At 33.8% G+C, this 56213-nt stretch carries 67 protein-coding genes, 1 other RNA gene and 1 pseudogene (1 of these 69 only partly in view); 35 read left to right on the plus strand and 34 right to left on the minus strand.

What is annotated here, in order from left to right; translation table 11 throughout:
* A pseudogene (locus tag C6989_RS10305) lies at window positions 1-71 on the plus strand (histone); the annotation flags it as partial.
* 114 nt (window positions 72-185) lie between these two features.
* Here the strand turns inward: C6989_RS10305 and C6989_RS07090 are convergent.
* Window positions 186-1799, minus strand: a complete 1614-nt coding sequence (locus C6989_RS07090) for a collagen-like domain-containing protein (RefSeq protein ID WP_182126759.1) — start codon at window positions 1797-1799, stop codon at window positions 186-188.
* Window positions 1800-1919: 120 nt separating this feature from the next.
* Between C6989_RS07090 and C6989_RS07095 the strand changes: the two genes are divergently transcribed.
* Window positions 1920-3041: a tetratricopeptide repeat protein gene (locus C6989_RS07095; RefSeq protein WP_182126760.1), complete on the plus strand. Its 1122-nt coding sequence runs from the start codon at window positions 1920-1922 to the stop codon at window positions 3039-3041.
* Here C6989_RS07095 and C6989_RS07100 read toward each other — a convergent pair whose 3' ends face one another.
* Together C6989_RS07100 and C6989_RS07105 are read right to left on the minus strand one after the other, a co-directional pair.
* Window positions 3042-3839, minus strand: a complete 798-nt coding sequence (locus C6989_RS07100; protein WP_182126761.1) for a sulfurtransferase — start codon at window positions 3837-3839, stop codon at window positions 3042-3044.
* Window positions 3836-5644, minus strand: a complete 1809-nt coding sequence (locus C6989_RS07105) for a nitrite/sulfite reductase (protein WP_182126762.1) — start codon at window positions 5642-5644, stop codon at window positions 3836-3838. Before C6989_RS07105 ends, C6989_RS07100 begins: the two co-directional genes overlap by 4 nt.
* Window positions 5645-5835: 191 nt before the next feature.
* Between C6989_RS07105 and C6989_RS07110 the strand changes: the two genes are divergently transcribed.
* From C6989_RS07110 to C6989_RS07120, 3 genes are all read left to right on the plus strand, one after another.
* A complete protein-coding gene (locus tag C6989_RS07110; protein WP_148703574.1) occupies window positions 5836-6654 on the plus strand; it encodes a sulfide-dependent adenosine diphosphate thiazole synthase in 819 nt (272 codons plus the stop codon).
* Window positions 6655-7293: 639 nt separating this feature from the next.
* Window positions 7294-7449 carry a hypothetical protein gene (locus C6989_RS07115; protein ID WP_182126763.1) on the plus strand — a complete coding sequence of 52 codons (156 nt, stop codon included), beginning with the start codon at window positions 7294-7296 and terminating at the stop codon, window positions 7447-7449.
* Between the two features lie 222 nt (window positions 7450-7671).
* On the plus strand, window positions 7672-8145 hold the full coding sequence (locus C6989_RS07120) for a hypothetical protein (protein WP_182126764.1): 474 nt from the start codon (window positions 7672-7674) through the stop codon (window positions 8143-8145).
* A 293-nt stretch (window positions 8146-8438) separates the two neighbouring features.
* On the opposite strand, the gene C6989_RS07130 is transcribed toward C6989_RS07120, so the two are convergent.
* On the minus strand, window positions 8439-8909 hold the full coding sequence (locus tag C6989_RS07130) for a universal stress protein (protein WP_182126766.1): 471 nt from the start codon (window positions 8907-8909) through the stop codon (window positions 8439-8441).
* 233 nt (window positions 8910-9142) lie between these two features.
* On the opposite strand from C6989_RS07130, the gene C6989_RS07135 reads away from it, so the two are divergent.
* Window positions 9143-9913: a DUF6775 family putative metallopeptidase gene (locus tag C6989_RS07135; RefSeq protein WP_182126767.1), complete on the plus strand. Its 771-nt coding sequence runs from the start codon at window positions 9143-9145 to the stop codon at window positions 9911-9913.
* Here the strand turns inward: C6989_RS07135 and C6989_RS07140 are convergent.
* From C6989_RS07140 to C6989_RS07150, 3 genes are read right to left on the minus strand one after another with little or no spacing between them, the layout of a single operon-like run.
* The gene (locus C6989_RS07140) at window positions 9907-10809 is read right to left on the minus strand and encodes a malate dehydrogenase (RefSeq protein WP_182126768.1); all 903 of its coding nucleotides are present in this window, start codon (window positions 10807-10809) and stop codon (window positions 9907-9909) included. The two genes, C6989_RS07135 and C6989_RS07140, sit on opposite strands and share 7 nt — an antisense overlap.
* A 15-nt stretch (window positions 10810-10824) precedes the next feature.
* Window positions 10825-11256 (minus strand): universal stress protein, encoded by a 432-nt coding sequence (locus C6989_RS07145; protein ID WP_182126769.1) that lies wholly within the window; start codon window positions 11254-11256, stop codon window positions 10825-10827.
* A gap of 2 nt (window positions 11257-11258) precedes the next feature.
* On the minus strand, window positions 11259-11600 hold the full coding sequence (locus C6989_RS07150; protein ID WP_182126770.1) for a hypothetical protein: 342 nt from the start codon (window positions 11598-11600) through the stop codon (window positions 11259-11261).
* A 110-nt stretch (window positions 11601-11710) separates the two neighbouring features.
* Between C6989_RS07150 and C6989_RS07155 the strand changes: the two genes are divergently transcribed.
* Entirely contained in the window at window positions 11711-12565 is an 855-nt protein-coding gene (locus C6989_RS07155) for a CBS domain-containing protein (protein ID WP_182126771.1), read from the plus strand.
* Window positions 12566-12567: 2 nt separating this feature from the next.
* Here C6989_RS07155 and C6989_RS07160 read toward each other — a convergent pair whose 3' ends face one another.
* Both C6989_RS07160 and C6989_RS07165 read right to left on the minus strand, forming a co-directional pair.
* Complete coding sequence (locus C6989_RS07160) at window positions 12568-13002, minus strand: universal stress protein (protein ID WP_182126772.1); 435 nt, start codon at window positions 13000-13002, stop codon at window positions 12568-12570.
* On the minus strand, window positions 12999-13430 hold the full coding sequence (locus tag C6989_RS07165; RefSeq protein WP_148703585.1) for a universal stress protein: 432 nt from the start codon (window positions 13428-13430) through the stop codon (window positions 12999-13001). The genes C6989_RS07160 and C6989_RS07165 overlap by 4 nt, the downstream gene beginning before the upstream one ends.
* A gap of 110 nt (window positions 13431-13540) precedes the next feature.
* Between C6989_RS07165 and C6989_RS07170 the strand changes: the two genes are divergently transcribed.
* The 4 genes from C6989_RS07170 to C6989_RS07185 are packed head-to-tail and all read left to right on the plus strand — an operon-like array spanning window position 13541 to window position 15750.
* Window positions 13541-13978 (plus strand): CBS domain-containing protein, encoded by a 438-nt coding sequence (locus C6989_RS07170; RefSeq protein WP_182126773.1) that lies wholly within the window; start codon window positions 13541-13543, stop codon window positions 13976-13978.
* Between the two features lie 49 nt (window positions 13979-14027).
* The gene (gene trxB / locus C6989_RS07175) at window positions 14028-15032 is read left to right on the plus strand and encodes a thioredoxin-disulfide reductase (protein WP_182126774.1); all 1005 of its coding nucleotides are present in this window, start codon (window positions 14028-14030) and stop codon (window positions 15030-15032) included.
* The gene (locus C6989_RS07180) at window positions 15029-15244 is read left to right on the plus strand and encodes a hypothetical protein (RefSeq protein ID WP_182126775.1); all 216 of its coding nucleotides are present in this window, start codon (window positions 15029-15031) and stop codon (window positions 15242-15244) included. The genes trxB and C6989_RS07180 overlap by 4 nt, the downstream gene beginning before the upstream one ends.
* A 32-nt stretch (window positions 15245-15276) precedes the next feature.
* Entirely contained in the window at window positions 15277-15750 is a 474-nt protein-coding gene (locus C6989_RS07185; RefSeq protein WP_182126776.1) for a hypothetical protein, read from the plus strand.
* A gap of 1 nt (window position 15751) precedes the next feature.
* Here the strand turns inward: C6989_RS07185 and C6989_RS07190 are convergent, their stop codons facing one another.
* The 6 genes from C6989_RS07190 to C6989_RS07220 form a co-directional block, all read right to left on the minus strand.
* A complete protein-coding gene (locus C6989_RS07190) occupies window positions 15752-16744 on the minus strand; it encodes a cysteine synthase family protein (RefSeq protein WP_182126777.1) in 993 nt (330 codons plus the stop codon).
* Window positions 16745-16752: 8 nt separating this feature from the next.
* Window positions 16753-16989, minus strand: coding sequence for a sulfurtransferase TusA family protein (locus tag C6989_RS07195; protein WP_148703591.1), 237 nt, complete (start codon window positions 16987-16989; stop codon window positions 16753-16755).
* A gap of 68 nt (window positions 16990-17057) precedes the next feature.
* Window positions 17058-17972 carry a PHP domain-containing protein gene (locus C6989_RS07200; protein ID WP_182126778.1) on the minus strand — a complete coding sequence of 305 codons (915 nt, stop codon included), beginning with the start codon at window positions 17970-17972 and terminating at the stop codon, window positions 17058-17060.
* Window positions 17973-18026: 54 nt separating this feature from the next.
* On the minus strand, window positions 18027-18752 hold the full coding sequence (gene cofE / locus C6989_RS07205; RefSeq protein WP_182126779.1) for a coenzyme F420-0:L-glutamate ligase: 726 nt from the start codon (window positions 18750-18752) through the stop codon (window positions 18027-18029).
* Window positions 18753-18787: 35 nt separating this feature from the next.
* On the minus strand, window positions 18788-19438 hold the full coding sequence (gene serB / locus C6989_RS07210; protein WP_182126780.1) for a phosphoserine phosphatase SerB: 651 nt from the start codon (window positions 19436-19438) through the stop codon (window positions 18788-18790).
* A gap of 677 nt (window positions 19439-20115) precedes the next feature.
* Window positions 20116-20589: an Hsp20/alpha crystallin family protein gene (locus C6989_RS07220; protein ID WP_182126782.1), complete on the minus strand. Its 474-nt coding sequence runs from the start codon at window positions 20587-20589 to the stop codon at window positions 20116-20118.
* A gap of 387 nt (window positions 20590-20976) precedes the next feature.
* Here C6989_RS07220 and C6989_RS07225 point away from each other — a divergent pair, with 387 nt between their 5' ends.
* Together C6989_RS07225 and proS are read left to right on the plus strand one after the other, a co-directional pair.
* Window positions 20977-21261 carry a hypothetical protein gene (locus tag C6989_RS07225; RefSeq protein ID WP_182126783.1) on the plus strand — a complete coding sequence of 95 codons (285 nt, stop codon included), beginning with the start codon at window positions 20977-20979 and terminating at the stop codon, window positions 21259-21261.
* 62 nt (window positions 21262-21323) lie between these two features.
* Complete coding sequence (gene proS, locus C6989_RS07230; RefSeq protein ID WP_148703595.1) at window positions 21324-22766, plus strand: proline--tRNA ligase; 1443 nt, start codon at window positions 21324-21326, stop codon at window positions 22764-22766.
* On the opposite strand, the gene C6989_RS07235 is transcribed toward proS, so the two are convergent.
* Window positions 22763-23128: a DUF6659 family protein gene (locus C6989_RS07235; protein WP_182126784.1), complete on the minus strand. Its 366-nt coding sequence runs from the start codon at window positions 23126-23128 to the stop codon at window positions 22763-22765. The genes proS and C6989_RS07235 overlap by 4 nt on opposite strands.
* A gap of 96 nt (window positions 23129-23224) precedes the next feature.
* Here C6989_RS07235 and egtB point away from each other — a divergent pair, with 96 nt between their 5' ends.
* The gene (gene egtB, locus C6989_RS07240) at window positions 23225-24535 is read left to right on the plus strand and encodes an ergothioneine biosynthesis protein EgtB (RefSeq protein ID WP_182126785.1); all 1311 of its coding nucleotides are present in this window, start codon (window positions 23225-23227) and stop codon (window positions 24533-24535) included.
* Here the strand turns inward: egtB and egtD are convergent.
* Window positions 24532-25554 carry an L-histidine N(alpha)-methyltransferase gene (gene egtD / locus C6989_RS07245; RefSeq protein ID WP_182126786.1) on the minus strand — a complete coding sequence of 341 codons (1023 nt, stop codon included), beginning with the start codon at window positions 25552-25554 and terminating at the stop codon, window positions 24532-24534. The genes egtB and egtD overlap by 4 nt on opposite strands.
* 95 nt (window positions 25555-25649) lie before the next feature.
* On the opposite strand from egtD, the gene C6989_RS07250 reads away from it, so the two are divergent.
* Window positions 25650-26615: an ABC transporter ATP-binding protein gene (locus tag C6989_RS07250; RefSeq protein WP_182126787.1), complete on the plus strand. Its 966-nt coding sequence runs from the start codon at window positions 25650-25652 to the stop codon at window positions 26613-26615.
* Here the strand turns inward: C6989_RS07250 and C6989_RS07255 are convergent.
* Window positions 26612-30136 carry a chromosome segregation SMC family protein gene (locus C6989_RS07255; protein ID WP_182126788.1) on the minus strand — a complete coding sequence of 1175 codons (3525 nt, stop codon included), beginning with the start codon at window positions 30134-30136 and terminating at the stop codon, window positions 26612-26614. The two genes, C6989_RS07250 and C6989_RS07255, sit on opposite strands and share 4 nt — an antisense overlap.
* A 172-nt stretch (window positions 30137-30308) precedes the next feature.
* Between C6989_RS07255 and C6989_RS07260 the strand changes: the two genes are divergently transcribed.
* On the plus strand, window positions 30309-31046 hold the full coding sequence (locus C6989_RS07260; protein WP_182126789.1) for a carbon-nitrogen hydrolase family protein: 738 nt from the start codon (window positions 30309-30311) through the stop codon (window positions 31044-31046).
* Here the strand turns inward: C6989_RS07260 and C6989_RS07265 are convergent, their stop codons facing one another.
* Window positions 31047-32141 (minus strand): inositol-3-phosphate synthase, encoded by a 1095-nt coding sequence (locus C6989_RS07265; protein ID WP_148703602.1) that lies wholly within the window; start codon window positions 32139-32141, stop codon window positions 31047-31049.
* Between the two features lie 103 nt (window positions 32142-32244).
* On the opposite strand from C6989_RS07265, the gene C6989_RS07270 reads away from it, so the two are divergent.
* From C6989_RS07270 to C6989_RS07280, 3 genes are read left to right on the plus strand one after another with little or no spacing between them, the layout of a single operon-like run.
* On the plus strand, window positions 32245-33186 hold the full coding sequence (locus C6989_RS07270) for a deoxyhypusine synthase (protein WP_148703603.1): 942 nt from the start codon (window positions 32245-32247) through the stop codon (window positions 33184-33186).
* Between the two features lie 36 nt (window positions 33187-33222).
* A complete protein-coding gene (locus tag C6989_RS07275; protein WP_148703604.1) occupies window positions 33223-33936 on the plus strand; it encodes a proteasome assembly chaperone family protein in 714 nt (237 codons plus the stop codon).
* A gap of 50 nt (window positions 33937-33986) precedes the next feature.
* Window positions 33987-34601, plus strand: a complete 615-nt coding sequence (locus C6989_RS07280) for a LysE family transporter (RefSeq protein ID WP_148703605.1) — start codon at window positions 33987-33989, stop codon at window positions 34599-34601.
* A 2-nt stretch (window positions 34602-34603) separates the two neighbouring features.
* On the opposite strand, the gene C6989_RS10245 is transcribed toward C6989_RS07280, so the two are convergent.
* The 3 genes from C6989_RS10245 to C6989_RS07295 all read right to left on the minus strand — a co-directional run bounded on the left by C6989_RS10245 (window position 34604) and on the right by C6989_RS07295 (window position 35587).
* Window positions 34604-34735, minus strand: a complete 132-nt coding sequence (locus C6989_RS10245; protein WP_255464664.1) for a hypothetical protein — start codon at window positions 34733-34735, stop codon at window positions 34604-34606.
* Window positions 34736-34823: 88 nt separating this feature from the next.
* The gene (locus C6989_RS07290) at window positions 34824-35297 is read right to left on the minus strand and encodes a DNA-binding protein (protein WP_182126790.1); all 474 of its coding nucleotides are present in this window, start codon (window positions 35295-35297) and stop codon (window positions 34824-34826) included.
* A 41-nt stretch (window positions 35298-35338) separates the two neighbouring features.
* Window positions 35339-35587: a hypothetical protein gene (locus tag C6989_RS07295; RefSeq protein WP_148703607.1), complete on the minus strand. Its 249-nt coding sequence runs from the start codon at window positions 35585-35587 to the stop codon at window positions 35339-35341.
* A 72-nt stretch (window positions 35588-35659) separates the two neighbouring features.
* Between C6989_RS07295 and dinB the strand changes: the two genes are divergently transcribed.
* On the plus strand, window positions 35660-36754 hold the full coding sequence (gene dinB, locus C6989_RS07300; protein WP_182126791.1) for a DNA polymerase IV: 1095 nt from the start codon (window positions 35660-35662) through the stop codon (window positions 36752-36754).
* Here the strand turns inward: dinB and artG are convergent.
* The 4 genes from artG to C6989_RS07320 form a co-directional block, all read right to left on the minus strand.
* A complete protein-coding gene (gene artG, locus C6989_RS07305; protein ID WP_182126792.1) occupies window positions 36738-37685 on the minus strand; it encodes a thaumarchaeosortase in 948 nt (315 codons plus the stop codon). The genes dinB and artG overlap by 17 nt on opposite strands.
* A 245-nt stretch (window positions 37686-37930) precedes the next feature.
* Window positions 37931-38410: a hypothetical protein gene (locus C6989_RS07310; protein ID WP_148703610.1), complete on the minus strand. Its 480-nt coding sequence runs from the start codon at window positions 38408-38410 to the stop codon at window positions 37931-37933.
* On the minus strand, window positions 38411-39073 hold the full coding sequence (locus tag C6989_RS07315; protein WP_148703611.1) for a DsbA family protein: 663 nt from the start codon (window positions 39071-39073) through the stop codon (window positions 38411-38413).
* A gap of 31 nt (window positions 39074-39104) precedes the next feature.
* On the minus strand, window positions 39105-39302 hold the full coding sequence (locus tag C6989_RS07320) for a hypothetical protein (protein WP_148703612.1): 198 nt from the start codon (window positions 39300-39302) through the stop codon (window positions 39105-39107).
* Window positions 39303-39352: 50 nt separating this feature from the next.
* Between C6989_RS07320 and C6989_RS07325 the strand changes: the two genes are divergently transcribed.
* Complete coding sequence (locus C6989_RS07325) at window positions 39353-39655, plus strand: hypothetical protein (protein WP_182126793.1); 303 nt, start codon at window positions 39353-39355, stop codon at window positions 39653-39655.
* Here the strand turns inward: C6989_RS07325 and C6989_RS07330 are convergent.
* Complete coding sequence (locus C6989_RS07330; RefSeq protein ID WP_182126794.1) at window positions 39646-40011, minus strand: C2H2-type zinc finger protein; 366 nt, start codon at window positions 40009-40011, stop codon at window positions 39646-39648. The genes C6989_RS07325 and C6989_RS07330 overlap by 10 nt on opposite strands.
* Window positions 40012-40091: 80 nt before the next feature.
* On the opposite strand from C6989_RS07330, the gene C6989_RS07335 reads away from it, so the two are divergent.
* From C6989_RS07335 to C6989_RS07345, 3 genes are read left to right on the plus strand one after another with little or no spacing between them, the layout of a single operon-like run.
* The gene (locus C6989_RS07335) at window positions 40092-40478 is read left to right on the plus strand and encodes a hypothetical protein (RefSeq protein WP_148703615.1); all 387 of its coding nucleotides are present in this window, start codon (window positions 40092-40094) and stop codon (window positions 40476-40478) included.
* A gap of 3 nt (window positions 40479-40481) precedes the next feature.
* Window positions 40482-41360, plus strand: a complete 879-nt coding sequence (locus C6989_RS07340; RefSeq protein ID WP_182126795.1) for an NAD(P)-dependent oxidoreductase — start codon at window positions 40482-40484, stop codon at window positions 41358-41360.
* A 53-nt stretch (window positions 41361-41413) separates the two neighbouring features.
* Window positions 41414-42175: an SDR family NAD(P)-dependent oxidoreductase gene (locus C6989_RS07345; RefSeq protein WP_182126796.1), complete on the plus strand. Its 762-nt coding sequence runs from the start codon at window positions 41414-41416 to the stop codon at window positions 42173-42175.
* Here C6989_RS07345 and C6989_RS07350 read toward each other — a convergent pair.
* Window positions 42164-42745, minus strand: a complete 582-nt coding sequence (locus tag C6989_RS07350; RefSeq protein WP_182126797.1) for an endonuclease dU — start codon at window positions 42743-42745, stop codon at window positions 42164-42166. The genes C6989_RS07345 and C6989_RS07350 overlap by 12 nt on opposite strands.
* Window positions 42726-42848 carry a hypothetical protein gene (locus C6989_RS10250; protein ID WP_255464665.1) on the minus strand — a complete coding sequence of 41 codons (123 nt, stop codon included), beginning with the start codon at window positions 42846-42848 and terminating at the stop codon, window positions 42726-42728. Before C6989_RS10250 ends, C6989_RS07350 begins: the two co-directional genes overlap by 20 nt.
* Before the next feature lie 93 nt (window positions 42849-42941).
* Here C6989_RS10250 and C6989_RS07355 point away from each other — a divergent pair, with 93 nt between their 5' ends.
* The 4 genes from C6989_RS07355 (at window position 42942) to rnpB (ending at window position 45712) form a co-directional block, all read left to right on the plus strand.
* Window positions 42942-43151, plus strand: a complete 210-nt coding sequence (locus C6989_RS07355) for a hypothetical protein (protein WP_182126798.1) — start codon at window positions 42942-42944, stop codon at window positions 43149-43151.
* A gap of 52 nt (window positions 43152-43203) precedes the next feature.
* Window positions 43204-44418: an NAD(P)/FAD-dependent oxidoreductase gene (locus C6989_RS07360; protein WP_182126799.1), complete on the plus strand. Its 1215-nt coding sequence runs from the start codon at window positions 43204-43206 to the stop codon at window positions 44416-44418.
* A 353-nt stretch (window positions 44419-44771) separates the two neighbouring features.
* On the plus strand, window positions 44772-45395 hold the full coding sequence (locus tag C6989_RS07365; RefSeq protein ID WP_182126800.1) for a class I SAM-dependent methyltransferase: 624 nt from the start codon (window positions 44772-44774) through the stop codon (window positions 45393-45395).
* A gap of 38 nt (window positions 45396-45433) precedes the next feature.
* An RNA gene (gene rnpB / locus C6989_RS07370) (RNase P RNA component) lies at window positions 45434-45712 on the plus strand.
* Between the two features lie 4 nt (window positions 45713-45716).
* Here rnpB and C6989_RS07375 read toward each other — a convergent pair.
* Window positions 45717-45986: a hypothetical protein gene (locus tag C6989_RS07375; protein ID WP_237087640.1), complete on the minus strand. Its 270-nt coding sequence runs from the start codon at window positions 45984-45986 to the stop codon at window positions 45717-45719.
* A gap of 58 nt (window positions 45987-46044) precedes the next feature.
* A complete protein-coding gene (locus C6989_RS07380; RefSeq protein WP_148703624.1) occupies window positions 46045-47412 on the minus strand; it encodes a hypothetical protein in 1368 nt (455 codons plus the stop codon).
* Window positions 47413-47527: 115 nt separating this feature from the next.
* Between C6989_RS07380 and cofD the strand changes: the two genes are divergently transcribed.
* The 3 genes from cofD to C6989_RS07395 all read left to right on the plus strand — a co-directional run bounded on the left by cofD (window position 47528) and on the right by C6989_RS07395 (window position 50112).
* Entirely contained in the window at window positions 47528-48448 is a 921-nt protein-coding gene (gene cofD, locus C6989_RS07385) for a 2-phospho-L-lactate transferase (protein ID WP_148703625.1), read from the plus strand.
* 1 nt (window position 48449) lies between these two features.
* Entirely contained in the window at window positions 48450-49088 is a 639-nt protein-coding gene (gene cofC, locus C6989_RS07390) for a 2-phospho-L-lactate guanylyltransferase (protein WP_182126801.1), read from the plus strand.
* Window positions 49089-49203: 115 nt separating this feature from the next.
* Window positions 49204-50112, plus strand: coding sequence for a transcription initiation factor IIB (locus tag C6989_RS07395; protein ID WP_014962921.1), 909 nt, complete (start codon window positions 49204-49206; stop codon window positions 50110-50112).
* Here the strand turns inward: C6989_RS07395 and C6989_RS07400 are convergent.
* Both C6989_RS07400 and yciH read right to left on the minus strand, forming a co-directional pair.
* Complete coding sequence (locus C6989_RS07400; RefSeq protein ID WP_148703627.1) at window positions 50101-51090, minus strand: CPBP family intramembrane glutamic endopeptidase; 990 nt, start codon at window positions 51088-51090, stop codon at window positions 50101-50103. The two genes, C6989_RS07395 and C6989_RS07400, sit on opposite strands and share 12 nt — an antisense overlap.
* A 6-nt stretch (window positions 51091-51096) precedes the next feature.
* Complete coding sequence (gene yciH, locus C6989_RS07405) at window positions 51097-51405, minus strand: stress response translation initiation inhibitor YciH (RefSeq protein ID WP_148703628.1); 309 nt, start codon at window positions 51403-51405, stop codon at window positions 51097-51099.
* Window positions 51406-51508: 103 nt separating this feature from the next.
* On the opposite strand from yciH, the gene C6989_RS07410 reads away from it, so the two are divergent.
* Genes C6989_RS07410 through C6989_RS07420 form a run of 3 tightly spaced genes read left to right on the plus strand, consistent with a single transcriptional unit; the run spans window position 51509 to window position 53790 of the window.
* Complete coding sequence (locus C6989_RS07410; RefSeq protein ID WP_182126802.1) at window positions 51509-51838, plus strand: Sjogren's syndrome/scleroderma autoantigen 1 family protein; 330 nt, start codon at window positions 51509-51511, stop codon at window positions 51836-51838.
* Between the two features lie 34 nt (window positions 51839-51872).
* Window positions 51873-52037 carry a preprotein translocase subunit Sec61beta gene (locus tag C6989_RS07415; RefSeq protein ID WP_148703630.1) on the plus strand — a complete coding sequence of 55 codons (165 nt, stop codon included), beginning with the start codon at window positions 51873-51875 and terminating at the stop codon, window positions 52035-52037.
* A gap of 7 nt (window positions 52038-52044) precedes the next feature.
* A complete protein-coding gene (locus tag C6989_RS07420; RefSeq protein ID WP_148703631.1) occupies window positions 52045-53790 on the plus strand; it encodes a DUF2070 family protein in 1746 nt (581 codons plus the stop codon).
* Here the strand turns inward: C6989_RS07420 and C6989_RS07425 are convergent.
* A complete protein-coding gene (locus tag C6989_RS07425) occupies window positions 53774-54427 on the minus strand; it encodes a hypothetical protein (protein ID WP_148703632.1) in 654 nt (217 codons plus the stop codon). The two genes, C6989_RS07420 and C6989_RS07425, sit on opposite strands and share 17 nt — an antisense overlap.
* Before the next feature lie 81 nt (window positions 54428-54508).
* On the opposite strand from C6989_RS07425, the gene C6989_RS07430 reads away from it, so the two are divergent.
* A protein-coding gene (locus C6989_RS07430) for an ABC transporter substrate-binding protein (protein ID WP_182126803.1) crosses the window boundary here: on the plus strand, window positions 54509-56213 show its 5' portion. It continues 749 nt past the right edge of the window; only the first 1705 of its 2454 coding nucleotides appear in the window; it begins with the start codon at window positions 54509-54511; its stop codon lies off the right edge, out of view.

Here is a 56213-nt window from a genome sequence, read left to right on the forward strand (position 1 = left end):
CAAAGAGAAAAGCAGCTCCAAAGAGAAAAGCAGCTCCAAAGAGAAAAGCAGCTCCAAAGAGAAGACGATAATCTCGTCAGTAAATTAACAATCGTCACAAAGACGAATTGTTTTCCATTTTTCTAACAGCGATTAGTGAGAACTGTACAAAAATGAAAAATATTTTAAAAAAATATTTCTAAAAATTAGTAAAGATAACTCATTAGTTTGATTTGGTCTTCAGTGGAAATTACATTTTTCTCAGTTAATATTTCCAATAATTCTTTGAATAATGCTTTTTGTTCAGAAGACATTCCACCTGCAGGACCTTTTTCTCCTGGTGGACCGGGAGGACCTCTTGGACCTGGGGGACCTACCGGGCCTTGTTCTCCACGTGGACCTTGTTCTCCAATAGAACCAATTGGACCTGTTGGGCCACGTTCACCTTGTGGACCTTGAATTCCTTGTGGGCCTTGTGGACCTTTTTCTCCCGATGGACCTGTTGGACCACGTTCACCTTGAGAACCTTGTGGACCTACCGGGCCTTTGTCACCGGGTGGACCCGTAGGACCAGTTAATCCTTTTTCTCCTGTGGGTCCCTGTGAACCTTTTTCTCCTTTTTCTCCCTGAGGACCAGGAACTCCTGTAAGACCTTTTGCGCCAGCTGGACCTTGTGGACCTTGTGGACCTTTTTCTCCAATTGGTCCTTCAGTTCCTCTAACACCTTTTTCTCCAATTGGTCCTGGAGGACCTACCGGGCCTTTGTCACCGGGTGGACCCGTAGGACCAGTTAATCCTTTATCACCAAGCGGACCTGGAGGACCAAACGGACCTTTTTCTCCTGCGGGACCTATTGGACCTTTTTCTCCAATTGGTCCTGGCGGTCCTTGAATTCCTTTTTCACCTTGAACACCTGTTTGCCCTGTTGGACCTTTTTCTCCGGGTGTTCCAATTGGTCCAGTTAATCCTTTTTCTCCGGGAGGACCTTGTGGACCTTTGTCACCTTTTTCTCCTGGAGAACCTCTTAATCCAGATAAACCTTTATCGCCAGGTGGACCTGTTGGACCTTTTTCTCCTTTATCACCAGTAGGTCCTTTTAATCCAGTAGGACCTTTATCACCAATTGGTCCTGTTGGGCCTTTGTCACCTTTGTCACCGGGTGGACCAGGTACACCTTTGTCACCTTTATCACCTTTATCACCAGTAATTCCTTTTTCTCCAGTTAGTCCTTTATCACCTGAAATTCCTTTGTCACCTGGGTGACCTTTGTCACCAGTAGGTCCTTTGTCACCTGGTGGACCTTGTGGACCTTGTGGACCTTTGTCACCTGGTGGACCTATTTGTCCAGGTGGACCTTGTGGACCTTTGTCACCTGGTGGACCTTGTGGACCAGTGGCACCTTTGTCACCGGGTGGACCGGTTACACTAGAACTTGTTTTAGTAGAACGTTTTTGTTTAGGAATTTCAGAAATTGTTTTAGTTTCAGTAGATGTTTGAGTAGATGTGGTTGATTTTGATTTTGATAAAGGAACATCAAAAACAGAATGCAATGATGAAAATAGATCAGTTACAACTATCCATATTGTATCTAATTCTAATACAGAAGAAGGAATTGGGTTTTCAGGGGTGCCAATTGTTTCAGAGAATACTCCATCTTTTACTCTAAGATGGAAATTACCACGCCAAAGAGAAGTGAACTGTTTTGATTTTATTTGGTCATCAGTAGGTCTACTTCCAGTAATTGAAATTTGAGTCTCATATACGCCTGATTGTTTAAAGGGTGCCTGGCCTTGGATTTCTAATTTAGACTGAGATGACACAATCGTTTGTTTATACTTCAAGTATTTCTGTATTTAGATCGCATAAATTGATTCTAAATCAAATTATTTTCAGGCTCACGGAGGATAGTATTTATCTAGATAATGAGGCATTTTGAGCTAGTGAAGAAACCATTCGGAAAAAAATCAGAGGAAAAAGAAGAGGAGACTAGGTTAGAAAAAAAGAAAGAAGAGACCGCACTAGTTGATGTCGACTATAATCGTAAGAAACTGTTCAAGAAAGGAGTCAACTTGATGGCAGATGAAAAACTCGAAGAGGCCATTGTAGTCTTTGAGCAGGCCCTGAGAATAGATCCGGACAATGTAGAGACATTGCTAAAATTAGGATATGCAAGATTTCACATTGATGATCATAATGAGGCACTAAAGGTATATGATAGAATTTTAGATATTGATGTAACAAATCCAGAAGCTTGGAATCTTAAAGGATTGGTTCATTATGAACAAAAAAATTACTCAAAAGCTTTGGATTCAGTTGAAAAGGCAATTGAGACTGACCCAACATATGGAATGGCATGGTACAACAAAGCATGTTTCTTATCATTACTAAATCAAGTTCCGGAATCATTAGAAGCATTAAAGCGTTCAATTGAAATTGATGTAAAGAATGCAAGAAAATCAATTAGAGACAAAGATTTTGTTAATGTTAGAATCGAAGAGGGGTTCAAAAGAATTCAAGAAGTTGTAGTTTTAGAATCAATTAGACAAGGATACCACACATTGGGTTCAATTGTCTGGACAACATTTCTAGATAAAAAAGATGCAGAAACTGCATTAAGAAAATTATTGGAAAAAGGATTGATTGTTCAAAATGAAAAAAGAGATGGCCTAAGTAAGATTCCAGTATATGACCTTGCCCCAAATATTGCAGAAAAGATGGGCAAAGAGAAGAAAGGTTTGTTTGGAATTACAAGAAAGAGATTGCCAAAACCAGTAAAGAACCTCAAAGAGCTAAGCCAGGCAATTCAAGATGCAAGAGAAGCAATTGAGGAAGAGAATGCAGAAAAGGCAATTGAGATATTTGATGAGTTTGTAGACCCCAAAAAATCAGGAGAACAGATGATTGAAAATTTCTTTGATGAACACAGGGAAATAAGATTGTGGAAAATAAGACTAAAAGATAGAGGCAATGATTACATTGCTGAAAACAAAGAAAAGATGTTAATGTTATTTGATAATGTCGAAGTTACAATCACAAAAAAACTTAGAAACGAAATTTCTTAATTATTCAGCAGACAAATCCCAGTAATTTGCATCTTCTTGCTTTACAGTAGGTTTTTGAAGATTCTTCCATTCCTTAAAAGAGCGGACATACAGTTTGGCATTTGGCAGTCCTGCAGTTTTTAGTGCATAATATGCCAATCCAGAAAGAGTTCCCACACTTCCACAGTACGTAATGATTTCAGAATCCCCACTCACACCACGATTATCAAGCAAGCGCTTCATGTCCTCTTTTGGGCGTAAAATTTTATCATCTGATGCAAGGGTTCTGTATGGAAGGCTAATTGCTCCAGGAATATGTTGTTCAAGGAAATTTAATCGCTCTCTATTATCAATTAGAATCACGTCATCTCTTTGTTTTGCAGTCTCTAGATAATCAGAGGTGGCCAAAATATCAGGCTGCAATTTCAAAGAGTGTTCTTTACTTTGTACGTCAGGGGTCTTAGAGTCACTTTCCAATCCAAGAGACTTCCAATTACTATAAGTTGTTTCAAGTAGACTAACATCTGCATGTCCAAGATATTCTAATGTCCAAGCAACTCTTGAGGCTAAAGCTCCGAATGTATCATCATAAACTACAACACTAGTATCATCATCAATTCCCATTGAATTTACTAATTTTAAAACACGATCAGGACTATCATCAGACAAGAGATTTGCCAAAGGTAAATTTACAGCAGTAGAGATATGATCTTTTTTGTAATCATCTTCTCGCCTCACATCAATTACTCTAACGCTCTTATCGCTAATCTCAGAACGTAAGGAATCTACATCTATTGTTATTTTACCAGATTCTGTCAAGCAGCGCATTCACCCTTTCCAGTTTTAGTATGATAACTAGTATCGCTGCCATAATCAAGATAGAAATCAGGATCCTCATCTTTTGTTGGAGGAATTGTTAATGGTTCAATTGCTTTTCTAATGTCATTTATGGATTTGATTTGAGAATCCTCACTATTATTTACAATTCTATGAATCCAAGATTTGAGAGTATCATCAGGTTTTTTGTTTTCTTTGAACAGTTCAATAATCTTCAAAATAACTGGAATTACTCTTTTTGCAGGAACTCTATGACAAATTTGTCCTAACATTGTATCTCCATCAGAGCGACCACCAATCAACATCTGGTAGTTTGCATACATGTCTTTTCCAAGACGTGCACCTCCACCAAAGAATCCAATTGTTGCAATTCCATGTTGGCCACAAGAGTTTGGACAGCCGCTAATTTTGATAGAGGAATCACGAAGATCATCATCTTCATCAAGTTTTAATTCCAAGAATTTTCTTTGGATTTCTTTTGCCAATCTATGTGAATTGGTTAATGCAAGATTACAAGATGTAGTACCAGAGCATCCAATAGGGGCAGTCATAGTAAGGGCACCAGATTTTGCCAATCCAATCTCAAGGAGTTTAGAATACAAACGTGGCAAATCATCTTCATGAACATAACGTAATGCAACATTTTGAACAAAGCCTGCACGTGCTTTGCCTTCAGAAGAAAAGTCATGAATAATATCAGCTAGTGTTTTTAGTTGATTAGAAGTGATATCTCCTGCTTCAAGAGTGATAAAGACTGTGCGATAATCAGTTTGTTTTTGCTTTTCAGTGTTAGTTTTTAGCCATCTAGCATAACCATCAGGTGTTCCACTTCCACTCTCATCACTAATTCGAATTGGTCGTTTAATTTCATCAGGAGTGTGGTCTAAATCAAGTTGAGTAACTACAGATTGTGTGGCTTTTACAACAGCTCTTTCTTTTAGAACAAGGTTCTGGAATTTCTCCCAACCCATATCATTTACAAGATAACGCATTCTATTTCTTGCAAGATTTTTTCTATCCCCTAATCTATCAAATATTCTCAATACAGCAATTGAGGTGTAAAGTAAATCTTCTTCGGGAGTAAAGTCTTCTAATTGGTGTCCAACAAATGATCTATTTCCCAATCCACCACCAAGGAAAATTTTGAATCCTCTTTGAGGAGTTCCATCTATTTCTTTGATTTGGGGAATCAATCCGACATCTACCATCCTTACCATTCCATGTTTCTCACAACATGTGAAATTGAATTTGAATTTACGAGGAAGGTTTTGGGCCATTGGATTTCTCAAAAAGAATTTTGCAGTAGCAAGTGCATATGGTGTAGAATCAAATTCTTCATCAGAACAAACACCAGACATTGGACTACACATTACATTTCGAACACTATTTCCACATGCTTCCCTTGAAGTTAATCCAACCTCAGCTAATCCTCTGAAGATTTCTGAAACATCTTCAAGAATTACCCAATGTAGTTGAATGTTTTCTCTTGTTGAAAAGTGAGCACTTCCAATGGAATATTGTTCGCTGAGTTGAGAGATCTTTTCAAATTGATGAGGATAAATTTCACCTGCAGGAAGTTTAATTCTAACCATTGCATAGTCGCCAGTCATTCTAGTACCATATGCACCATGTTGAAGTCTAAATCGTCTAAAACTATCTTCGTCATATTTTCCCTGACGGAATAGTTTTACAGTTTTTGCAAAATTATCTGCCTCTTCCATTCTTGCCCAATTAATTTTAGGTTTGGGAGAATCAGCTGCAGATTGTTTAAGATCAGATACTGTCAATACAAGGAAATTCCTTTGTGTTGTGATATAAATTTTTGAGAAATGGAGGTTTTAGGGCTTAAACTTTCAGGGACGACACAATATTTCCTATATTTTTTGAATAGTTATTTTACCAATATAGAATAATTAGTTGATCCTAATTTTTGATGTGCGTGGGAAAGTATTAATGGGTTCTAGGTAACAATTTTTTCATGCAAGAAGCTACAGTAGCAGAACAATCAACAAAAATATTTACTGATGTTCGCGAAGTCGAAATTACTCAAGCTATTGCAAATGAATTTCATGAAGTTTTAATTGATAGAGCAGAGTCTGACGTTATCATTATTGGTGCAGGGCCTGCAGGTCTTACTGCAAGCAGAGAACTATCAAACTTGGGTTTCAAGGTTTTAGTTATTGAACAAAACAACTACCTAGGCGGAGGATATTGGCTAGGAGGATATATGATGAATCCAGTTACTGTTAGAGAGCCTGCCCAAAAAATTTGGGATGAATTGGGGATTCCATACAAAAAAGTAAAAGAAGGATTGTATTTGACACCAGGTCCACATGCAGTATCAAAATTAATTGCAGGCGCATGTGATGCAGGAGTAAAATTCTTACAATTAACAAAGTTTGATGATTTAGTTCTAAAGAACGGAAGAGTTGCAGGAATTGTTGTAAATTGGATGCCAGTTTCAGCATTACCACGTAACATTACATGTGTTGATCCAGTGGCATTTGAAGCCAAAGTAATCATTGATGCTTCAGGTCATGATTCTGTTGCAGTAAAAAGACTAGTAGACAGAGGCCTTGCAGAATGGAAGGGAATGGAACCAATGTTTGTTAACGATGGAGAAGAACATGTAGTTCACAAGACAGGTGAAATATATCCAGGACTCATTGCAGCAGGAATGTCAGTTACTGAAACTCATGGTTTGGCAAGAATGGGACCTACATTTGGTTCAATGTTGTATTCTGGAAAAAGAGCAGCTGAAATTGCAGCTGAAAAAATCAAAGAGCTCGAAAGATAAAGCAATTCGTTTGTTACTAATCTTTAATTAACTTGAAAAAAATACGATGTAATTACAAATCAAAATCTACTTTGTAATGTTTTCATGCATGCCCCATTTGAGATGATATTCCTTTTCCGTAATTGGAATTCTGGATTTGCATTTTAGACACCTATGAATTTTGTTATGTTTAGAATATCTCCAAACATGGGCTTCACTTTTTTTATGACAGTTCATACTATTGTATGGCATACTAGTATTTACGAAACGAGGCATAGACGGTATATTTTCTAATCAAAAAGTGTAAGAATTACGCCGGTATATATCAAGGGAAAACTACACATAGTATGTTTAAAAAAATTATTGAAAAATTACGATTTGGTTCTTCCAAAATCAAAGCAGTAAAAGATGTAAATGCATTTGAAGAATCCAAGAATAAGAAATCCAAGGATGCAGGAAAATAAATGACATATCATTGCAAACATTGCAATTTTACTTGGGATGCATCAGAAGATAATTTTCAGAAATTACTTCTCCATGAAAAGAGTCACAAAAGAAAGGTTTCAAATTGATGTCAAGTGTCAATGAACCCAATAACAAATATCATATAGATATCAAGCAATTCAAAATTACAAGTTTTTGTAAAAGGAGTTCTACAAAATGAAGTACAAATGTAAGGAATGTGATTTTCATTGGATTGGAACATCATACACATTTGATGAGGTACGCAAACATGAAAAAACTCATTTGAAAAGTAAAGTTAAAACAATCAAGTCTAAAATATCCAACACTCAAAATAAGAGTTCCAAAAAATAATAGAATGATTTTGAATTAGATTATTACTTACGTTTAGAACATTATTTTTATTGTGAATTCAGTGAAGGCAGACCTACATCGCATGTATAAGGTAGCTGTCTTATCACGAATTCACTAATCAATTATGTCATTTGTTATTATTAAGACGGATTAGAGTTGATTTAATTCAGAATTAAATCATCTTGATTACAGATTATATTTACAATGAAGATACGAGGACTCATGAAACAAATGAGAAATCAAAAAGCAATAATTAATACACAAATTGGTCCCATGTTGCCATCATCTCCAAAAATTAATCAAGATATATCAGATTTTCAAGAGTCATCCAGAACAAATTCCACAATAGCAAAAGATTTTGTGATTAAAGAAAAGTGTGCTAGAATAAAAGATTTGAATAAGAAAATTACCAGTATTCCAGACTATGTATCAACATCAGAGTACTGGAATAAACTAAAAAATTCTACGAAAACAACATCTAAAATTATTCAAAATGCCACTAAAGATGGACTAAAAGAGTCAAAAGGCCCCGTTAACAAATTCAAAAAATTTGTTACAGGTATATTCATCAGAGAAAAATATCCTGGAGAAAGAGATCTTGAACTTTTAACAAAACTTGCAGAATTAAAACAAAAGAAAATAATTACTCAAAAAGAATTTAATTTAAAAAAGAAAAAAATTCTTGCAAAAATCTAAGAAAGATTACACAGATATCAATTATAATCCATAACTACTTATCAGCATCTGAAAAACACAAGGGATGAATAAAAACATCCTAATTTTTTCATTAGGAGTTACCATAGCAATCCTAATTGGAATTGTGATTGTAACAAATTTTGAGTGGTTTTCCCAAGAATGGTTAATAGGATTAGGAATAGTCGTAATAGGTTTTACAGCCATTGGGATTTTTGTGTATTCAAAAATTAAAAAGAACATATAATTTCAGATTACTACCTCAAATTTTGTAAAATAGTATTACATTGATTTGATTAAATTTTTTCAACATCAATTAAAGTTACAGGGCAAGATACGTTTTCAACTACTTTTCTAGATACACTGCCCAAAGAAAGCAGTTTCTTGACTCCCTTTAACTTCCTACGTTTTGCCATAACAACTAGATCTACATTTTCAGTTTGTACAATATTTAGAATTTTTTCTGCAGCATTTCCCATTTCAACTTTAACTTGAACAGTTATGTTTTCATCTTTACATTCCTGACTTCTTTGTTCCATCTCTTTTACCATTTCTTGACGGATTGATTCATTAGCTTCTTGTATACTGTTTAACATTTTTTCTCGTTCTGATTCAGATAGAGCAAATGTAGCAGGGTGTTGAATTTCTTCAATTACATGTAAAAGGATAATTTTAGAAGATGATTCCTTTGCGGCATGTATTGCATGTTTGAGTGCAAGATCTCCAGCTGGAGTTCCACCATGAGGTACTAGAATTGTTTTGTACATGTCAAATTCTCATTGAATTAGTAAATAAACTATAAAGACATTTATCAAAAAAGAAATTTTGTCGAAATAAATATTGTAAAGGCAGAAATCAATCCAATAGTATAGTATTAAACACAATATTGATATTCAAAAACAGAGTTAACTACATCCATTAGAAAAATTATACACAAAAACAGCTTAATTTTAAAAAAACCAACGTTACAAAGATAAGCAATCATACAATTGTGTTCACATTGAAAACAAAGAAAATTATCATTTATGATGAACCAACAGTAGAAGAAATTAAAATTAATGAAATAGAAAAATTTCTAAAGGAAACATTTCAGGTGGTTGTAGAAATTAGGCCAAATTTCTTTGAAAATACAAGTAAAGAGATTTTCCAAAAAATTGCAACAACACGAATTTTTGAATTAAAAAAACCATTTGAAAAACACAATCCAACAGACCAAGAAATACAAATGGAGGAAAATAATATAGACAACTCACAAAATGAGGAAAAAATTCTTTATGATGGATTTGAATTTCAAAAAATAATAGCAGAATTCATTACATCAAAGGAAAGCAACCAAGAAACATTACATATTATTTTTACAAACAAACTTGCATGTACTTTTGATGAAAGTGATTACAGATATCATGCAAGGGCACTGATTGGATCAAATCCTACAATAATATCGACTACTGGAATAATAGAGGCACCTGCAAAACCAAGGCAATACTATCTAGACTTGATGACAGATTTTAAAAAAGAAAGAATCAATCAAATCAAAGAAAAATACAAAGAGGAATTTTTAGAATATAATGATTCAAGAATATCAGAAATTGTCAAAGGATATCTCCTACAGGCAATCATGTATTATGAAACAGGAGAAGCATTTTGTGAGGATAAAGAGTGCAGACTATACAATGCACATTGGCAAAAAGATCTTATTTATTCGCAATTAAAAAATAGAACACTCTGCAACAAGCATCAGGAAAAGTTACAAAAGATAGTAAGTCATTGATGAATAGAGTTTATGTAATTACGAATTATTTCAGATGATTTTTTTAAAGATGATGATTCAGTGTCATCAAGTTTTATCTTCTGTATTTCAGATATGCCATTTTGATTAATTTTTACTGGGACTCCCATAGCAACATCATTTTCTCCATATTCTCCTTCAAGAACAACTGATGCGGGAATTACAATCTCTTTTTTCTTTAAAATTGCATCAATTACATCAAATGTGTTTTTAGCAATACCAAATTGGGATCTGCTCTTAAAATTTCGTAGAGTCTTCCAATAATTTCGCACATTTTCAGTTATTGTGTCTCTACTATCAATCATTGAAAAAAGAGGATTCCCACCAACAGAGACACATGAAAAAACAAGAACCATAGAATCACCATGCTCCCCTAAAACAATTGCATTAGAAATTGAGGATTGGGGTACAGATAGAGTCTCAGAAATATAATAACGAAATCGACTAGTATCAAGACTAGAGGCAATACCAATCACTCTAAATCTGGGAAATCCGCTTTGTTTTTGAAAAAAGTAAGTCAGAACATCAAGAGGATTTGAAACAATCAATACTATTGCAGAAGGGCAATATTGTTTGATTTTATTTGCAATATCTTTTATCATTTTTACTTGCAAATCCATATTTTCAGTTCTATCCTTTGTATAAACTTCAACACTTGCAGTTATTACAACAATATCAGAGCCAACTAATTCAGAATAGTCATCAGTTCCTCGAATAGAAAAGTTAGAATGTGCAGGTATTGCACTTGCAATGTCTAATGCCTCACCAAGGGCTTTTTCTTTTGATCGATTTACAAGTAGCACATCATCTAATCCATTTGAAACACAAAGAAATGCAGTTGAAGCACCAACTCTACCACTGCCAACTATTGAGATCAATAATATCACCAGAGGTTATTTTACTATAAGAACCGGACACTTTGCTTTTTGAGAAACACCGTTTGCAATACTTCCCAAAATAGCTTTATCAAAACCAGTTCTACCATGAGAACCAATTACAATTAGATCATGTTTTCTAGATTTTGCAAATACCACAATATCATTTACAACTGATTTTGATGTTAAGATGTGAGATTTTACAGAGACATTATTTTTTTTAGCAATTTCCTCTAATTTTTCAAGATGTTCTTGTGAAACCTTTTTTTGCTTTTTAATTAATTCAGAATCAGCTCTTGCATCATAGAACTTGTGATGCCATGCATCACCCTCAAGGCAGGTCAGAAGAGTAAGTTTTGATTGATATTTTTTTGCAACGTCTACTGCAACCTTAAAGGCCCTAGTAGATTGTGCAGACAGATCAAATGGAACTAAAATATTCTGAAACATGGTTAGTTCTTCCTCTTGCGAATACTTTCTCTTTGACGATTATCATCATGTTTTGGCATTTCTCTCTCTAATTTTTTAATTAACTGATCACAAATTTTTAGAATATCCCATCCAGACTCAGTATAGACTAGTTGTCTTTTTGATGTTTTTACAGTAGCAGTAACATCATAATGAGTTCGAGAGCCTTCAGGATTTTGAGATTTTACAGAAATTTTAGCCTCAATGATATCAGACAATACCTGTTGAACTTTCTCTAACGCATCACCAAACTTGGACATTAGAATTTCGCTGGCAGGTTCATCTTTAGATAAGCCAATTATGTATAATGGAATTTTTTCAGACATAGATAAACTCTTGAAATTACAATTAAAAACTCTTTTAGTAATTACTAGTCGTGATTTTCATGCATGGTATTAAGAACGACATATTTAATCAATATTAAAAGAATAATCACATGAATCTAAAAGACTCTAAATTAACAAAATTACTAACAAAACCAATTACAGTTGGGCCAAATGCAACCCTTGTAAAAGTAAGAGAGTCACTTCTAAAAAACAAAGTAAAGAGAATAGTAGTAGTTGACAAAAAAAATCCAATAGCAGTAATTACTGAAAAAGACATTGCAAAAAAAATTTATGAGTTAGGCAATAATCCAATAAAATCAGTAAAAGCAAAAAATTTCAAACCAAAAAAATTATTCACACTTACTAGAGAAAATACAGTTAAAGAATGCGCACAGATGATGAAAAAGCACAGAATAGGTGTAGTAATTATTCTAAATGATGACAAAACAATTGGTGGAATTATAACAAAAACAGATCTGGTTAAAATATTTCTAACAAAAGGTTTTGAATCACTCAAAGTATCTCAAGTGATGAAAAAAGATTTGATTACAGCATCACCAAGTGATCCGATTTTGCATGTTGAAAGCCTGTTGTTAAGGTATGGAATATCCAGAGTAATAATTAAAGGAAATCAAAAGCCAGTGGGGATTATCACATTCAGGGATTTTGTTCCTGCAAAAATTCCACAATGGATTGCAGAATCAGCTGATCCAAAGGAAGTACAAGAGTACAAATTCAAAAAAGGGTTAACAGAAGGGCACGCAAATCAAATGAGTTATCTTTTTCCATTCCATGCAACAGACATTATGACAACAAATCCCGTTACAGTTGATGCTGGTGAAGAAATCAGAACAACAATTACACTTATGATAAAACACAACATTAGCGGATTGCCGGTTGTAAAAAACTCAAAATTAGTAGGAATTATTACAAAATCAGATATTGTAAGGGTTTTAGCAAACTAGACTTACTTTACAATTAACAAAGAACATGGAGAATGTTGGGCAAGTTTATTTGAAATACTGCCAAGCAAAAATCTTGTAACTGCACCAAGACCCTTATTTCCAACAACTATCAGATCACATTTTTCAGATTTTACGGTTTTTTCAATTTCAGAAACAATGTTTCCTTCTTTGAGAAAGGATTTTGAAGAAATTCCTTTTTTAGATAGTGTCTTGTTTGCACGCTCTAGTGTTTTTTTTCCAAATTTTCTAAGAATTGACAGATATTCTTTACGATCTAGTAGATTGATAGTAAGAGATTTTTCAACAACATAAATCAAAATTATCTTAGAGCCAAACGCATCAACTAATTCACATGCACGTTGTAATGCTTTTTCAGAATATTTAGAGCCATCAAGAGGAACAAGAATTTTTTTAAAGTTTGTAGTGTTTGCAGTCATTTTACAATAAGCACAGGCTTTTTTGATTTGTGTAAAACATAGTTAGAAACACTTCCTAAGAAAAGCTTCTTTGCAGAACTTCTGCCACGAGCTCCAATTACAACCAAGTCAATTTTATTTTTTTTATTATTTACAAATCGTGCAATATCATATCCTGGATCTCCAGACATTGCTTTTGGAATTAGTTTAATTCCTTTTTTTGCAGCTCTTAGTTTTGCAGCATCAAGAATTTTTTTGGCTTCCTTTGCAGAGTTAAAATCTAAAAATCCCAACGGATGAATAGCATATATCCCAGGTACAGATTTTACAGTCAAGGCAACAACTACTCCCTGAGATTGTCTTGCAACATGTATGGCCATATCTAAACCGCGAATGGAGTTTTTTGAGCCATCAAGAGGCACTAAAATTCTCTTTGTCTTAATGACCATGTTTTAGAGTAAGCAGATTACCATTAAAAGGATTTAACGATTATCTAGTTTGATTTTCAATTATGATAATTTAGAATTTAAGTGATATAATTGGGATATGCCAATAAAACATGGATAATACATTTGTCAGTCAAGTAATGAGTAAAAATGTCCTTACTGCAGACAAGTCAACATCACTACAGGATACAGCACAAGATATGAAGAGGATGAATGTTGGGTGTGTTGTTGTCACAGATCAATCAAAACCAATAGGCATTGTTACAGAAAGGGATTTTGTTACAAAAGTTGCTGCTGAAGGAAGACCATTATTTACTGAAGTTGGCGAAGTGATGTCATCACCACTAATCACAATTAGCCCAGAAGAAACAATTTGGGAGGCATCAGAAATAATGAAAGAAAAAGTAATTCACAAACTCCCAGTAAAAGAAAATGAGCAAATTACAGGAATGATCACAACCACAGACATAGTTAAAATTTCTAGTGTTGGATCTGATTCTCAAATGCGAAAAATATGTGATCAAATTCTAATGAGAATGAAAGATGATTAGTCAAAAAGGGATATTCACTTAAATTATTGAAATTAAAAGATGATTTACTATGATGGCAGCAGATTCAGGTGCAACTGTACTTGAAACAAATGATGACAACCCAAAGATGCCAGACAAAAAGAAAACAAAGTTTGACGTTATCATAATTGGTGCAGGGCCATCAGGATATACTGCAGGAATTTATTGTTCCAGAGCAGGTTATGACACATTAATTTTATCAGGAATATTGCCAGGAGGCCAACTAGTTAACACAACAGAAGTTGAAAATTATCCAGGATTTGAAAATGGCATAATGGGGCCAGATTTGATGATTGAAATGAGAAAACAGTCTCAAAGAATGGGCACTACAATAATTGATGATGAGGCAGTAGATGTTGATTTTAGGCGAAAGCCACTAAAAGTTTTGACAGCATCTGAAGAATACGAAGGGCGTGCAGTCATTATCGCCACAGGTGCAAATCCAAGAAAATTAGGATTAGAAGGTGAAGAAACATTTGGTGGAAAAGGTGTATCATATTGTGCTACATGTGACGGACCATTCTTTAGAAATCAGGAACTAGTGGTAGTGGGCGGAGGCGATTCTGCAATTGAAGAGGCAACATTTCTTACAAAATTTGCAACTACCGTACATCTAGTACACAGACGAGATAAATTGCGGGCAAGTAAAGTTATGCAAGAAAGAGCCTTCAATAATGAAAAAATAAAATTTCATTGGGATTCAGCTGTCATTGACATTAAAGGTAATGAAAAAATGCAACAAGCAGTTCTAAAAAATCTCAAAACAAATGAAGAATCAACATTAGACGTAGGAGGATTATTTGTTGCAATTGGTCACGTCCCAAATACAAAATTGTTCAAAAATCAGATTGATTTGGATGACGAAGGCTATGTGGTTTTAAAAGACAAAACACACACAAATGTTGAAGGTGTATTTGCAGCAGGGGATGTTCATGATAGAAGTTATAGACAAGCAATTACTGCAGCAGGGTTTGGATGTATGGCAGCAATTGATGTTGACAAATATCTAACAGAAAGTGCAGACAAGCAAGAATGAAAAATGCACAATGCAAAAAATGTTTAAACAAGTTTTTTGAAAAAGACATCTATACGATTCAGCAGTTTCAATATCGAGAAGAACCACCATACAAATGGTCAATAGATTATTTTAAAAAAATGAGAATAGGAGAATGGGATTCGTTTTGTGAAAAATGCATACTAGATTATTCCAAGGAATCCCTTGACTCGTGGAATAAATCAAAAATCTAAACTCTTTATTGGAATAAAATTTACTGATATTCATGAGTGCTGAGGCAGAAAATAACAAAAAAATGATCAAAGAGCACAGTGACAAATTAGCAGAATTAGGCATGGAATTAAGTAAAATTCAATTCAGTTACAAAGTTGAGGAAAAAACTTCTAAAGAATATTGGCAAAAAAGAATTAAAAATTTTGAAGAGTATAACACAAAAAGTTTAGAGTATTATAATCAGATATTTTCATTAGTAAAAATCACTAACAAAGAAGAATCAAATAGATTTCTTTTACAAATAAGCAAATTTCGTCAGTTATCATTATCGTTAATAGATACCATGAAGAAAATTCAAGAAAATCCATCAATAATTAATTCTAAAGATAAACAGCAAAGCCAGTGGAGTAAAGAAATTAAAAATGCCATTACAGAACAAAGTAATAATTGTCTAAACCATGAAAGGGATATGAATTCATTTTTTAGAGATTTTTATGAGAAAAATTTGAAAAGCATTTTAGAATAATTTAGTATGCTAATTCAGACATGTATTTTGCATCCTTAAGACAATTTTCAAAATCATCTTCAGACATTATATTTTGATTTGCATAAACACTCTTGAATTTTCTTCCATCATCAGCAAAGATTCCAACCACACATGCATCTCCTTTGATAGGATATTTTTTCATACATGCATAAACTGCTGCAGAAGATGGACTAATCAGTAATTGATCTTTTTCAAAGACTTCCTTTACTACAGAGAATGCTTCATTGTTATCAACAGAAATCCAATCATCAACTACATTTTCTCTTTTCAAAAACAAATCAGGTTTTGCAGATTCCTCAAAGTTCCTCCACCCTTGAATTAAGTGATTTTGTTGTGGCTGGCATCCAATAATTTTTACATTTGGATTTTTTTCTTTAAGGAATGCACCGATTCCAGTTATTGTGCCACCAGTACCTACACCTGTAAAGAAATGAGTTACTTTGCCTTCAGTTTGTTTCCAGATTTCAGGTCCAGTTCCAATATAGTGTCCTTTGAAATTTGCTTCGTTGGCATACTGATTAGGTGAATAGTACGTGTCTGGCCTCGAGGATGCAATTGAAGTTGCAAGGGCAATACTTTGATCAGTACCTGCGCCAACTTTAGGACACAAGTCATCACTTGTCTCAAATACCTTAGCACCTAAATTTCGTATAATATCTTTAGTTTCATTGCTTGCTTTTTCAGGGATTACAATCTCAACTTTGTACCCTAACAAATTTGCAATTCCAGTTAGTGCAATTCCAGTATTCCCAGAGGTAGGTTCTATGATAATGCTCTTACCTTTTGTTAAAATTCCTCTCTCCTCACCATCTTTTATCATCCAATATGCAGCTCTGTCCTTTATTGAACCAAATGGATTGTGTCCTTCTAATTTTGCAAAATAATCAGTGTTATCATGTGAAAGAGAGTCTAGTTTTACAAGAGGGGTATTGCCTACACGACTCAAAACATCTGTATCAGTAACAGTGGTCATAATTTTGGTTATTTCACCTTTTTAATTTGAAAAGTAATAACATCGCCATCTTTAGACATGTCTAGGAGTTCATGACCATTTCTTGTAACCCATCTAGAAATATCATCTTCAGCAGCAGGATCATCTGCAGAAACAGTTAACGTTTCACCTACTTGCATTCTTTCAATTTCAATTTTGGTTCTAAAAACAGGTTCTGGACAAAACAATCCAGTTGCATCTAATTTTTTTTCTGAGGATTCAGACATAGTATCTAATTGAAAAAGAGCGTTTTGTCATATTAAAAGCTATTTGAGTTAATTAGATTCATTTTTGATCATAACGCCATTTTAAACATAGTTGGAAGATATCTGTCTTTCATGAAACTGGGATCATGATTTTGAAAATTAATTTTTTGAGAAATTCGCTTCATAAAATAAATTCCAAGTTTATAGAACAAAGTCCATGCATGACTGTTTGGATTTGAATCATAGAGTTTCAATAACAATGAAAAAAGCCATTTTGTACTTGGGTAATGCTCAGAAATATAATCAAAAATGTATTCTTTTGAATTGTTGATTTTGTATCGTAAGTGATCAAGAGTTTCATTTTGCAAAGCATATCCAGTTTGAGAAATTGAAATCTTACCTTTTTTCATTGCATGTAAAATATCATCAAGATTATTTTCTGAATCAATTACATTAACGCATCTACCAAGAGTGGATAGAACATGTGAGTCACTTCCTGCAACTTGAGTCATATTGTTATCTAGAGCAAATTCAGTTGCACGTGCATTGGACAAAATATCAATATTGTTACTGTTAAAGACCTCAACCATATCACATTTTTTGGCATCATTGCGTAATGCATCAAGCAAACTAAATGGATGAGGGGCAGATGAAACACCATCTTGTTTTCTTACTTCATCAATAATCTCCTCTAAAGAGAGCCCAGGAGATATTGCATCATGAATGCCATAAGCTAAAACATGCGCTCCTGTATCTGTGGTTATTTCTTCAGCTGGAAAAACATCAATGTTTTTGAATTTAGCATGATCATTTTTGTATTCCAATAATTGATTATATCCATCCAGCGTGTTGTGGTTTGTTACAAAAATTGCATCCAATCCCAAATTATATGATCGCTCTATCTGATCTCTTATAGAAATATCACAGTCATATGGAGGTTCGTCATCACCAACATGAAAGTTTGAAAAGGAGTTGTGACAATGTAATTCTGCACTTATTGGCATTTTCAAATAAAATTTTTCTTCTTTAGGTAATAATCTTACTGAAGTTAGAGAAATTCATCTAAAAAGATCTTCATGCTCAGGACGAATTAATTCATGAGTTCCAGTGTCCCCTTTTTTGAAGGAGTAATTACGAATAATTGCTATAGGGGTTTTCAATGTTTTTCCCATTACTAATTCAGATGCAGCTGAAAGTTCATCAGCAATTGCAATCGCAGTAACTCGCAAAGTTTTTCCAAATGTATCTTTTGTTCCTTCATAATCAATAATTGGAACTAATCCAGAAATACCTATAGCACAATTAGTTTGTCCCATTCTAAATGGTCGTCCAAATGTATCAGAAATTATTACTGCAACATCTTTTTTTGTGTGCCCATAAATTTTTTCACGAATAATTTTTGCTGATTTATCAGAATCTAATGGCAATAATGTTGCAAACCCCTCTTTTACATTGCTCTCATCAATTCCAGCATTTGCACATATTACTCCACCATTTGTTTCAACAATTAGAATTCCATTTTTCATTCGAATGATTCGTTTTGATTCAGACAAAATCAATTCAGTTATTCTGGGATCTTTTTGATACTGAGAGCTTATTCCTTCAGAAAGTAGTGTAGGAGTTACTGTAGATAGATCAATTAAGCGCCCTTCCTGCTTTGAAATAATTTTTTGCGCAATTACAATGATATCATTATCTTGAATTTGAATTGAAGATGCAATTAATTGAGAAACATCATCAGATGCCTCAATTTCTTTTTCAAGGGTTACAGGGATAATTTCCAATTAAAGTAACTGAAGTGTATGGACTAAAAAATTGTTTATGCTGGTGTTGAAACTTCTAATTCTAATTTGTAGTGTTTATTGATAATGTCAAGTATTTTGGAAAGATCTTTTTCTTCCAAAGTAGTTGTTGCTAAATCCTTAACTAAATCCTGTGCACGATATGCGATGCCCAGTCCACAAATATCAAATAATCTGACATCATTGGCACCATCTACAACACAAACAATATCTTCTTTCTTTTCACCCCATTCTTCAATTTTTATTTTTGCAGATTTCGACTTGTCTGAGTCAACATTGATTTTTACTCCATCCAGTTTACCATTTTTGAAAATCAATTCATTACAAAAAACATAATCAAGGTCTAATTCTTTTTGTAATCTCTCCATCATCAGTGTGAATCCTCCTGAAACAGCCATCAATTTCCAGCCAGCTGCTTTTAATGCTCTACATGCTTCTTTTGCACCAGTCATGATTGGTAATGTATCTGAAACTTCTTGACATGTTTTTTCATCGAGCCCTTTTAGGGCAGCAACTCTAGTTTTTAGTCCATCTTCCCAGTTAATTTTTCCTTGAATACCTTGTTTAGTAATTGCCCAAATCTCATCTTGTTTGTTGACCTTTTCTGCAAGAATTGGAAGGTATTCTTCATCATACAAAACACCTTCAACATCAAAAATTACTAACAATTGATTTCTGTTTTGCAAAAATTTGCTAATTATATTAAAGCTATGATAATGTTTTTACTGACTAAACCTAGTTTGATCGCATCATAAGAAAAAATTTTGATGCATAGGATAGTGATTTTTTCAAATACATTTCAATAATATACAAAATCAAAAGAATTTTCTGGAATTCGAGTCCGGCAGGATTAGAATGTTTTTGGTGATTGTATTGGTACCATGTAGACTTGCACGCCAAATATTGTTTACCTAGTATTGACCACACATAAAAAATAGAATCTAATCATTTTCACATTCGGTATGATCACATTTTGGACAATAATATTCAGTTGGAATATTTTTTGTTTCATTTCCCCGCCTTTTGACTTTTAGATAGGTGATGTTCATTTCAACATCACATTTTTTACAGATCTTAGTCACATGGGTATCATTTGTTGAAGAGTTGTTTGTCATTTATTTTTTCCAAATGCTCCTTGATGATCACTTAAACAACAACCACATTGTTTCCCATAACATTCAGTGATTTTTTCATGACCACAAGAGCCACAATGACAAAATTCATCATCCCTCATAATTGTAAATAACAACATCAGTAGTTAAACAAGTCTACAGTTATCATCATTGAAAATCTAAGTATTTGTAAATATCATCAACAAAAATAGAATTTCTTAAAAAAGAAAGAATCACTGTATCTTTACAGATCTTTTCTTTTGTACAGGAGTAGGCTTTGCTTTAGGTATAGTTACATCTAAAACTCCATCTGTAACTTTTGCCTTTACTTTCCCCGGTACAATTTTTTCGGAAAATGGGATTGTTTGATAGTAGGACATGCTATGTCTTTCTTTTCTTAGAAAGTTCTTCTTTTTTTCTTCTTCTTTGTGTTCTCCTGTTACCTCAATTGAGTTATCAGTTACATTGAGATTAATCTCATTTTTCTTCAATCCCGGCACATTCATTTTCATTCGAAATTGCTTTCCCTCATCAATCACATCACAACCAGATTCAGGTAATTTTGGAAAAGATGGAAAATCTATTCTTGGAAAAGAGAAAAACGATTTTTCCATATCTCGTCTAAAATTGTCAAGAACCTTGTCAAATTCAGAGAAACTTGGCATTCTAAGTGACGGAGTCAATTTCTTAACGGATTTTTTCGCCATAAATCTTGACAAATGCAGTTTCTTATCAAGGTACTACCAAAATATCAGAAATAAAAATCAAAAGTGATAATCACTTTACAGTAACTGAAGTTTTTGCCCATGGATAAATCATGCAAAAATAACCATGTTCACCCAAATAAGAAGGACAAAGGATATTCAATATTTCATAGCTCAAATCAGATTCAGGCATCTAGATAAATAAAACAGAGTCTAATATTTGAACTTCTTAGAAAAAATATAATCGATCAAAAGTTGCATAAAAATTCAACAATATTATTTAAACTAAGACGGAGTTTAATCGTTAAAAATGTTCTTTGGATTAAAGTTTAAACTTTTTTGAGATCGAAAAAACGCTAGTAATAAATCACCGGAGTTAGTCGTATAGTCATGGGTGAACTAGAACACAAATTTGAAGTAGAAATTCAAGAACGAGAAGGACGACAAAAACTACCAGATGACGTAAAAGCTGAGCTAAAAGCATCAGGAATGATGGACGATAAAGGAAAATTGAAGTTAAAGGGAGTCAGTCCAAAAATGCTCAAAAGAATGAAACAAGAATTTGTAGCTTGTCCAGTTCTAAAAGATGACATTCATTTTATCCAATGCTTCGTATGTCCAAACTTCCAAAGCAGAGTAACAGGAAAAGTCCTCTGTAAAGGCGACCCGCTCTAAGAAAAAATTAGAATCACTATTCACGAAAGGCTCATTAGTTAATTTATTCTTGAAATTTTAGTTTGAGTAAAGAAGACGTTGGCATCACGGTTTCAAAAAAAGATGATTTTAGTGAATGGTATACTCAAGTAGTGCTCAAAGCCAAATTGGCAGATTACGCACCTGTAAAAGGATTAATTGTGCTAAGGCCAGATGGTTATTCCATTTGGGAGTCATTGAAAAATACATTTGATAAAAAATTTGCAAAGAATGGAATCAGAAATGGATTTCTTCCAGTATTAATTCCAGAGTCACTTTTAGGAAAAGAACAAAAACATTTTGCAGGTTTTAATCCTGAAGTTTTTTGGGTAACACATTCTGGAACAAATGAGATAGGGGACAGACTGGCGTTAAGACCAACATCTGAGACATTGGCATACACATTGTATTCTAAATGGATTCAGAGTTGGAGAGACCTACCATTAAAAATTAATTTCTGGAACACTGCTTTGCGTGCAGAGATTAAGGCAACAAAACCATTTTTGAGAACATCAGAATTTCTGTGGCAAGAAGGGCATACAGTACACACAACACAAGAAGAAGCAGAAAAAGAAGTAATGAAAATTTTAGAAATTTATAAAAATACTGTTGAAGAGGAATTGGCAATTCCTGTTACAACCGGAAAGAAAAGTGAAAAAGAAAAGTTTGTAGGAGCAGTGTATACAACTACTATGGAATCCATAATGCCAGATGGCAAAGCACTGCAAATGGGAACATCACATTTCTTAGGACAAAATTTCTCAAAACCATTTGAAGTAAAGTTTGCAGACAAAGATAATGTAGAACATTTTGCATGGCAAACATCATGGGGAGTGTCATGGAGATTAATTGGAGCTATGATTATGGCTCATGGAGATGATCAAGGTCTTGTTTTACCACCTAAAGTTGCACCAACTCAAGTAGTAATTGTTCCAATTTACAAAAATGATGAAGGTAGAGACAAAGTAATACCAAAAGTAAAAGAGATTCAAGAAAAATTAGAATCAAAAGATATTCGAATTCAAGTAGATGACAGGCAAGGATTGTCACCAGGTTACAAATTCAATGATTGGGAGATGAAGGGAGTACCAATGCGTATTGAAATTGGACCAAAAGATATCGAAAAACAGAGTGTCGTTATTGCAAAAAGATACAATCGTGAAAAATTGAATTTAGAATTTAACAATATAGAAAAAATTATTACTATTTTAGATGAAATACAAAAAAACATGTTAGAAAATGCACAAATACAATCAAAAGAAAATACAAAAAATATTTTAGATTATGCAGAGTTCAAATCAAAAATTGAAGATGGCGGATTCTTCAATGCACCCTGGTGTGGAAAATTAGAATGCGAAGAGAAGATAAAAGAAGAAACAGGCGCAGATATACGAGTCATTCCATTTGGAAGTGAAAATACAGATTCAAAATGCATCTATTGTGGAGAGCAAAGCCAGTCAGTTCCAGTTTTTGCTAGAGGATATTAAGAATTATTTTCAATTGAACACAAATTCATTATTTTGTGTGCCATCTTGTCAATATCCACATCAGATTCTGCAGATACAAACAAAACTACATTATCTAATGGAAAAGTAAATGTTACAACTTTTTTTCTTCGTGCAGCAGCATAAGATACAGGTCCAAGATTATCATCAAAATCCTGCCTCGTTCTAATACGCAATACAGCCTCAATGAACATCTTCTTACGTTCTTCCTCAGTTTTTAGAGGTTTAACGTCATCACGGAATGATCCTACAATCAAATTTCCCATCATATCTAAAAATCCTGCAAAACGAATTTCAGGTTCTTTTAGCAAAAGTTCACATTTTGAAGTAAAATCATCAGACATGCCTTCTCAAGATAAGCTAAAGATAAAAAGAATTTTCAAATTCCCAATAGTGAATCTATGGTCAGATATAATAGTGGAAAAAACTGATAAAAAATTATGACTAGCAATGCAGGGCTAGAAGTAAAAAAACCACTATTAGAACAATTCAGAGAGACTAGAAGTAGAACTTTAGAGTTAGTGAAAACGCTTGAAAAAGATGATTTTGTTGTACAGACTGCAGTTTTCATGAGCCCACCAAAATGGCACATAGGGCATGTCAGTTGGATCTATGAAGCAATTATGAGTAAATTGGACAAAAATTATGAGTTCTATTCAAAAGAATTTTCAGAATATTTGAATTCTTATTATCAACAATTTGGAGTTCCACAAGACAAAGGACTGCGTGGAGTAATTTCCAGACCAACAGTTGATCAAATTTTTGAATATTTTAACACAATAAATCAAAGGGTTGAGAAATTCATAGAAACCCAATCTTTGAGTGATGATGCAGTGAGATTAATTACAATGGGTTTTCATCACGAATGCCAACATCAAGAGCTTTTAGTTTATGATTTACAGCATCTTTTAGCTGAGCAATACAGACCAGTAAGAAAAAACAAAATAAAATTACAAAATAGAGTTGAAAAAAAATCTGTGCAAATTAAAGGTGGCTTATACACAATGGGATTTAATGGAAAAGAATTCTGTTATGACATCGAGCTCCCAGAACACAAAGTTTACCTTAATGATTACAAGATAGATGTTTTTCCAGTTACAAATGAGGAATATTTAGAATTCATCGAAGATGGAGGATACGAGACATACAAGTATTGGTTATCAGATGGATGGGAAAAGGTAAAGGAGAACAATTGGAAAGCTCCAATGTATTGGGAAAAAATTGATGGTAAATGGCATACTAGAGACTTTTTAGGAATTAGAGAAATCAATCCAAACGAACCAGTTTGCCATGTTAGTTTCTATGAAGCAGATGCATATTGTAAATGGGCAGGAAAAAGATTGCCAACCGAAGCAGAATGGGAAAAAGCTGCTTGTTGGAATGAAGATAAACAAGAAAAAACAGTCTTCCCATGGGGAAACGATCAACCATCAGAAGACAAATGCAATATTCTTGAATCATATCATTGGGGATGTGCTGAGATGGGAGCATATCCAAACGGAGTTAGTTCTTCAGGTTGCCAACACATGATTGGAGATGTATGGGAATGGACATCCTCAGAATTTGCAGGTTATCCAGGATTCAAAACAGGTTTTGATGAATATAATGACAAGTGGTTTACAAATCAAAAAGTCTTGAGAGGAGGCTCTTTTGGTACTCCAAGAATGTCAATTCGTGGAAGTTACAGGAACTTTTTCAGACTAGACGAGAGATGGTTGTTTTCAGGATTTAGATGTGCTGAAGACATCTAGTTTTTAGAGACCAAAGTCAGTGAGAAGTGTTTTTTATCGTCTAACCAAGTATGTTTTAATTCAAATCCAACATCGTCAAGGAGGTCATGAATTTGAGATAGACGATATTTATGAGAATATTCAGTATGAATCAATTCATCTTTTTGTAATTTTAACTCAAGATCAGATTTTGAAACAACGATAGACTGGTCAGCCAAAGATTTCAAATACATCTCAATACGCTGATCTTTTTCGTTGTAAATTGCATAATGTGAAAAATTTTTTAGATCAAAATCTGCATCAAGCTCATCATTGATTCTAGATAAAACATTAAGATTGAATTTAGCAGTTATTCCTTCTGAGTCATTATATGCAGATTCAAGAATAGTTTTGTCTTTAACAAGATCAAGTCCAATTAAAAACAAGTCACCAGGTTTCATTGTGGAGTAAACCTTCTCTAAAAATTTGTAACCATCAATTGGTGAAAAATTACCAAAACTAGAACCTAAAAAGATAATAAGATTTTTCTTGTCATCATATGTTTTTAGGAATTCTAAACCACCCTCATACGTATCGATTATACCAGTTATCGTTAGATTTTTGTAATCATTTAGAAGTTCCTCAGAGCTTTCTGTAAGAATTTCAGAGATATCTATTGGAAAATATTCAGTGTTTTTTTGAGAGCTAGTAAAAAAATCCAAAATCAATCGTGTCTTTACAGATGACCCACTACCCAATTCCACTAGTCTAAAATCTTCATCTAAAAATGGAGGTAACTCAGTTTGTAGTTTTTGTAAAATAGAGATTTCAGTTCTAGTCGGATAATATTCTGAAACAGAACAGATTTGTTCAAACAATTCAGAACCTTTGTTGTCGTAAAAGAATTTAGGATGAATGGATTTTGAATTGGAGCCTAGAGTTGAAGATATTTCTTCAGCAAATGTTTTTTCAATTTTTGTAGCATGAGGCTTAAAGTATTGTAATCTAGAGTCAACTACAAATTTTTTGTATTTTTTGTTTTCTTGTAGAGCATTATTCAAGTATTAAAATTCCATTTACTCGACTTAAAAGTTTTAAGCCAATTATTTACGCATAACTATATCTCTTGATATACTTCTAAATTCAATAACATTTGTTGGAAGAAATTCTTCGAATTGAACATTTGAAAAAATATTTTTCTAAAAAAGGAATGTTTGGGAGTAGTTCATCGACAGTCAGAGCAACAGATGATATTTCTTTTTCGGTGAACAGAGGAGAAGTTTTTGTTTTAGCAGGTGAATCAGGTTCTGGAAAATCAACTATTGCAAAATTAATTTTAAGATCAATAGAACCAGATTCTGGAAAAATATTTTTTGAAAATCAAGAAATTGACAACAGACCTGAAAATTTGAAAAAAATTAGGATGAGTTGCCAAATGATACATCAGGATCCCTATGATTCAATTAATCCAAGAATGAAAATTGGAGATATTGTTTCAGAACCGTTGGAGATACATAATCTTGGAAACAAAGAAGAAAGAAGGAAAAGAGTAATTGAAGTTCTTCACGAAGTAAAATTAGAGCCAGCCAAAGAGATTATCAAAAAATATCCACATATGTTATCAGGTGGACAAAGACAAAGGGTGGTTCTGGCCAGAGCATTGTCATTAAAACCAAAAGTGATTTTGGCAGATGAACCTGTTTCAATGCTAGATGTGTCAATAAGAGCTGAAATGCTTGAATTAATGCATGAATTACAAAAAAAATACAACATTTCATTCATCTACATTACACATGATTTAGCAACAGCCAGGTATTTTGGTCAAAGAATAGGAATTCTGTACTTAGGAAAAATTGTTGAGATAGGTCCAATTGACAAAGTACTATTGAGCCCAAAGCACCCATACACACAAGCACTAATTGATGCAATATCAGAAATAGACCCAGATAATCTACATAGAGAAAAGAAGATTAGAATTAATGAGCCAACAGACATAGATATTCTTCACGGCTGTAGATTCAGAAATAGGTGTCCATACATCATAGAGAAATGTAGTGTTGAGCCCGATTTAGAACAAACAGATGAAGGACAATTTTCAGCTTGTCATGTCAAAATAGACTAAGAGTTTCTAACTGAAGGCATACGTTTGTCTTTGTATGTAACAACATTTGAGACACCATTTTTTGGGAACACACCATAGATCAGTTTTGCTTTCTGGACAACAGAATCTTTTAGAGATACCATAATGAATTGACTTTCTTTTGAACGTTCTTCCAGAATATTTGACAATCTCTCAGAGTTTGGAGCATCAAGGTGTGCATCTACCTCATCAAACAAGTAGAATGGAGATGGTTTGAGTTTTTGCAAAGCAAGAACAAATACAATTGCAGCTAGAGTTTTCTCACCACCACTAATTGATGTAGATTCTCTCTTTGGTTTATTTGGGAATTGAATTAGATAAGAAATTCCAGAATTAAAAATGTCATCTTCATTTTGTAATTCTAACCAGGCATTTCCACCAGTCATTTTATTGAAAATTAGTTTTATTTCTTTATCGACTTTATCAAATGCATCCAAGAATGTTTGACGTTTATCCTTTTCAATATCTTCAATAAATTTAACAATAGAGTTTCTTTCTTCCTCAAGTGAGTTCTTTCTTGTAGACATTGAGCGGTATCCATATGATACCTCAAGATATGTTTCAGGAGCTTTTGCGTTTAAGGCATTCAATGAGGCTAATTCTGCAGACAATCCTTGAACAATAGATTCCACATCAAATGTTTCCATGTCCTTATCAAAGCCAAATGCAGAAAGAATTTGCTTTAATTTGTTCTCATTTTCAGTCAAATCACGCAGATCCCTATTCAAGGAATCAGATTGCCTCTCTAGGGAATTGATTTGTTTGGTTAATTCTCTATCTTTTTCAGACAATACTTTGAGTTTATCATCAAACTCTTTGAGTTGGCCAATAGAGGAACCAGAGGTTTCAATAAGATCTTGTTCTTTTTCTCTTAATTTGACAAGAACCTCGTTTTTAGATTCTTTTTGAACTTCTAGTTCACTAATTTTTGTTTGTAATTCCTCTTTTTCTAAATTCAAAGAACGTTCTTCATCATTAAGACGATTGGATTGTGATTTTTCACGATTATCTTGAGTTTCCAGAGTTGTCAATTGTGAGGATTTGTCACGATATTCATTTGCAATAGTCGTGTATAGTTTTTCAATTTCTGCTTTCTTTAAATTAATTTTAGATAATTCATTTGCAATACGTGCTTGTTCGCCACTTGCATAGTTGTCTTCTACAATTGAAATTCGTTCTAATAGTGATTCTACTTGAGATTCAGTAGTGAGGACTTCAGATTCTATTGTTTTATCACGTGAAGTTAAATCAGAGATTCTTTTTGTGAGTTGTTCTTTCATTGCCAATGTAGATTCAATTCTGGGTTTGAGATGAGAATAGTTTTCATTTACAGATGCTAATGATTGCTCAGAAATTGAAAGTCTATCAGAATTTGATTGAATAGCATCATCTAATTTTTTAATAGAGTTCTTTTTTATCAGCAAGTATTTCTTTACAGCATTAATTGATTGAAATAATCCATCAACATCACTGGTCATAGAAATTAATTTTGTGAGTTTTGATATTTTTGAATCAATATCAATGACTACGGTACCTCCTTTTGCCTCAAAGTATTCACCATCCAAAGTGACTGCCTTGTAGCCTGATTGGGACACATTGTATGCAGACTCTCGAGTTTTTGTAAGAACAATATTGCCAAACAGGAATGTTTTGAGTTCAGAATAAGCAGGCTTACAACGAACAAAGTCAGCAAGTACACCTATTACACCTGATTCTTTGGGCAACTTTAGTTTGAATTTAGGAATTGCATCAAGTGGGATAATCTTTAGTTTTGGCAATTTTCTGGATCTAGCAAATTCTGCAATTCCAAGAAGAGTTGCAAAGTCTTTTACAATTATGGCTTTAATCCAATCAGAACTCACAGCCAGAATTGGACGTTCATATTGTTTGTCCCAAGAAATCATTTCATAAACTAAACCTTCAATGCCAAGTTTTTCTGCATCCTCTTTTAATTTTGCAACGGTATAATCTTCATGCATGAAGCCTTTGACAGTTTTAATTTTTGATTCATAACGTGTTGCAGCTTTGTTAGATTTTTCTAGAATTTCACCCCACTCATCCATATCAGAAACAATTTTAGATTTTTTTAGTTGTAAATTCTTTATTCTAGATTTTAATTCAACAATTGTTGCATTATGATTTTTAATCATAGATTCTAATTTAGATTTAGAAGATGTAAGCTCTTCAATGCCATGTTCAAGCCCTTCTAACTTGGCAGTGTTTAATTCTATTTTTCTTTTTGATTCTTCTTGTTCATGTTGAAGTTTAGAGAGTTTTAGTTTGGCATCGTTTAATTGATTTGTAAGGGTTCTAATTTTTTCATCAATTTCAGATTTTTTGGCAGCAGCTTGTGATTGCTCATCTAAAATTTTATTTCTTTGAGAATCTATAGATTCCAAATCAGAATTAATTTTATTTTTCTTAGTATTGGTTTCTTCAATAGAATCTTTAATTTTTAAAATCTGAGTATCGATATCACTTCTTGCGGTATTAATTTCTTCAAGTTCTTTTTGTATTTCTGGAATTCTAGAATTGATTTGTTCTATTCTTTTCTTTGATGCAGATATTGCACTGTTATCTATTTCATATTGTTCCATAGCTGCTGCAATTTCGGCATCAAGTGAAGATTTTGCTTTAGTGTAATCATTAGCTTCTGTCATCAATTTTGATTTTTCAGATTCCAAAGTTCCAATTTCGGTTCTCAAAACACTTCTTTCTTCATCAAAAGTTGTAATTTCAGAGGTTACTGAGCCTAAAGTTGATTCCTTTGACTCTTTTTGGCCAGATATTACCTTTAGTTTGTTGGCAGCAGCTATTGCTTTGTACCTGTTTAATTCACGCTCAAGAATGTCATGTCGGAGTTTTTGATTCCGTTCTTCTTCAAGTTCATCTATTCTTTTCTTGATTTCGCCCATTTTAGCAAGTGCAATCTCAAGTCTTCGATCGGCCTCATCAAGTTGTTTTACAGATTCAGCCTTTTTTTCATCAAAATATGAAAGTCCAATCAAATCTTCAATTGTCTTTCTTTTTTCTTCAGATGTGAATTCAGATATTCTAGTTACAGTTCCTTGCTGCACGGCATTTAGTTGACCCAATCCAGCGTTTGCCATATCCAACAAATCAAGAATGTGACTTCGATTGGTCTTCTTTTTATTCAAATAGTATGTGTTTTCGCCATTAGCATCCATCTCTCTTGTAATTTCAACAACATCAGAGTCAACAGGAATCTTTCGATCAGAATTATCAAAGTGTACACTTGATCTTGCCATTTTTGGTCCACGTCTATTCCCTTCAATATCATGAATCAGTGATCGTAATTTGTCAACTCTCATTATTTTGGGTTTGTTTTCACCCATTGCAAAAATTATGGCATCCAGAATGTTACTTTTACCAGAGCCATTAGGACCTGAGATCGATACCAGTCCAGGTTCAAATTGGACAGTTGTATTCTTAAAACCAAATGACTTGAAACCAAAGATCTCTACTTTTTTAACATGAACCAATGACGTTATTCTTTCAAATGGTGAGATAATCGATGTTTAACAAGTTTAGTTGACACTATTGCATAATTTTTCTTGTTGTAGTATGATATTTTTCGTAACGGTGAGCACAAACAAATTAAGAAATGATTGTCAGTGTGCCTACTTATAATTACCAAATAGCTATTCAAAAAATATGGTAAAATTAGGAATAATTCAAACCATTTCATATCTTAATAATCAAAAAGGAATATCCAGAGCAGCCCATATCCTAAGAAAGTTGGGTAGGCAAGAAACAGATATTGTTTGTCTGCCTGAGCAATGGCTTAAGGATAACATAATTTTAGATTTTGATTCAGAATTTGCTGAATTCAAGGAAATTGCTAAAGATTTTTCAATGACCATAATACCAGGCGCATTTTACGAAGTCAATAAAAGGAATTCATCAATAATTGCACCAGTAATTGGCCCCAAGGGAGAATTCATAGGCAGGCAAGAAAAGATACACCCATTTGACTATGAAAGAGACAATGTCAAGCCTGGAAAGGAGGCTAAGATTTTCAATACAGCCTGTAAGTTTGGAGTGATAATTTGTTATGATATGGTATTTCCACAGGTTGCAAATACTTTAGTCAAAAAAGGGGCTCAAGTCTTACTATCTCCTAGCAGAATAGTTAGAAGAGGAATAGAACCATGGCAGATGTATGTTCAGGTTAGAGCATTAGAGAACAGAATTCCAATCCTTGCAGCAAATGTAGAAAATAGAAGGTTTGGTGGAAATAGCATCATAGTAGATTTGGCAGAGAACAACAAAGTTGTCAACACCAAAATCACTAAACTAAAAAATGAAAATTCTATTTCAAAAGAATTCAAACTGGAAAAATATGAGAAAAGTAGAAAAATCAGATTTTCAGACGCAAATAAATTCAGATAGTTATTCGTCTGCTACAAACTGTTCACAAGCAGCTTTTGCTTTAACATCTGATGTTTGCTCAATTGGATGCTTCATCAAGTATGCACTTGCAGGCTTGATTGGTCCGCCAACCCCTCGATCAAGAGCAATTTTTGCAAGCCTAATTGCATCAATTACAATTCCAGCTGAATTTGCCTTGTCATCTACTTCTAAACGAACTTCCATATTGTAAGGGATATTTGCCCATTGGCGTCCTTCAATTCTCATAAACATCAATTTTGTATTACCTAAGAATGGAATAAAGTCAGAGGGTCCGACATAGATTTGATCATCATCTAGTCGTTCATCAAGTTGACTTTGAACACTTTCAGTTTTAGATATTTTCTTTGAAACAAGTCTATCTTGTTCCTTCATGTTTAAGAAATCAGTATTACCACCAACGTTAATTTGGTAAGTTTTTTCGATTTTGGTTCCCCTATCATTACATAATTTTGCCAAAGTCCTGTGAACAATAGTTGCTCCAACTTGTCCTTTGATATCATCTCCAATACAAGGAATATTTTTTTCTTCGAATTTTTTTGCCCATTCAGGATCTGATGCAATAAAGGAAGGAATACAATTTACAAATGCAGTGTTAGTATCTAGGCAAATCTGTGCCCAATATTCAGTTACTTTGTCAGAACCTACAGGCAGATAAGAGACAATTATTTCAACGCCAGTATCCTTGATGACTTTTTTAACTTCTTCAGTAATTTCTTCTACAGATTTTGGATTTTCAACAGGTTTGATTCTGTTTTCTACCCAAAGTCCAACACCGTCTAGAATGGGGCTTTCGTAAATTTTGGCATCAGTTTTTGGTAACTCATCTTTTGGAATCCAATCAACCATGTTTGGATAAGCATAGATTGCCTCATGGAGAGGTTTACCAACTTTGTTTTCACCAACATCAAATCCACAAACAAAATCAATATCATGGATTCCATAACCAGCTAATTTATCATGAATAATTCCAGTAACTTCCTGTGTAGGATTTTTTCGATAATATTCAATACCTTGAATTAAACCTGAAAAACAATTTCCGATTCCTACTAGTCCTACCTTTATTCTACCTGCCATTCGAAAATTGGTGTTATTAGACGGGTTTAAAGTTTTCTTAGAGAAATAAAAAAATTAATGAAATTAAGGCAGGATTTTATACTTGACATCAAGAATTAAGATCATGATAGAACCAGGGCGCCCTGTAAAAGATATACAAATTGATTCAAACACATCAATTGAAAAAATTTTTGAAGAGTTGTCTCAATCAGGGGGTTTTGAATCAGTAAATCTTTCAACAGGGGTAGAAATTTTAGCAGAGATGATTTCAGATAAACAATGTCTTAGATTCATTTCATTTGTAGGAGCAGTTGTTTCTACAGGGTTAAGAGGAATTCTAAAAGACATGTTAAAAAACAAATGGTTTGATGTTGCAATTACAACATGCGGTGCACTAGATCATGACATTGCAAGACATTTTTCACATTACAAAGAAGGTTCCTTTACAATGGATGACAACGAATTAGCAGATCAAGATATTCACAGATTAGGCAGTGTACTTGTGCCTATGGACAGTTATGGGCCATTAATTGAAGAGAAGATGCAAGCATTTTTGGAAGAGGAATATCAAAATGGTGTAAAAGAAATGACTACTGCTCAAATCTGTAAAATGATTGGGAAGCATTTAGGAGAAGATTCATTTCTTTATTGGGCATACAAAAATGACATTAGTGTAGTAGTTCCAGGAATCATGGATGGTGCAGTAGGAAGTCAGATTTGGTTATTCACACAAAAGCATAATGATTTTAAATTGAACATGGCAGGTGATGCGGATTTACTTTCAGGTTTTATTTTCAAAGCTGAAAAATCAGGAGCATTTATGATTGGTGGAGGAATTTCAAAACATCATACTTTATGGTGGAATCAATACAGAGAAGGGTTAGACTATGCATTTTACATTACAACTGCACAAGAATTTGATGGTAGTCTTAGTGGCGCACTAGTCAGAGAAGCAATTTCCTGGGGAAAAGTTACACAAAAAGCAAAGCAATCAACACTTCATGCAGAAGTGACAACCATATTGCCATTCATTTATTCATCACTAGTATCAAAATTAAAAAATTAGACAAACCCTATTATCTAATAAAAACAAAAAACAATCATGCTTCCCAAAATAAGAATTAAGGAATTCAAACCACTCAACTTAGAAGGAGGATATCTAATTGACGGATTTCCATCAGCAGGTTTTAGCAGCGCTATTGCATCAGAATCAATGATACACACATCCAAATTGAAATTAGCAGGAATTATTGATTCAGAACTATTTCCTCCAATTAGTATAATTAAAAATGGAAAGCCAAACTATCCATCAAGAATATTTGTCAATGAAGATTTGAAAGTTAGTATCTTCTTATCATATCTCACACTTGATCAAGCACTACATAGAACAACAGCTAAAACAATGCTCAAATGGGCACAAAAACACAAAATCGGTTTAATCGTAAGTAGCATCGCAGTAAAATCTCCAGAGGGCAATGAAGAAATTATTGGTATTGGAAGTACTGATGCTGCAAGAAAGAAAGTGAAAAAAGCAGGACTCAAAGTATTAGCACATGGAACGGTACCAGGAATCCCTGGAATGCTACTAAATGAAGCAAGCATAACAGGACAGGATGTTATTGTAATTATTTTTCATACAGATGGAAAAGGTCCTGATTTCAAATCCAGTGCACAATTATGTTTGGCAATGTCACAATTGATTCCAGGGGCTTCATGCGATATTCCATCTCTACAAAAAGAGGCAGAAAAAGCAGAATCAATAATCAAAGAAGCTGAAGAAGGATCAAAACACATGAAAGACATCATGTACAGATAATTTTTAGATTATGTTTAATTCATAATCATTATAACAAAAATTTGAATTAGATGGAGCAATTTGTAGAATTTGCAGTATTAGTAATAGTCATATCAACATCAGGAGTAATGGCACCAGGACCACTTTTTGCAGCTAACATAGCATATGGGTTAAAAGGAGGTGCAAAATCAGGCATCAAGTTAGCTACAGGTCATGCAATTGTTGAATTGCCGCTTGTGATATTATTAGGGATTGGAGTTTTTTCATTAGAAAGTTTTCCAGAATTCAGAACAATTATTTCTATTTTAGGAGCATTGACGCTTTTTACATTTGCAATATTGCAAATTAGATCAGTCTTAAGGGAAAAAGAATTATCAATTTCAAATATAAAACAAGGGGCTTTAATTACAGGGGTTTTACTAAGCGGATTAAATCCATTTTTCATTATTTGGTGGTTGACAATAGGATTCAAATTAATATCAGATGCCATGCTAATTTGGGCATTTTCAGGTATGTTAATCATGTTTGGATTACATATTTGGATGGATTTTGCTTGGTTAGGAGCAATTTCATTTTTGGCATCAAAGAGTACAAAAATTCTTTCAAACAAAAATTACAAAATATTAATGATAGGACTAAGTATCATGTTAATTTATTTTGGAATTACATTTTTGCAAGAAATATAGTATTAGCCACAATCAAGAATTTCTATTTCAGGTTTGCAACTATCATTAAACAAATCAATTTTTTCAACAATTACTTCACAAAATTCAGGATCAAGTGTTTTTTCAAAAGAATTTATTTCGTTTAAAATTTGCATATGTTGTACACCACAAGAATAATTTGAAAAAAATATTAAAACTGCTGCAATTAAAATTCCACCTATGATTATAATCGGGATTTTAAAATTATTCTTTTGAAATGTCAATTTCCATGGTAGAGACATTACGTTGCTTACCATCTTGAGAAGTAAGTGAATCAGATGAAATTCTTACATCACTAATTACATACCCAACAGAGTCCATTCTTTTTACAATCATTTGCGAGACATCAACAGCTTGAGTAATTCTTTTTCCTCTTGCTTTTATGGTAACAGTAGGTCTTGTTGAAAGTTGAGTTAAGGTTGCAGAAACATAAGTCATTATAGGTTTTGTTCCAACAAAAATAACATTACGTTCTTCAGGATGTTTAGGAGTTTCCGGTTTACTAGATTGTGGTTCAGGTTCTGGGGACTCTAGTTGTGGTTCAGGTTCTGGGGACTCTAGTTGTGGTTCAGGTTCTGGGGACTCTAGTTGTGGTTCAGGTTCGGGTTCAGATTTAGTTCTAGAATCAAACTCTGATAAAATATCTTCTGCGTCTTTTGATTTTCTAGTGTCACTCAATTCTTAATTCCTTTAATAACAAAATTCTCTCTCGCTTTTATTTAATTTTTCAGGTCTTGTGCTTTAAGATAGTCATCAAATAATTTTTCTAGATCGTCATCATTGTCAATTTTCTTGATTTTTTCAACGAGATCTTTTTCTTCAATCTCATAGCAATTCATTACATCCTGAGAATCTTTGAAAACCAACATTGCTTTTTCTTTGAAAATGCAGTGATAAAGTTTCTCTTTTTCCATTTTTTCAGGTTTTATTTTTACGCCATTTTCATCAACAGAAATTGGATAATCCATGAAACTGATGAACCAAATGAGTATTTAGATTAATGCACAATATAGTAATAATCTAAAGTTCATTACAAAGTATTGGAAACAAGAATAGTTTTCCACATAGATTTTGATTATTTTTATGCCCAGTGTGAAGAGATAAGATCACCAGAATTAAAATCAAAACCAGTTTGCGTATGTGTTTTTTCAGATAGAGGTGGAGATAGCGGAGCCATTGCAACAGCAAATTATACTGCAAGAAAGTATGGAGTAAAATCAGGAATACCGATAGTATTTGCTAAAAAAAGATTGGATGAAAGAAACGATGCTGTTTTTTTGCCTGTAGATTTTGATTACTATTCAGAAATATCGGAAAAGGCGATGAAGATTATGGAAGAGTTTGCAGATATTTTTGAGTATGTTGGAAGAGACGAAGCATATTTGGATGTAACAAAAAGAGTAGAAGGGGATTTCCACAAAGCAAGTCATTTGGCTCAACAAATTAAAAATTCCATTAGAGAGAAAACAAAGCTCAGTTGCTCAATTGGAATTTCGCCAAACAAACTAATTTCAAAGATTGCTTCTGACTTTCAAAAACCAGACGGACTAACAATAGTTTCACCAGAAAAAATTGATGAATTTTTAGAGTCATTAAAAATAAGGGACATACCAGGTATTGGTAAAAAAACAGAACAAAGATTTGCAGAAATGAATTTGGAAACAATCGGCGAGTTAAAAAAACTCGATGTATTTACATTAAATAAAGAATTTGGCAGAAAAAGTGGAACATACATCTACAATTCAGTGAGAGGAATTGATAACGAACCAGTACACAAAAGAGAGCCAAGTATTCAACATGGAAAAATTACAACTCTAAAAAAAGATTCAAAGGATTACTCTTTTCTTTTAGAGAATCTATTAGAATTATGCAAAGAAGTTCACGAAGTCATTAAACAAAAAAATCAAATGTTCAAGTCAGTTGGAATAAATTTTGTTCAATCAGATTTATCAAATAAGTCAAAATCAAAAATGCTTAGAAACCCAACTATGAGTTTGGAGGAATTGGAAAAAACAGCAGAGCAATTACTAAGAGAAGCATTAGAAAACCAAACAATCACAATTAGGCGGCTTGGGGTAAAAGTTTCAGAACTTTCAGAGAGTCAGGGACAGAGAGATATTACGAGTTATTTTTAGACGGCAATTTACCTTGTTTCTCTAGTTTTTTCAAACGTCTAGATTCTATCAAAATGACAACTAAAATGAATGCAAATAGCCACGGCAGGAACATTATTTCACCTGCGATTTTGTGATATTCTTCCCATGCGACAGGATCAGTTGTCACTTTGAGGGCATACCAAGATAATGAGAATATTCTAATTAAATTTACAGTAATTGTTCCAATTATACCTAAAACAAAATACATTGATTTTCTTGCTCTAGGAATATTCATCTTTAACATGAATGCCCCAATTACCAATGAGAAAATTATGATGCTGTGAACACCTGCTGATGGCCAGAATACTTGAAGTGCCATAGAACCATGATCACCACGTAGGAACATGACGTTATCTCTTGCAATGGCAGTACCAAGATCAAGTGCAGTAATTACCCAAACATTTGCTTGTACAAAGTATGGAACAATGTATTGTAAAGGTCCAAGTGTGTCATAAGGGAAGAAAGCATCAAGAGACAAAATAATTGCAGTTCCAGTTAAGAAGATAGGTCCGGCAGGTGCAATTCGAATCCATCTCCTTCCAAAGAAGATTGATAATGCAGCAACAATGAAAATTGCCATAACAATAAAGTCCCACATCCATGTCCAAGAATAGATTAATTGAACATCAAATTGTTCTGCAGATGCAACTAAGTAATCGCGTAAACCATTTTCTAATGAAACCAAATAGGAAATAGTAAGTAGTGCTATTGGAATTACTGCAAGTAATCGTTTTTTTGAAATAACAATTTTTAGACCAACAAGTTCAGCTACAACAAAAACAAGTGCAAAAAGATATCCTCCTCTTCCTTCATTCCAACTCCAAGCTATAGAATCAGGATATGCGATCATAGAAAACAGGATCGGACTGGCAATTATCAAAATTCCAGCAATCATACTCCAGTTTTGCATTAAGTTAAACTTGAAAAAGGCAAATAAATAGCTCGACTTTGAAAATTCTAAAAATTCAATTATTCACAATACAAATGGGAAAAAGATGCTTACTCTTCAGCATCTTCTATTTCATCAGCTTCTGGATCTCTCCTACTTGGCCTAATTGGAACATAAATGAATGTCACACCAATAGTTTAACGGACTTTAAGATACATCCGAAGGTCGAAAACGTTTGCCTAAATGGTAATTTCTTGTACATCAAATCAGGATTCTATCTTACATTCAACTTTGAGTGATTTTACTGTTGTAAAGTAAGTAATTGCCAGTATCCCAATTGCAGCCAGTCGGATTGGAATCTCATAATTTGTTAGAAATGCAGTTGCAGTAGCGCCAACAGAGCCAAAGGTTGAGATCACTGCAAACCCAATTGGTCCACAACTACAAGCACCAGCTGCAGCCCCAATTATAGAACCAAAAATGCCACCACCCATTTTCTGTTTTGAGCCTTGGAGTAATTTTATTCTAAAGACATTCATTGGAATTACCAACGCAGACAAGGCAGATAAAATGACAATCAAAATAAATCCAAATTCAGTACCAGATGGAAGATGGCTTACAACATAAGGCTCCAGAAAAATATATTCAGATAATATCAGAAGTCCAATTAGCATTGGAACAAATATAGAAACAGACAATACAACATATCTAAAATTTGAAAAAACAAGTTTGACTGTGTTTGTCATTTATACCATGGGATCCAAAATTTGCTTAAACACAGAAAATGGTTGTGCACCGCCAATCTGGTGTTGCCCATCAGGACCTACAATAAAGAATCCAGGAGTTCCTCTTACACCATGATCTCTTGCTTGTTGACTATTGTATTGAACACGTTTAGAATATTTTCCAGAGTCAAGACAACTCTCAAACAATTCCATATCCAATCCCATTGAAAATGCAAAAGCCTTTAGTCTTTCAGTATTAGCCCAACCATTATCAATTTGAGGTTCTTGTGAATTGTAAAGTACATCATGATACTCCCAATACATTCCCTGATCTTCAGCACAGTATGATGCTTGAGCAGCTTTTGGTGAATCCTTTCCCAAAAATGCCAAATCAACAAAAACCAAATTGGCTTTTCCTGTGTTAATATAATCACGAGTTATAGCAGGTTTAGTGTTATGAAACCAATTATAGCATTGATGGCATTGATAATCACCAAATTCAACAATAGTTACAGAAGCAGAAGGATCACCAAGTATAGGAGAACCCATGGCAGTAGAGATAGTTCCATGAGTTCTAGTCATGTCAAGATTTACAGTTTCAGTAGGGGTTGAAGATAATGATGCTACAATTCCAGCAATAATGGCAATAGATGTGACGCCTATAATTACACCTTTTTTATTCATGTTCAAAATATCTGAGATGAGTTAAAAAAACTTATTCCAAATTATGAGATGATTTTCGTCTAAACAGATTGGTAAATTTTGCAATAGCAGTATCAATTGGACAAACCTCACATTGAACACCAGAAGAGTGACTATCAAGATGTTTTTCAAATTGCTCTCTTGATTCAAATACAAGATCACATTTTTCACAATAGACCTTTGTGACATTGTTTCTTGGTGGTTTATCCATAATAATTAATCAGAATTAGTGCTTATAAAGATCCTGTTAAAAATCAACATGTGAGAAAAATTCTAGATAAATTTGTTACAGGATTCTTTGTAGTTACACTAGGAATTATGTGGTATTGTAGTACAAAATTCTATGTTAAACCAAACAGACATTCAATAGTAGTTTACGATATTTTTGGAAAAGAGACAAAACTAGATGGAGTCAGAGTGGATTTTAAAACACAAAATGTTGCACAAAGTTACATTTCAGAATACAAAAAAAGATTTCCACATTATAATTTTGCAATGAGAATGGAGATACCAGAGATTAGAAAAAATACAATACCTAGAATTTTTAAAAAGATTCAGAGGTAATGGATTCTCATATGAGTATTGAGTTCAACTTGATATCGAGTTACAAATCCACAATGTGAGCATGAGAACATTTCTTGTTGTTGAGTAGATTCTCTTTCAATAACTTTTCCAGACACAGAAGTGATACTGATGAAATTGTTATTTCCTATGACAGCAAAATTACGTCCTTCCCCAATAGAATCTAAAAATTTTTTGATTGCAGTAACTACAGTATTGGTGTCAATTGCCTCATCATCCAAAGTTGATAAAGTAAATTGGTTATTTTTTAGTGTAGGTATGGCTGCAACTTGATCTGAGACATATACTACAAGTTCATTTTTGATTGGTAAAACATCTTTACAGTCAATTGTAAGCATGAATAATTTGACGCAACTCAATATTTTAGTTTAACAATTATCGAAAATGATTATTATGGTTCAATATTGTGAATTTTGTAATGGGGGATTCAGAAACTTTTGGAATAGAGAAAGGTCATGGCCAAGAAGTAATTGCGTGGTTAAATGAGCAAGCAAAATCACAAAAAACAAAACTTGAAGCAAGATTGTATGGGTATACGGTATCAACAAAGAATTTTGGAGACTTTGAGATGTTTTCATGGGTTGGAGATGTTCAAGCAGCTAGAAAGATGATAATTAAAGCAAGTAAGAGATTCAAAGTAAAAGTTATCGAAGGAGGATACAAGCCAAAAGAGAAAGTGCTAAGTATGAAAAAATTTGATTTTGCCAAAGTCAAAAAGAGTGATAAAACAATAGGACAGTTAAAATTTGTAGCACCAAGATTTGGAAATAGTCAATGGGAAATTGAAGATGAGGAGCGTCATTAGAATATGAAAAATATAGGAATCATAGGTTTAGGGATGTTAGGAAATGCAGTTGCATTACACTTGTTAGATTCAGGTTACAAAGTCACTGTATTCAATAGAGATGAAAAAAAGACCATACAGTCAAAAGAGAAAGGAGCTACGGTTGTTGATTCACCAAAAGATGTTGCAAAAAAATCAGATTTAGTAATTATAGTTGTAAAAGATGCTGATGCAGTAAAGCAAGTCTCATTTGGTAAAAATGGAATCATAGAGGCAGAAAATAATGAATTAATTGTTGCAGATATGAGTACAATTGATCCTTCAGAATCAAAAAATATTTCAGAGAAATTTCAAGAATACAACATTAACAAATTAGACATACCAGTAATGGGAGGCCCCAACGTAGCAATTACAGGCGATTTGGTAATGATGGTTTCAGGAGATAAAGAAAGTTTTGAAGAGTGCAAAGCCATATTTGAAAAAATTGCAAATAAGGTATTTTTCTTAGGAGAAAGTGGTGTTGCACATTCTATCAAGCTAGCCATGAATCTGCAAATCACCATGCTTGCACTTGCATTGTCTGAAGGAATAACACTAGTCAAAAAGACAGGAGTAGATCCTAAAAAATTTCTCGAGATTTTAAATTCGACTTATTTTAAAACTGGGATGAGTGAAAAAAAGGCATTTAAGATGATAGATAGAAACTATGATCCAACATTTACACTTGCAAATTTAAAAAAAGATATTTCTACAATGACTAGTGTTGCAAAAGATTTAGGAATTGAACTGCCCATGATACAAAAAGCTGAAGAAGTGTACGAAAATGCGATAAAAGAAGGACTAGGGGAAAGTGACTATACAGGAATTATTGAATATCTTAAACGAATTAATGAATCCAAATAATCAGGAACGAAATTTAACAAAAATTCTATAAGTTATTAGAAATATACCAAATCATGAGATTAAAAGATAAAGTAGCCATTGTTACTGGTGCTTCTAGTGATATTGGTAAAGGAATTGCAAAGAGATTTGCTGATGAAGGTTCCAAAGTTATTCTTATTGCAAGGAATCTTGAGAAATTAGAAGAAACCAGAAAAGAGATCGGAAACGAAGATTCCACTGTCTCAATGACTTGTGATTTAACAGATGAATCTCAAACATTACAAGTTGTAAATCAAATCATGGACACATATGGAAAAATAGACATCCTTGTAAATAATGCAGGGGCAATCAATGATCCTATTCATTTTCACGAAATGAAAGATTCGGAAATTAAAAAATTGATTGATGTGAATCTGTTAGGAGTGTTCAATATGACAAAAGCTGTTTTGGCAAAGATGTCAGATGTTAGAAGTGGGGCAATTGTAAATATTGGTTCTATCTCAAGTGAGAGAGCTATCCCACGAGTACATTTAGCAGTGTATTCTTCTACAAAGGCAGCAATCCCCATGTTCACAAAATCAATTGCAGTAGAATATGCAAGAAGAAACATTAGATGTAATTGCATCAATCCAGGAATTATTAACTCAGGCTCTATTAAGCCATACCTTGATGATCCTCAAGCAAGAAAAGTTCTAGAAGAAAGATTACCTCTTGCAAGAGTTGGAGAACCAGAAGATGTTGCAAATGCAGTGTTATACTTGGCTTCTGATGAAGCAAGCTGGGTCACTGGAGCAATTCTTAATGTTGATGGCGGAAAGACAGCTTCAGAAGGATAATCCTTTCTCAAGTAATGTTTTTGCCAAAAGTTGAGAGACCCTAATTGGTTCAGGAACTGTTCCATATAATGTTAAATCATTGAGAAGATGTTTTACATCATTTAATGTGCAACCTTCTTTTCTAACAAAAACATCATAAGATGTACTCAAGGTAATTTTTTTACGTTTTCCCAGTTTAGCATACTTGTTTAGTTTTGATTCAAAAGAATTTGGGAAATGGTGTTTTATTGAATCCTCTATCCCATCTGAATCATGATAAGATACTCCAATAAGTGGAATTTTTAATATATCAAATAATTTTTTGATGTCAATGATATTATACATTGAAACAATTAGTCCTGAAATCAGAACATAACTGATATCAGACCTGTTTAGGTCATAATACATCTTCAATATTGCATCAGTTGCATCATCGCCTTCTAATGTAGCGCTTCCAAAAACAAATCCATCTATAACAAAATCTCTTCTCATCACAATACCAGAAAAAACAGATTTTCTAGAGTTTTGTTTGAAACTCTCAGCAATAGCTAATCCACGCAGACCTTTTTTTTCAAGATGAAGAGATCTCATTTTTCTTCCTCATATATGCACGATAGCTTAATCCAGTGACAAGCATAATGATTCCAGTAACTGCAGACCACATTACAAAAGATGAGATTTGAGATTCATCCATGAAAAATAAGAGATTTTTAAACATCTAAAGTTTCGGATCAGAAGACTCGTTTTTGTCTGAAACATCTAAATAGATTTGATATTGATTAAAATTATGCCTGAAATCATATGCCCAGACTGTGGTAAACGTCTATTTCATGAGAATGAAACCACACTAAAAATTGAAGAGACAATTCATTCAAAATTCTGTAGAAAAACAGAAGGGGAAACTCACAGTTACATGCATAGAGATCCAGCACATATGAGCACATTTGATCCAGAAAGAGAGAATGATTCAAACGGTGTGCCTGTATTGAAAAAATAGTTTTTCAGGTTTTCCTCAAAATTATATCCTAGATATTATTGATTCAAACCAATTGTCTGACACATATGATTATGATTTAGTGGTTGTTGGTGGAGGTCCTGCAGGATCATCAGCCGCATTTGAAGCTGCAAAAAACGGCACAAGGGTTGCATTAATTGAAAAAGAGGAATCGATTGCAGAAACTGTAAGGACTAGCGGAGTTACATGGATTAAAAATATCAAAGAGTTTGGAATCCCAGATGATTGCTTTAATCCAATTAGGAATTTTTCATTTTGTTCCCCAAATAACGAAGTTACAATAAGTGATTCAGTTCCAAGAGCTGCAGTATTAGATGTTAGAAAAACATACAGATGGCTAGCAAAGCAGGCTGAAAAATCAGGGACAGATATTTTTGTTAAAACAAATGTTAATGAAGTAATAAAAAATGACAAAGGGGACATCATAGGGGTCAGAGCTTCAGGACCTAATGGAAAAATTACATTTAACTCCAAAGTAGTCATTGATGCAAGTGGATTTCCTTCAACCGTTTGCAAAGCTATGGGATATGTTACACAATGGGAGAGATTCGGAGCGGGTGCAGAATATGAAGTAAAAGCTGAGAACGTTGACTCTGAGACATGGTGGCTTATGGTAGGACAACAGTATTCGCCTGCAGGATATGCATGGATTTTCCCATTAGGAGACAACATTGTCAGAATAGGGGTAGGAGTTGGAAAACCAGAATCCGATGTGGATCCTATGCAAAGACTCAATGAATTAATTGACAACAGAGTGGGTCCAATAAAAAAACTAGGAAAAATAACCCAACTAGAATTTCATTACGGATTAATACCAAATGATGGACTGTCAAGACAAACTGTCTTTAATAATTTGATTCTAGTAGGAGACTCTGCAGGTCAAGCAAACCCACTTGTATTAGAGGGAATAAGATACGCAATCAGATTTGGAAGAGTTGCAGGAAAGGTAGCATCAGATGCTATCAAATCAGGCAATACTGACAAGAATTCATTGTATCCATATGAGGATCACTGGCGAAAGGAGATAGAGTCAAAAATTAATTCTGCTGGAAGAGTTCAGGACAGATGGATAGGACTCACAGATGAAGAATGGGATAAAGAGTTAAACATCATTAAAGAACTAAAATCTGAAGAATTCCTAGATTTTATAAAAGCAGATTTTGGATTATCAAATATGGTAAAATTAGCAACACGTCACCCAAAACTTGCTGTCAGACAATTATTTAATTTAGTCAAGGGCAAAAACTAGTCTTCTTTTTGCAACAAGATTCTAAAATCAAGCCATGGTAACTACCCCAGGGTAGTTGCAGGACTTGAAATAGGGCACGGTATTGGTCTGGTCTGTCTTCACAGACATACAAATTGAATGAAATTGCTCAGCAGTACAAAGACTACAATCTCTACAAATCATGATGTTAGGTTTCATACAATGAGCACATTTTGTGTGCTCTGTCAATTTTCCACCACATCTTCTGCATGATTCATCAGGCATTTCTATTCAAAAGATATTTAGAAAAATTGAATATAAGCAGCACGTAGAAATTATTCATATCAATGATCAGTAAGACGAAGATTATAATGTAATTTAAAAAAACAAATTCCATGGATAGTGTTAGAAAAACATTTGATGAGTGGGCTCAAAATGGCAGGGCCGAATTAATGGAGACAGAACATGGAAAAAACGTATCTAAGTTTTTAGAAAAAGTGTCATTTGACAAACCTTTTAGTTTTCTTGATGTAGGATGTGGAAATGGATGGGTCGTAAGAAAAATTTCCAAAGAAAGTAACTGCAAAAAAGCAGTAGGGATTGATAAAAGCAAAAAAATGATCATTCAAGCAAAAAAGAAGAAAGATAATAAAAATCAAGAATTCATTCATACAAATATAGAATCATGGAAATATAGAGGAAAATTCAATTTCATTTTTTCAATGGAGACTCTATATTATTCAGATTCCATAGAGGAAGCACTCAAAAAAATTTACAGATTGTTAAAATCAGGAGGACAGTTTTTTTGTGGTACAGACTTTTATGCAGACAACAAAGCAACTGCAAGGTGGGCAGATGTAATGAAAATACAGATGCATTTGCACTCAAAAAAAGAATGGAAACAGTTTTTTGAAACTGCAGGATTTCATGTAAAAACTAAACACGTCAAAGATTTGAAAAGTAAAAAGAAATGGAAAAGAGAGTTTGGAACTTTGTTCATCATAGGCACAAAAGTCTAAGGTAATATTCAAATTCAATAAACAGATACCATAACTATGTGAGCTGGAGCACGACACGCTGCTACGGCAGAGGAAACTCCTCCCTCCATACAGGAAATGTGATCTGGAGATAGATAATCAGAGATGATTGGCAACGGAGCAGAAAAAAATCCAATATGGCGCACTATGATGGCAAAACCTGAGGTTTCCATAAAAGGAATGAAAAAGCCGACCCACATGGAGCAAAGCCAAACAGAACTGTAAGTTCCTGTACCAAGTTCAGGTAGGCTGCAAAGCGAAATATCGTGAAAACAGAAGGAGGGTTACTCCCAGCACACACTTTTAATTTTTAATTTCATAGTATTCAACTGGATGAGAAAACTGTCTGTTATAATCAACTTCTCTCCAAAATTTTTCTTCGTCAATTTTTTTGCCTTCAAAAATCCAAACGTTTAGAATTTTTTGCATGTACATTTGTGTAGTCTCATCAATCTCAGGTCTAGTACCAGTTTCTTTTTCTATTCTATCCCTTTCTTCTTTGAATGTTTTAAGTAGTCCTTTGAGAGTTTCCCCATTAATTTGAGCTGCCTTTTTTGCTTTAGCAAATTTCAAATCTTTTTTAAAATTGGATAAAAAACCCATAGTAAAACTAGAAAACTTTTCTAAAAATCTAACTCATAGAGTTGGCTTGTTCTTTACAGATTTCTGCATTACATCCACATGTTGCATCACACAAACATGCACCTTGCATTTCACAATCACATTCAGACCCCATATCGGCTGATGCTGCACACCCACATGCTGCCTCTTCAATTGCACCCTCAGGTTGTGGAGGATTTGGTTCAGTGGGTTCAGATGTTTCATCATAAACACTACGTGTCTGCTGATAACCAGCATCGTCTTTTAGTTGGGCTTCTCCTCTGTTGGTCTGATAACCACCTGATGAGGCGCTAGTTTGATAGCCTTGTAATCTACTTGGATCAATTCCTTGCTGACCCTCTTTTGTGTTCTTTAGTTGACGATTACTAAACATAAAGAATGCACCACCTGCAATTGCGGCAATTGCAGCCATTCCATAAATAATCATAACAGGGAAATCACCTGTAGAAGTCGTAGCATAATCTTCTGGAGGAGTTGGAGTTACACCTGCAATCTCTACACCATCAAAAATATCTAAAGCACCAAATCCAATTGCATACAAGTTTCCTTGATCTGAAGATTGAACACTTCTAACAACATATGGTTGGTCTGCAACAATTTCTGCTTCAAAGACTCTTTCGACTTGTCTTCCTTCTCTAATACTACTTTCACCCATAGTCCAACTAGAAACTACAAATCCAGAAATTTCTTGACTTAGACCAAAGGTTCCAGCATCAACATTAATTCCTGTTGGATCAAATAAGAAATGCCAGTTTGTTAATGGTTGTTGCAAGATAAAGTCAGCATTAATGAGATTTTTTCGTAAAACATCTTCAGCCTCAGTGCCTACAAAGAATGCTGCAGCTTCAGGTTCTACTTCAAGTAAAATGTTTATTGGAAAATTAATTTCATGTCCGTCAATGACAACATCACCATTTGCAGTTAGTCCTCTCCACCCCAAATCAACGAGTGTTTTTTGAGAGTCTTTGGTAATCACATAATTTGTTAAAGTTCCTTCAAGGATTACTCTATAATCAACAGATGTGTTGATGTTTCTTGCTTTAAGATGGATATCATAAGAAACATTCAAGTCAGAAATATGAGCCTGACTTCCATCTGCTTTAATTTTATCATTAAGTTGTCTTATCAAATTTTGAACACCAGGATCTGATGAATCAGCAGTTCCTTCAATGGTCCATTCTTGGCCTCTTAAGACATCAAAGAGTTGGCCACCATTTGGGTACTCGATGAATACGGTCTTTTGATAATTCATCTTAAATGGAGAACTTTCACTGTTTGGATTGATTTTTGCATCCATTTGAGCAGCCCATACAGGACTAGTAGAACCAATAACAAGTAGACCAGCAAGTAAAATTGTTAAAGTGACTGCCCTAGACACGATCTAGAAAGCAATTATTTGTAGTAATAAACTTATCCAACGTAAAGATCGGTATTTTTTGAAAAAGTAATATGGAGTAAGGTCTTCAGACTTTGCAGTTTTAGGAGAAAATGGTATGATTACAGTTTTAGCAGGAGGGACAGGTTCAGTCAAACTAGTCAGAGGATTAGTTTCACAGGAATCCAAAGTTAATGTAGTCAGCAATGTGGGAGACAATTATTGGTTGTATGGACTGTATGTATGCCCAGATATTGATACAATTGTTTATGGATTAGCAGATTTGCTTGATCAAGAAAGAGGTTGGGGAATTAAAAAAGACACATTCAATTTTTTGCGTCAGATGGAAGTTTTTGGAGAAGAGACATGGTTTAGAGTAGGAGACAGAGATGCTGCAACACATCTAATTAGAACAAACATGTTAAAGAACGGAAAAAATCTTAGCGACATTACAAAATGGATGTGTGAAAAATTTGCAGTTAGTGCAAACATCATTCCAGTTACAGACAACAGCATTGAAACTAGAATTATTACAGATAAAGGAGAATTACATTTACAAGAATATTGGGTAAAGCATAGAGGAAAAGATCCTGTTGAAGGAATTCAATACATCGGAGCTGACAAAGCCCGCCCTAATCCTGAAGCAGTAAATGCAATACACGATGCAGACATGGTAATTTTAGCTCCAGGGAATCCATTGACTTCAATTGGACCAATGCTCCAGATCAAAGGAATTAGAAAAGAGTTATCCAAAATAAAGAAAAAAGTTGTAGCAATTAGTCCATTAATCGGAGATAATGCAATTAGCGGTCCTGCTGCAAAATACATGCAGGCTGCAGGCATAGAGTCAAATGCTTATGGATTAGCAAAGATGTATTCTGACGTATGTTCTAACATAATTGTTGATACCAAAGATAGAATGTTAGTAAAGAAGATTCAAAGTCTAGATATGAAAGTTTTTGAGACAAAAATTACTATGAAAAATAAATTAGCCGAAGATGCATTAGCAAATTTCATCCTAAAACAAGTACACGTATAATTTGAAAATAGCTGCAATAATTCCTGTAAAGACTTTCTCTAATGCAAAAACGCGTTTAGATTTATCTCCTCAAAAAATTGAAGATTTGTGCAAAGTGATGTTAGAAGAAATTCTACATACAGTTTCGATTTCCCCACAAATTGACAAAGTCATCATGGTGACAAAAGAAGAAAAAGCAATTGAGATAGGCAAAAAATTTAACACTAATACCATAATTGATGAAAAAGAAGAAAGTGTAAACAGCGCAGTTGTACTTGCAGACAAGTATCTCTTAGAGAACAATTATGATGTATCCATTGTTTTTCCTCAGGATATACCATACATCAAAACCCAAGATATTGATTTTATGCTAAATTACAAGTCACCTCCCAATTTTGCCATAATTGTTCCATCAAGAAGATTTGATGGCACTAATGCACTAGTCAGAATGCCAATCGATTTAATGGAGACTCATTATGATGAAGACAGTTACAAGATTCACATGAATACTGCAAAAGAGCACACACTAAATGTTGCAATGGTATTTGTAAAAAGAATCATGTGGGATATAGACAATTCCGAAGATTTGAAATTCCTTTTAGAGCAAAAAGAAAAACCACACATTGCAGAAAAAATTAAAAATATTTTGGAAATAGACTAAAAGAATCAAAAAATATCCAGAAAATTACCTTTTTTTAGGTACGATCACCAGCAGACTTATAAGGTATGGTTTAGAAAATGTTAAATATTATCATAAAAGGTTTTGGGAGATTAAGATGGTTAAAACAGTAAATCCAAAGGACAGATGTCCAAGATGCGGAAAAGGCACACTAGTTACCGATGCCAATACAGGAGAGAATTTTTGTGGCAAATGTGGATTTGTAATTACAGATAAAGTTGAAGAGTCAGGTCCAGAATGGAGATCATTTTCAAACGAAGGTGAAAACAAAAGCAGAGCAGGTGTTCCAACATCACTTGCGATGCACGATATGGGACTGGCAACTGTAATCAATCCCCAAAACAGAGATGCTACAGGAAAACCACTAACAGCTTCTATGAAAAGCACCATTGAAAGATTAAGAACATGGGATAGCAGAAGTCAGGTTCATGAGCCAGTTGATAGAAACTTTAGACAAGCATTCAGTGAATTAGACAGACTCAAAGACAAACTTGCAGTAGGTGATGCAGTTATAGAAAAAGCAGCTTATATTTACAGAAAAGCACTTGAAAAAGGACTAGTTAGAGGTAGGTCTATTTCAGCCCTTATTGCATCAGCACTTTATGCAGCATGTCGTGATACTGAAACTCCAAGAACGCTAAAAGATATTGGTCAAGCAAGCAACATCAAAAGAAAAGACATTGCAAGATGTTACAGACTATTGTTAAGGGAATTAAATTTGAAGATGCCCGTTGTGGATCCAATTAAATGTATTTCAAGAATTGCAAGTAAAGCAGGACTATCAGAAAAAACAAAAAGAAAAGCAACAAAGATTTTACAAACAGCTGAAGAAAATAAAATTTCAGCAGGAAAAGATCCAATGGGATTGGCGGCGGCTGCACTTTATGTTGCATGTGTAACAAATGGTGAAAACAAAACACAAAGAGATGTTGCAGAAGCTGCAGGGGTTACAGAAGTAACAATTAGAAATAGATACAAAGGATTGAAAGTAGCCTTAAATCTCTAGTGCAGATTCTTTTTTGAAATAAAATCTACTTAGAAACAGCATCGCCACAGAGAATATTCCAGAGGCCAAAAGTAACAATTCTAAAGTAGACATTAGAGAATGCGAAAATGCGTTTTCAATAGATATAGAATTAATCTGTGAGATAAAAGTCGCATAAGAGAATATGAAGTAATTTGTTGCCCAATGAATTAACAGGGATGCAACAAAACCAAACCTAAGATAGACCCATCCTAAAATAATGCCACCCGCAGTTGCTTGTGCAAACTTGCCTTCACTCCAAGAATCTCCAAACGCAATGTGTGCAAATCCAAATAAAACACCAACAAAAACAATCAAGAATATAGCTTTTCTAGAATCATAAACATCAAGATTTCTAGGAGACCACAAACATTTTAGAAAATATTTTGGAGATGTTCTGTGAGAATAGAGTGCAAATAATGGAATTCCAAGTAGAATTAAACGAAACCCAACTTCTTCTATCAAAGGTGCAAGTGAAACATAGAAAAATTGAATCAAATCATTGTCATCAAGTGGAGGAACTGTAACAATACCAAATTGTTCTTGAACAAAATTAATCACCACAGAAACTAAAACTAAGATAGAAAGCCATTTTGTGACACCAATCATATAATTTGAAGTGGCATCATATTTTCCAAAAGAGATGATAGAAGTAAATGATTTTAAAAATCCTGTTTGGGGACCCAAAAGTGCAATTACAAACAATACAGCATAAAAAATCCACAAGACAACAAAGACATCACCTATGCTGATATTAGAAAAAGTCTGGTGTATTGAAGTTCCTTCAAAAAGTGCTAAATGAGTTACAGGGAAATCATAATTGATATCATTTCCAACATCACTTTCAAATATTACAAATGCGCCTATAGGAAAAGATACAAGAAGTAATCCAAAAATTACTGATAGTAATGCAGTAAAAGGAATTCCAATGGCTTGGAGTAACTTGGTTTTATTTTGCAATTTGCTTTAATGCAGTTCTATACTTTCTTCAGCAAAACCTAGGTTGGTCAATGTATCTTTGATGGTATCACGATGATCACCTTGTAAGAAAATATAACCTTCTTTGGCAGTTCCGCCACATGCATATTTGCTTTTGAGTTCTTTTGCAACAGTCTCTAAATTATTTAATTTAGGATCCAAGCCCTCAATCATAGTACCTTTTTTCTTAAATCGTCTTGTTTCTAATCGAATTATAATTTTGGTGCTATCTTTGGCAAGTTCACCGCATGCACACAAGTCCTCTGGAAGACCACAAGTATTACAAATTACTGCCATTCGTTCGAAATGAATTCAATTATACGCACTATTAAGCCTTGTTTGAATATAGAATATTTTAAAAAATAATGAGATTTTTTAGATAGAAAATACAAGAAGAACCGTGTCAAAAGATCTGACAAAAAAAGCAGCAGAGATGCTGTTGCAAGGGGCAACACTGCTTAGTGAACCCTGCCCCTACTGTAAGGGAGTAAGAGTGATGAAAGAAGGCCATGCATTATGCATAAGCTGTGGCCGTGAACCTGAAAAAAAAGAAATTCCAGAAACAAAACCAATTGAGGCTCAATCTCCAATTCTAGGTACTTTAGAAAAGAAACTACAAGTCCTATCAAAGGAATTAGAAGACGAAAAAAATCATGCTAAGCAACAAGAAATACTAAAATCAATAAATTCATTGTTAGAAACGATCGAAAAGATGAAAGACAAACAATAAAGTTTTTATGTCAAAATCCTTGTTTTGAGATAGAATGGCAGATAAGAAATCAGCACCACTCCCAGCATCAAGTGGAGGTCTCATGAGATTCTTTGAAGATGAGACAAAAGGATTCAGAGTGGATCCAAAAATCGTAGTATCAATTCCCATCAGCCTAATTGCAGTATCATGGGCAATCGATATCTTTCTAGCTCCGTGAAGAAACAATGGAAAAAGCACCAGATGATGTATCAAATATCCACAACAGGTTTTCCCTTACTCTAGTCAATCCGTCTTCACATTACTTTTCACTATTTGTCTCATTAGGGGTTGCTGCAATAATTTCACTGGCAACACTTTTGGGCTACTTTGGAACTAATATAGAAGAAACATGGCATGTAGTTCTTGCAGTAATCACGGTACTTTTCTTAACACAATTACTTGACACCAGATTCACAAAGAAAAAAGAATACTCAAAGTCATTGCATTCATCATTATTTGCAAACATGTTATGGGCAGCAACAGTATTGTTAGGACTACTTGCAAGTCTAGTGTTATCCAAAGAGCCATCATTGTTCTTGATCACATTTGGTATGTTTCTATTTGCAAGTTTTAGAATCGGGATTTACACAACAACACTTGGTGTAAGCATAAAGAGAGCATGGGCAATTTGCTTTGTTCAACCACTAGCAATGTTTTTGGCCTTAGTACCACAAGACCAATGGATTCCAATGCTAAGTGATCCACTTGCATTAGGATATGGAGTCTCATTTATGATCATTGCAAGCGTATGGTCCATTCTCACAGACAGAGCTGGAAGACCAGGAATGGAAAGCACACACAAAACAATTCAAGCATATTTGGCATCTCAAAAAAATGATCATACAGAAGCTGAAGAAATTATGGAACAACGCTCAAGTGAGACAAAAGTTGCAACATCCCAAATCAGATTATCACCACAAAACGGAGGTAAAGAATTCAGAATGGTGTTACCTGAAATTCATCCAGGGCCATACCATCCTGTTGGAGGAAGCAACATACCATATCTAATTTACAAAAATTTGTCATCTTCAGCCATGGTAATGCATAGCATATCAGATCATGCATTAAATCTCCCATCAAAAAATGAAGTTGAGAATTATCTCAAAAATTTAGAAAATAGTAAAATCAAAGAAGAGGGATTACAGTGCACAGAACCAGTAACAGTACAAATCAACAAAGCAAGAGTAATCGGATTACTTTTTGGAAAAAATCCATTATTGTTTTTATCATTGTCACCTCACGGAATGGAAGATATTCCAAATTACATGAAAAATGAAATCGAACAATATGCTAAAAATAGAAACTATTCAAAACCACTAATCGTTGATTGCCACAATGCAATGGGCGAAGAGATTTCAAATGAAGATGGAGAAGATATGCTAAAGGCTGCAAAATCATGTCTAGACACTCTAATAACAAAAGATAGTTTTCCAATTGAATTTGGTTATGCAAACTCAGACAACATGGATGTATGGACCGAAGATCTAGGAATGGGAGGACTAGGAATTGTTTGTCTCAAAATAAATGAAAAAAAATACTTTCTAGGGTGGGCGGATGCAAACAATATGGAAAATGGAGTTAGAGAAAAAATCATAGATTTGTTTGCAAAAAAAGATCTCCAATTACTTGAAATTTGCACTTCAGATACTCATTACGCCCCTGTTAAAGCCAGGAATAGAAACGGATACTATCAATTAGGATTAATCACAAGTGCAGACAAACTTGCAAAATGGTTCTTAGAGATTGCAAGTAACGCCGAATCAAACACTTCAACTGCAAAATTTGAGATTTTAGAAAACGAGACAAAGGTCAAAGTTATGGGTCAAGGAATCTACGAGGATTACTCTAGGGCACTAGATAACTCGTTGAAAATTACCAAAGTATTCATGATTGGAGGAGTGGGGTTCTTCATTACTAGTCTTTTTGTATAGTTTTCATTTGATCAATATTTCCATAAAACTCATCAACAAATGAAGAGAATTGAAAAATAGGTACTATGGGTACATTTTCAATAAAATCTACTTTGTCTTGATACAGCGTAACTATTACAGGCACAGCAATTGCGCCCTCTGTTTTTGCAACATATTGTTTTGTTCTTTCGATTTGTTTTTTTACAACAGAAGAAAGGGACGACGTACTATAACGCTTCCAGTGTTTACAATCAATTAAAATTGCAATTCCTAACCTGATTCCAACTACATCAATTTCCATTCTGGGTTTTGTTAAGATCATGTTTTTTATTACAGCAAAATTTTTTGATGATAAAATTTCAGCAGTCAATCCTTCAAAATCTTTCCAATCAAGAGCGATTGAAATTTCATCAATTGGGAGTCCCTTTTCAAGCAATGAGATGGCTATCTTTAGTTTATCCCCATCTTCAAAATAATAGAAATTGTCATGTTTTGTTCCAATTTGATTTTTGACAAATTCATCTAAAATTATTTTTGAATCACCCTCATTTATCTTTGTAACAGCAGAAAAATCTTTGACAGATACACCACCTGGAATTATACCTTGTAATCCAGTAATCATTTTTAAATTAATTTTCAATGGGATTTCGTGAGACATGAAAGGAATTTAGGTTTTAGGAAATAAGAACGACAGGGTATTGTGATATAGGTTTTATTATAACCCGATTAAATTAGCGGTATGAAAAAATTGCTAGTTTTCATACTAGCTCTTTCAATTGTAGTTGTTGTAAACAATCAGTCATTTGCTGAAAAAAGTGTATTTGTTGATTCTGTGAAATTTATTCAGTATTTAGATGAAAATACTGCATTAGAAGAAGTTCGAAATGGGAATTTAGACATTTATTATTACAGAATTTCATCAGACAGATTAGAAAGCAATCAGTCAAGAGAAGGATTACAGGTCTTTGATTCAACTGGTGGCTCTTATAGTATTCTTGTAAATCCAGCAGATGCTGAAAAGTTTAATCCATTTTCAATCAAAGAAATCAGATTTGCATTAAATTATTTGGTAGATAGAAAATTAATTGTAAATGAATTAATGGGAGGATATGGTTCACCCATAATTTCCTATTACAGCACTTCAGATCCGGAATATCTAACAATTTTAGAGGAGTTGGAGATATTTAACTTCAAATACAATCCAGGGCTTGCAGAAGAAATTATTACAAAAGCTCTCAAAGAGAAGGGGGCAATCAAAAAAGAAGGAAAATGGAAGATAAATGAAAATCCAATAGAAATTAAAATTTTTATCAGAAGTGATGACCCCGTTAGAAAATCTATCGGAGAGATTCTTGCAATAGAGTTAGAGAGAATAGGATTTGTAGTCAAAAAAGATTTTGGTGATTTGAATAAAGCATTTGTTGTTGTATATGGTTCAAATCCATCTGAGTTACAATGGAGTCTATACACTGAAGGGTGGGGACGTTCGGCATTTGTGAAATATGATTCTGTAGGATTGGGTCAAATGTACTCTCCATGGTTTTCAAACATGCCAGGATTCAATGATCCATCATATTGGAATTATGAAAATAACAAACTAGATGAGATTACACAAAAAATTTACACAGGAGAATTCGAAACATCTGAAAAAAGATCAGAGTTGATTCGAGAAGCAGTAGTTGAAGGAATTGATGAATCTGTAAGAATTTTCTTGGCAAGCAAAATTGATCAGTACGTTGTAAATGAAAGAGTCAGTGGAGTTGTTAATGATTTTGGAGCAGGAGTACCAAGCAGATTTACACCAATTAACGCACAAAGTGATAGTGACGAACTTGTGATTGGGGTCAAACAGATCTATCAAGGTGCATGGAATCCTGTTATGGGATTAACAGACAGCTACAGCAGACATATTTGGGGCACGATATCAGATCCTGGAACATTCAAGCATCCATTTACAGGAGAAACATTTCCAATTAGAACAAGTTGGCAAGTTGAAACAGCAGGTCCAGATGGAAATCTCATAGTTCCTACAAAAGCAATAATGTGGAATCCAACATTGCAAAAATGGGAAAATATCAAACCAGAAACAATGGCAACAAGCAAAGTTGTTTTGGATTTTAATTTTGGAAATTGGCATCACGGTCAGAGAATAGACATGAATGATATTTTGTATTCACTATACTTTACAATTGAATGGGGGACACAAATAGATGAAAACGATAGAACCTTTGATACAGAGTTTACACCAAGGGCTGCTCAAAGTATTCAGACAATAAAAGGGATAAATCAAATCGATAAAGACACTATAGAAGTTTATGTTGATTACTGGCATTTTGATGAAGGGGAGATAGCGGACTGGGCAGTTATTTGGAATACAATGCCATGGGAGATTTCTGCTGCAATGGAAAAAGCAGTTTTAGATGGCAAGGCATCATTTTCCAGAT

The organism is Nitrosopumilus sp. b2 (assembly GCF_014078535.1).
Classification (GTDB): Archaea; Thermoproteota; Nitrososphaeria; order Nitrososphaerales; family Nitrosopumilaceae; genus Nitrosopumilus; species Nitrosopumilus piranensis.

What these genes read in the sequence shown, in the direction of transcription:
- C6989_RS07145 (WP_182126769.1), bottom strand. Translation starts at nt 11,256, where the DNA reads ATGTTTCAGAATATTTTAGTTCCATTTGATCTGTCTGCACAATCTACT.
- C6989_RS07295 (WP_148703607.1), bottom strand. Translation starts at nt 35,587, where the DNA reads ATGGATTATCCAATTTCTGTTGATGAAAATGGCGTAAAAATAAAACCT.
- C6989_RS07345 (WP_182126796.1), top strand. Translation starts at nt 41,414, where the DNA reads ATGAGATTAAAAGATAAAGTAGCCATTGTTACTGGTGCTTCTAGTGAT.
- C6989_RS07310 (WP_148703610.1), bottom strand. Translation starts at nt 38,410, where the DNA reads ATGACAAACACAGTCAAACTTGTTTTTTCAAATTTTAGATATGTTGTA.
- C6989_RS07115 (WP_182126763.1), top strand. Translation starts at nt 7,294, where the DNA reads ATGAAGTACAAATGTAAGGAATGTGATTTTCATTGGATTGGAACATCA.
- C6989_RS07420 (WP_148703631.1), top strand. Translation starts at nt 52,045, where the DNA reads ATGGAAAAAGCACCAGATGATGTATCAAATATCCACAACAGGTTTTCC.
- C6989_RS07170 (WP_182126773.1), top strand. Translation starts at nt 13,541, where the DNA reads ATGGATAATACATTTGTCAGTCAAGTAATGAGTAAAAATGTCCTTACT.
- C6989_RS07355 (WP_182126798.1), top strand. Translation starts at nt 42,942, where the DNA reads ATGCCTGAAATCATATGCCCAGACTGTGGTAAACGTCTATTTCATGAG.
- egtB (WP_182126785.1), top strand. Translation starts at nt 23,225, where the DNA reads ATGACTAGCAATGCAGGGCTAGAAGTAAAAAAACCACTATTAGAACAA.
- C6989_RS07270 (WP_148703603.1), top strand. Translation starts at nt 32,245, where the DNA reads ATGATAGAACCAGGGCGCCCTGTAAAAGATATACAAATTGATTCAAAC.
- C6989_RS10245 (WP_255464664.1), bottom strand. Translation starts at nt 34,735, where the DNA reads ATGCAAATTTTAAACGAAATAAATTCTTTTGAAAAAACACTTGATCCT.
- C6989_RS10250 (WP_255464665.1), bottom strand. Translation starts at nt 42,848, where the DNA reads ATGGATGAATCTCAAATCTCATCTTTTGTAATGTGGTCTGCAGTTACT.
- C6989_RS07200 (WP_182126778.1), bottom strand. Translation starts at nt 17,972, where the DNA reads ATGCCAATAAGTGCAGAATTACATTGTCACAACTCCTTTTCAAACTTT.
- C6989_RS07315 (WP_148703611.1), bottom strand. Translation starts at nt 39,073, where the DNA reads ATGAATAAAAAAGGTGTAATTATAGGCGTCACATCTATTGCCATTATT.
- C6989_RS07110 (WP_148703574.1), top strand. Translation starts at nt 5,836, where the DNA reads ATGCAAGAAGCTACAGTAGCAGAACAATCAACAAAAATATTTACTGAT.
- C6989_RS07150 (WP_182126770.1), bottom strand. Translation starts at nt 11,600, where the DNA reads ATGTCTGAAAAAATTCCATTATACATAATTGGCTTATCTAAAGATGAA.
- C6989_RS07195 (WP_148703591.1), bottom strand. Translation starts at nt 16,989, where the DNA reads ATGTCTGAATCCTCAGAAAAAAAATTAGATGCAACTGGATTGTTTTGT.
- C6989_RS07235 (WP_182126784.1), bottom strand. Translation starts at nt 23,128, where the DNA reads ATGTCTGATGATTTTACTTCAAAATGTGAACTTTTGCTAAAAGAACCT.
- C6989_RS07280 (WP_148703605.1), top strand. Translation starts at nt 33,987, where the DNA reads ATGGAGCAATTTGTAGAATTTGCAGTATTAGTAATAGTCATATCAACA.
- yciH (WP_148703628.1), bottom strand. Translation starts at nt 51,405, where the DNA reads ATGGCAGTAATTTGTAATACTTGTGGTCTTCCAGAGGACTTGTGTGCA.
- C6989_RS07180 (WP_182126775.1), top strand. Translation starts at nt 15,029, where the DNA reads ATGAAAAATGCACAATGCAAAAAATGTTTAAACAAGTTTTTTGAAAAA.
- C6989_RS07340 (WP_182126795.1), top strand. Translation starts at nt 40,482, where the DNA reads ATGAAAAATATAGGAATCATAGGTTTAGGGATGTTAGGAAATGCAGTT.
- C6989_RS07265 (WP_148703602.1), bottom strand. Translation starts at nt 32,141, where the DNA reads ATGGCAGGTAGAATAAAGGTAGGACTAGTAGGAATCGGAAATTGTTTT.
- C6989_RS07335 (WP_148703615.1), top strand. Translation starts at nt 40,092, where the DNA reads ATGGGGGATTCAGAAACTTTTGGAATAGAGAAAGGTCATGGCCAAGAA.
- C6989_RS07330 (WP_182126794.1), bottom strand. Translation starts at nt 40,011, where the DNA reads ATGCTTACAATTGACTGTAAAGATGTTTTACCAATCAAAAATGAACTT.
- artG (WP_182126792.1), bottom strand. Translation starts at nt 37,685, where the DNA reads ATGCAAAACTGGAGTATGATTGCTGGAATTTTGATAATTGCCAGTCCG.
- C6989_RS07220 (WP_182126782.1), bottom strand. Translation starts at nt 20,589, where the DNA reads ATGGCGAAAAAATCCGTTAAGAAATTGACTCCGTCACTTAGAATGCCA.
- C6989_RS07225 (WP_182126783.1), top strand. Translation starts at nt 20,977, where the DNA reads ATGGGTGAACTAGAACACAAATTTGAAGTAGAAATTCAAGAACGAGAA.
- C6989_RS07160 (WP_182126772.1), bottom strand. Translation starts at nt 13,002, where the DNA reads ATGACTGCAAACACTACAAACTTTAAAAAAATTCTTGTTCCTCTTGAT.
- C6989_RS07130 (WP_182126766.1), bottom strand. Translation starts at nt 8,909, where the DNA reads ATGTACAAAACAATTCTAGTACCTCATGGTGGAACTCCAGCTGGAGAT.
- C6989_RS07190 (WP_182126777.1), bottom strand. Translation starts at nt 16,744, where the DNA reads ATGACCACTGTTACTGATACAGATGTTTTGAGTCGTGTAGGCAATACC.
- C6989_RS07155 (WP_182126771.1), top strand. Translation starts at nt 11,711, where the DNA reads ATGAATCTAAAAGACTCTAAATTAACAAAATTACTAACAAAACCAATT.
- C6989_RS07350 (WP_182126797.1), bottom strand. Translation starts at nt 42,745, where the DNA reads ATGAGATCTCTTCATCTTGAAAAAAAAGGTCTGCGTGGATTAGCTATT.
- cofD (WP_148703625.1), top strand. Translation starts at nt 47,528, where the DNA reads ATGATTACAGTTTTAGCAGGAGGGACAGGTTCAGTCAAACTAGTCAGA.
- C6989_RS07165 (WP_148703585.1), bottom strand. Translation starts at nt 13,430, where the DNA reads ATGGTCATTAAGACAAAGAGAATTTTAGTGCCTCTTGATGGCTCAAAA.
- C6989_RS07320 (WP_148703612.1), bottom strand. Translation starts at nt 39,302, where the DNA reads ATGGATAAACCACCAAGAAACAATGTCACAAAGGTCTATTGTGAAAAA.
- C6989_RS07425 (WP_148703632.1), bottom strand. Translation starts at nt 54,427, where the DNA reads ATGTCTCACGAAATCCCATTGAAAATTAATTTAAAAATGATTACTGGA.
- C6989_RS07120 (WP_182126764.1), top strand. Translation starts at nt 7,672, where the DNA reads ATGAAACAAATGAGAAATCAAAAAGCAATAATTAATACACAAATTGGT.
- C6989_RS07395 (WP_014962921.1), top strand. Translation starts at nt 49,204, where the DNA reads ATGGTTAAAACAGTAAATCCAAAGGACAGATGTCCAAGATGCGGAAAA.
- C6989_RS07365 (WP_182126800.1), top strand. Translation starts at nt 44,772, where the DNA reads ATGGATAGTGTTAGAAAAACATTTGATGAGTGGGCTCAAAATGGCAGG.
- trxB (WP_182126774.1), top strand. Translation starts at nt 14,028, where the DNA reads ATGATGGCAGCAGATTCAGGTGCAACTGTACTTGAAACAAATGATGAC.
- C6989_RS07275 (WP_148703604.1), top strand. Translation starts at nt 33,223, where the DNA reads ATGCTTCCCAAAATAAGAATTAAGGAATTCAAACCACTCAACTTAGAA.
- C6989_RS07415 (WP_148703630.1), top strand. Translation starts at nt 51,873, where the DNA reads ATGGCAGATAAGAAATCAGCACCACTCCCAGCATCAAGTGGAGGTCTC.
- C6989_RS07185 (WP_182126776.1), top strand. Translation starts at nt 15,277, where the DNA reads ATGAGTGCTGAGGCAGAAAATAACAAAAAAATGATCAAAGAGCACAGT.
- C6989_RS07260 (WP_182126789.1), top strand. Translation starts at nt 30,309, where the DNA reads ATGGTAAAATTAGGAATAATTCAAACCATTTCATATCTTAATAATCAA.